Origin of the sequence: Nitrospina sp. 32_T5, assembly GCF_052156635.1 — a bacterium.
GTDB lineage: Bacteria > Nitrospinota > Nitrospinia > Nitrospinales > Nitrospinaceae > Nitrospina.
The window spans coordinates 1-56,436 of record NZ_JBQKUO010000004.1 but is presented as its reverse complement, the minus strand read 5'-3'; the positions used below and the strand labels follow the sequence as shown (position 1 = coordinate 56,436).

Here is a 56,436-nt window from a genome sequence, read left to right as displayed (position 1 = left end):
TCCAATACCTGCGCAACCGTATCCGGATGGAACTTCTCCCTTATCTGGAGCGGGAATACAATCCCCAGGTCCGCCAGGCCCTGCAACAGACTGCACGTATTCTTCAATGGGAAGAGGAGCATCTGAATCGCGAAGCGGAGGACTGGTTCGAGCGTCTGGGCCGGGAGGATCACCAGAACCGTCAGGTGATTCTGGAGTGTGAAGCCCTGAAGGCGCTGTCGCCGGCCCTGCAGGCCCGGTTGGTGAGGCTGGCTTTGGAACGTGGACGCGGCAACCTGCGCCGGGCCACCTTCGACCATATCCTGAAGGTCCTGGCCCTGCTGGAATCAGGCCAGAGTGGAAAGGTGGTCTCCCTGCCCGGTGAATGGGCTGCCGAAAGGGAGGCCGATTCCCTCAAGATATATAAAATCCCGGAGTCACAACCCGGCATCTTAAACAACAGTAACCTGTTGATGGGCGAGGGGTGCCTCCTTCAGATTCCCGGGGTCACGTCCGTTGAATCTTTGGGTATTCAAATATCGGCTGAAGTTGAAAAGGGGGCTCATAAAGAGCCGGCCGACATCCAACAGGCCCTTCTGGATTTTGATAAAACCGGTCCTGTGTTGCGAATTCGTCACTGGCGAGCCGGCGACCGGTTTCAGCCCCTGGGTATGCAGGGGTCCAAAAAGCTCAAGGATTACTTTAAAGATGAAAAAATTCCGCGCGCTGAAAGAAAACGGATGACCGTATTGACAACCGCGGACGATCATATTATTTGGGTGTTAGAGGGGCGCATCTCGGAGCTCTACCGTATTTCCGAGCAGACCCGCAATACGTTGAATATCAGGGTTTTGAAATGAACGAGGGGCGCCAACACATTGGGCAAGATTCCCGCCCACGCGGGATAAAATATGCTACCATGGGGAAACAGGACGGCAATTGCCCAGATTAGATACAAAAGGAGACGGCCTTGAATCAATTTTATAAAAACCTCGCGTTGTGGCTGGTTATCGGCATCATCCTGATAGCTTTGTTCAATATTTTCAACCAACCCATAACCCCTCAGTCGGAGATCGTCTTCAGCGAGTTCATGAACAAGGTGGAGAACGGTGAGGTTGCGGAAGTGGTCATGCAGGGCGATCACATTACCGGCAAGTACACCGATGGCCAGACCTTCCAGACTTACGCTCCGTCCAAGGACCCGGACCTCATCAAATCCCTGCGGGATAAAGACGTTCGCATGGTGGTGAAGCCACCGGAGCAGACCAGCTGGTACATGAACGTCCTGATCTCGTGGTTCCCGATGATCCTGCTCCTGGGTATCTGGATTTTCTTCATGCGCCAGATGCAGTCCGGAGGCGGCAAGGCGCTTTCGTTTGGCAAAAGTAAGGCACGCCTGATGAATGAAGGTAAAACCAAGACCACCTTCAAGGATGTCTCCGGTTGTGATGAAGCCAAGGAAGAACTCCACGAAATCATCGAGTTTTTGAAGGAGCCCCAGAAATTCAGCAAGCTGGGCGGCAAGATTCCCAAGGGCGTCCTGCTGGTGGGCCCTCCGGGCACGGGCAAAACCCTGTTGGCCCGCGCCATTGCCGGCGAGGCGAACGTGCCGTTCTTCAGCATCAGCGGTTCGGACTTTGTTGAGATGTTTGTCGGCGTCGGCGCTTCGCGCGTGCGCGACCTGTTTGAGCAGGGCAAAAAGAACAGCCCGTGCATCATTTTCATCGACGAAATCGACGCCGTGGGACGACATCGCGGCGCGGGTCTCGGCGGCGGTCATGACGAACGCGAACAGACCCTCAACCAGTTGCTGGTGGAAATGGACGGCTTCGAGAACAACGAAGGTGTCATTTTGATCGCCGCGACCAACCGTCCCGACGTTCTCGACCCCGCGCTGTTGCGCCCGGGCCGGTTTGACCGCCAGGTGGTGGTCGGGCGTCCGGATATCAAGGGACGCGAAGGCATTCTGAAAGTGCACACCGCCAAGGTGCCGTTGTCCGACAACGTGGACCTCAAAGTGGTGGCCCGTGGCACGCCGGGTTTCACCGGTGCGGATCTCGCCAACCTGGTCAACGAAGCCGCCCTCCTCGCTGCACGTGATGAGAAGAAGGTAGTGACCATGGAGGACTTCGAGAACGCCAAAGACAAGGTCATGATGGGTGTCGAACGCCGCAGTATGGTCATCACCGAAAAGGAAAAGAAAACCACCGCTTATCACGAAGCCGGACATGCGCTGGTGGCGTTCCTCCTTCCGGGGACCGATCCCCTGCACAAGGTGACCATCATTCCGCGGGGCCGTGCCCTGGGTGTGACCATGCAGTTGCCGGAAGATGAGAAGCACACGTATCCCAAGGAATACCTCATTCACCGCCTGGCCATCATGATGGGCGGGCGCGTGGCCGAAGAGGTTTGTCTGGGTGAAATCACTACCGGTGCGGGCAACGACATCGAAGTCGCGACAGAAACCGCGCGCAAGATGGTTTGTGAATGGGGCATGAGCGAAAAGATGGGTCCGTTGACCTACGGCACCAAGGAGGAACAGGTGTTTCTGGGCAAGGATTTCTCCGCACAGAAGAACTTCAGCGACGAAACCGCCAAGCTGATCGATCTTGAAGTCAAGGCCTTGGTCATGGGCGGCTACAATCGTGCGAAGGAACTGCTGACCGAAAATCGCGATGCACTGGAGCGATTGGCGGTTGCGCTTCTGGAGCAGGAAACCCTGGACCTGGTTGAGATCAAAGCCATCATAGAAAACCGTCCGCTGGACCCGGATTCAGACTCCGGAAAGACGGAGCCTGCCGCCGGATTGAAGGCGGAGGACACCCAAAAGGGCAAGAAAGCCAAAGGCCTCGACGAGGGCCTGGTGGGTGGAGGTGGTGTGCCTGATCCCACTCCTGCCTGAGGGCGGTCCGTGGTCTAAAACCTTCTGAACAATCAAAGCTCCATTCCGGCTGTGGCCAGTTTGGAGCTTTTTTTGTTTGCTTGTTTGATTTTGAATTAAAAGGAGTGGTGGTATGAGCGATGACTTCTTTTCCGGTCCGACTCGGATCATGGGAATCATCAACCTGTCTTCCAATTCTTTTTTTCGATCCAGTTACTCTGCAAATGAAAAGCAGGCGTTGAAAACCGCAGAACGCCTGATTGAGGACGGCGCGGACATGCTGGACATCGGGGCGGAGTCCACCCACCCCGGGTCGGAACCCGTTCCGGACGAACAGGAATGGAAACTGCTGGAGCCGGTGGTGAAAACGCTGGTGCGGGAAATTCCGGTGCCCATCTCCGTGGATACGTACAAGCCTTATGTTGCGCGGCGGGTACTGGATCTCGGCGTTCACTGGATCAACGATATCTACGGCCTGCGGTTTCCGGAAATGGTGGAAACCGTGTCCCGCTATCCGGCGGGGGTGATCATCATGCATATGCAAGGCACGCCGAAGACCATGCAGCTCGATCCGCAGTACGTCGATTGCGTTGAAGAGGTTTATGACTTTCTCGACCGCCGCATTACCGAAGCGGAGTTTGCGGGAATCCCCGCGGATCAGATCATGATTGATCCCGGCATTGGATTCGGCAAGACGGTCAGGCACAATCTGGAACTGGTATCCAACCTGGATCGGTTTGCTTCATTGGAAAAACCCATGCTTTTGGGTGTTTCCCGCAAGGCGTTTATTGGTAAAATCCTGGACCTTCCCACGGATGAGAGAATGGAAGGCTCGTTGGCCGCGGCGGTGGTTGGTGTGTTGAAAGGCGCCCGTGTCCTGCGCGTTCACGACGTACGGGAAACCGCCCGGGCCATCAAGATTGTTGAGGAACTCCGCAAGTACCGGAAGGAATGAAATGATACGTTTGTTTGTCAATGTGGACCACGTCGCGACCCTGCGGGAAGCCCGCAAAACCGTGGAGCCGGACCCGCTGAAAGCCGCACACCTGGCGGAGCAGGCCGGGGCCGACGGCATCACCGTGCATCTGCGTGAAGACCGGCGGCACATTCAGGACAGGGACGTGCACCGTATTCGGGAGGGCATCCGCACGCCGCTCAATCTGGAGATGGCGGCGGTGGAAGAGATGGTGGAACTTGCCATCAACGTCAAGCCTTACCAGGTGTCGCTGGTGCCGGAGAAACGGCAGGAGATCACCACCGAAGGAGGCCTTGACGTGATCTCGAAGAAAGGATGTCTGGCGGACATCCGTCAGCGTCTGGCTCCCCTGGGTATTCGGTTCAGCCTGTTTGTGGATCCGGATTTGGAACAACTGAACGCTGCGATGGAAACGGGGGCGGACAGCATCGAGATCAATACCGGTCTTTACACTGAGCTCACCGACCCGGAGCAGACGGCACGGGAACTCCAAAAAATCCAGGCCGCAGCCCGCCACGCGAAGGGCCTGGGCCTCCGGGTGTTTGCCGGGCACGGGTTGAACAACGAAAATGTGGTTCCTATCGCCGCGGTCCCCGAGGTCGAGGAACTCAACATCGGTCACAACCTGGTGGCACGGTCCGTGTATTGCGGCATGGAGCAGGCCGTCCGCGACATGATCCGGTGCATTGAAAAAGGTGTGGCGCAAAGAGCGGTTTCTGCATGAAACCCGTGTTCATCGTATTGACCCCGCAATCAATTTGCACCATAATCGTAATCCCGCATTGCCCTGTTAGCGTCCCGCCACATTGGCGTTGAACAAGCCACGGAAGCAAGCGAAAATGACCACGACCCCGCCCTCCGGGACCGGGCCAACGTGTTTTCAGTCCAAGAAAAGCGCAAGCAAAGCAATTGGAGGTATCGGTATATGGCCACTAAAGTGGGTATCAACGGTTTCGGCCGCATCGGCCGAAACGTTTTGAAATGCATATTGAGCGACAAGGAATGCGGCGAGCTGGTGGACGTTGTGGCCATCAACGATCTCACCGATGCGGCGACCCTCGCCCACCTGTATAAATACGATTCCGTGCAGGGCGTCACCAAGGGTGAAGTGAAGGCGGACGGGGACAACCTGATTATCGATGGAAAAAAGATCAAGGTCCTGTCTGTGAAGGATCCGGCCGAACTCCCATGGAAAAATCTGGGCGTTGATGTGGTGATCGAGTCCACCGGCATCTTCACCAAGCGGGATGCCGCGGCCAAACACCTGACCGCCGGGGCGAAGAAAGTCATCATTTCCGCACCCGCCACCGATCCGGATGTGACGGTGGTGCTGGGTGTCAACGAAGGCAAATACGACCCCAAACAGCATTCCATCGTTTCCAATGCCTCCTGCACGACCAACTGCCTTGCTCCGATGGTGAAGGTGCTGCATGACCGGCTCAAGATCAAGAAGGGGTTGATGACCACCATTCATTCCTACACCAACGACCAGCGGATTCTTGACCTGCCGCACAAGGACCTGCGCCGGGCGCGGGCGGCCAACCTGTCGATGATCCCGACCACCACCGGAGCGGCGAAGGCGGTGTGCATTGTCCTGCCGGAGCTCGAAGGCCGACTCGATGGCATGGCCATCCGTGTTCCCACCCCCAACGTGTCGCTGGTGGACTTCGTGGCCGAAGTGGAAAGAGATACCTCGACAGAAGAAGTCAACTCCATGTTCCGCGAAGTGGCAGAGGGTGAACTCAAGGGCATCCTGCGTCTGGAGGAACAGCCGCTGGTGTCGATCGATTTCAATGGCGACGAGGACTCTTCGATCATCGATGGCCCGTCCACCAAGGTCATGGGAAAAAACATGGTGAAGGTGCTGTCGTGGTACGACAATGAATGGGGCTATTCCTCACGCACGCGGGATATCTTGAAGTTCATGATCAAAAAAGGAATCTGAGCGCCAACGGACAATGGGCTTTATGCGAAAGATCCTGATTGCCGGCAACTGGAAAATGAACAAGACCCTTTCCGAGACGGAGGGGTTGTTGCAAGGGCTGGTCCGGCGGCTGGATTCCAGTTGTCCGGCGGAAGTGGTGGTGGCACCGCCGTTCACCTCGCTTTCGCTTGCGGCATCCCTGCTTAAGGGAACCGGTATCGGGCTTGCCGCACAGAATGTGTTTGCCGAAGACGCTGGTGCCTTTACGGGTGAGATTTCGGCGCCCATGCTGGTGGAGGCGGGGTGCGGCTGGGTGATTGTCGGCCACTCGGAGCGGCGGCACCAGTTTGGCGAATCGGAGGCCCTCATCAACCGAAAGGTCAGGCACGCTCTCGATCATGGCCTCAACGTCATCCTTTGTGTTGGTGAAACCGAGGTCGAACGCGATGCAGAGCAGACCGAACACGTGGTTCATCTGCAATTGACCGAAGGCTTGAAGGACGTTGAGCCGTCTGCGGTCGGAAGGGTGGTCGTCGCTTACGAACCGGTGTGGGCCATCGGTACAGGTAAGAACGCCTCTCCGCAACAGGCTGAACAGGTGCACTGCCTGATCCGTCAATGGATCGGCGAATTGTATGGGCCCGCCGCCGGGGAGTCCATACGGGTTCTTTACGGCGGCAGTGTGACGCCGGAGAACAGCCGCGGTCTTCTTGGGGAGGACAACATCGATGGCGCTCTGGTGGGCGGCGCGAGTTTGGACGTGGATTTATTTTGTGCTATTATTGGCTCGGTTGAGTGATTCTTAGGAGGTTGGTTTGCATACGTTTGTTACGGTATTACACATTGCCGCCGCAGTTTTCCTGATACTCGTCGTCCTGCTGCAGTCCGGCAAAGGCGCGGCCATGGGAGCGGTGTTCGGTTCCGGGTCCAGCCAGACCATGTTTGGCAGCAGTGGAGCGGGAAATTTTTTGACCAAACTCACCACCGTTGCGGCCATCGTGTTCATGATCACGTCCCTCAGCCTGGCGACGGTGCTGTCCAGCAAAAAGCAGGATTCCGTGATCAACGAAGTGGAAGAAACCACGACCATCCCGACCCAGCCAGCTCAGGACAACTCCAAGAAATAAATTCGCTTAAATGCCGATGTGGTGGAACTGGTAGACACGTGCGCTTGAGGGGCGTATGGGGCAACCCGTGGGAGTTCGAATCTCCCCATCGGCACCATCCACTTGCCTTCGCCGGCAAGGGCCTCCGAATTTGAATCATGCAGATTCAAACGCTGGGCGACCTGTTTGCCCATCCAAGCTTCCAGACCCTGTTCCTCACCATCCTGATCGTCTTCGCCAACATCATCATAGGTGTCAGCATGCTTCCCCAGGACCGGCGAAAGCGCTTGTACCAGTTGCACCGTTACGTTTATGTCGCGTCGATCGCCATGTTGGGTTTGTTTCTCTATGTCAACCACCAGCTTGGGAACAATGACGGGTTCATCTACTTTGTTGCCGCCTACTTTCTGACTGCCATCCCGTTGAGCCGTAAAATGAACGTCACTCTGCATGCGGTGATCGCGTCCGTCGGCCTGGTTCTGTTGATCGGCATGGCTGCCTTGAACGTATTATAAGCCAGAAAGGGCAATTGCGGCGGGTTTCGGGATTGTGCTTTAATGTGGGTAATTCAACCGGTGCATGACGATGGAAGTGTTTGAATGAGCCAGTTTGATCTCGCCATCCTGGGAGGTGGCACTGCCGGTCTCGCCGCCGCCCGGCAAGGCAGTGACATGGGCGCCCGCGTGTGTCTCGTAGAGATGGATGCCCTGGGTGGCCACTACCTGAATCGTGGACTCCACCCTGTGCGCACCCTCCTTGCCGACCCGGAATTCGGGGCCGTTCGGCCTGTCGATTGGGAAGGTGTGCGGACACGTTTTTCCTCCATTGCTCAGGCCGCTTCGAACCAGGCGAGGCATGACCTGGAAGCCTCCGGCGTGACCCTGATCGAAGGCAAAGGAACCCTTGCCGGAACCGGTACCCTGCGCGTTGAAACGGAAAAGGGCAAGCAGGAAGTGCAGGCCGATAATGTGGTTCTGGCAATGGGTTCGGACGCCGAATCCATTGCCACCGTTCCCTTCGATGAAGACACCATCCTTCCTGTCGACCGGTTTCTCGAACTGGAGACATTACCGGAGTCGATCCTGATCCTGGGAGACGGGGTGGCGGTGATTGAAACGGCGCTCTTCTTTAACCGCCTGGGTACCAGGGTGTTCCTGTGCAATGAACAGAAACGCATGATCGCCGACCGCGACCCCGAACTGATCGATGTCCTGGAAGCCGGTTTGAAGCGGGCCAAGGTCAAATCCCTGTTCAATAAAAAGATCCTGTCCATTTTGAAGCAAGACGGTGGTATCGATATCACTCTGGATGGGGGAATCAAGTTTTCCGTCGAAAAAATCCTGGTTGGATACAGGCGCGTGGGGCGCACACCGGGTTCGTTGGACGCCGCGATGGGCATGGAAATGGGAGACCGTCGTGAAATCTGGGCCGACGCCTGCATGCGTACGTCCGTTAAGAATGTGTTTGCTGCGGGAAGTGTGACCGGGCACGAACGTTCGCCGGAACACTCCAGCGAGGAAGGCCGCACCGCCGCACAGAACGCATTGGGAAAAGAAAGAATTCTGGACCCGGGTGGCATTCCTTTTCGCCTGCATTCCAATCCGCCCCTGGCTGCGGTGGGTTGCCGGGCGGAAGACGCACACCACAAGGGATACCTGAAACCGGTGGAAGGCCGTTTCAACGGGTTGCCATTGAATGCGGACGAAATTCCCGGTCAGGGTGGCGGGTTTTGCAAATTGCTGGCCGACCGGGAGAGCCGGAAAGTCATCGGTGCACAGATATCCGGAATCGGCGCTTCCGAAATGCTCACCCTGGCGACGCTGGCCATTCAACGGGGCATGACAGTGAAGGCGCTGACACAACTTTTACCCGGTTTTGGGGACTCCGCAATCGGGGTTTTGGAAGCCGCGCGGGCCTGCCTGCGAGGTTTGACTCCAAGGCGATAATTCAAGGGTTTGTGATGTAACTATCTTACCTTGACTCCATTTTCTAATTATGTTAAAAACCATCCTTTGCTAGAGTGGTATGTCCATTCTTGGCTGACTATCCAGGATTTCAGGATTTATATAAACAATTGAGTTAAAAGAACTTATGGCACAGCCTTCCAAAAATCCAAACATCCCCCCGGCCAAGCCTGCGGCCAAGGACAAGGGCGGTAAAGAGAAACCCAACAATCTTTACTCAAGACGGGATTTTTTCTCGTATGCCGGTTGGGCCGGGTTCATGGCCACTTTGGGTTTGTCATCCGTTTATTTTCTCCGCTTGTTGTTCCCGCGTGTGTTGTTCGAGCCGTCTCCCAAGTTCAAGGCTGGCAAGGTGAGTGATTACACAGTGGGCGAAGTGAGCACCAAGTGGGTCAAGGATCAGCGTGTCTGGATTGTGCGTGAGGAGCAGCGGCTGTATGCGATTCTCGCCCGCTGCACGCATCTGGGTTGCACGCCCTTGTGGCTGCGATCGGAAGGTAAGTACAAGTGCCCCTGTCATGGCAGTGGTTTTACAATGGATGGAATCAATTTCGAAGGTCCGGCTCCACGGCCTCTGGAACGGTTAAAGGTAGGAATTGCCCCGGACGGTGAAATTGTGGTCGATAAAAGCAAGGTGTTTCTGTACGAGAAAGGCGAGTGGGAAGAGCCGGGTTCTTACCTCAGAACCTGATGGGCATGATCCCGTACTCGCCTTTTTTTATTAGATTAATCAGCAGTGTTTAGGAGATTGAGTTTTGGCTAAACCCAAAATTCCGAATTTTGAAGAGATCAAAGAGTCCATCAAAAGCGGAAAGCTTTTTGAGGAAGCGGCGGAGAAGATCACCGAATCCCAGGTTTGGACCTCGTCGTTCCGCCATGGATACGCCGACACTCCGCGGAACCGCGTTTTGCAGATCGCGAGTAACGTCTGGCTCCACCTGCATCCCGTAAAAATCCACCGCCATGCGTTGCGTATCAAATTCACATGGTGCATGGGTGGGATTACCTTCCTGCTTTTTCTTTCCCTCGTTGTGACGGGCATCATCCTGATGTTTTACTACCGTCCGGTGGGAGAGTACGCTTACTATGACATGAAATACCTGCAGTATGACGTCCCGTTCGGCATGTTGATGCGGAACATGCATCGATGGGCGGCGCACGCGATGGTCATTACCGTCTGGCTGCACATGTTCCGGGTGTTTTTGACAGGCTCGTACAAACCACCCCGCGAGTTCAACTGGGTTATCGGCGTGTTCCTCGTGACCTTCACGCTTCTCCTGAGCTTCACCGGTTACCTCCTGCCGTGGGACCAATTGGCGATGTGGGCGGTCACCGTAGGCACCAACATGGCGCGGGCGACACCGTTCCTCGGGTCTGAAGGTCCTTTTGCGGAATATGTGGGTGTGACGGCAAGGTACGACGCCCGTTCCATGCTGTTGGGCGGCAGTCTTGTCGGGCCGCCGGCGTTGCTCCGTTTTTACGTATTGCACTGCATTCTGATACCTCTGGTGGCCGGCGCCCTGATGATCGTCCATTTCTGGCGAATCCGAAAGGACGGAGGCATCTCCGGACCGCTTTGATATGTTGTTGTTCACGTTTCGCTGATTGAAACTTTTTTGAAGGATAGGAAGTCTTTCTATGGGGACCGCAGAGAAACCACCTGCCAAGCCACCCGCCAAACCGGCCGCCAAGGCGCCGGCTAAAGCGGCTCCGAAAAAGAAAGTAGAGGATCTGCCGGAGAAGGTCCACGTCTGGCCGTATCTGGTCCGTCTGGAATTTCTCTGCGCCATCATCGTCAGTGTTCTGTTGACGGTGTGGTCGATCACCATCGATGCGCCGCTTGAAGAAGCGGCCAATCCGACCAAGACACCCAACCCGTCCAAGGCGCCGTGGTATTTTCTCGGCCTGCAGGACATCCTGGTTTATTTCGACCCCTGGTTTGCGGGTGTTGTGGCGCCGGTTCTCATTATCGTTGGGCTCATGCTGATTCCCTATCTCGATGTGAACCCCAAGGGCAACGGGTACTACACCTACACCGAGCGTAAGCTGGCTATCTGGGTTTACAGTTTCGGCTTTCTCGTTCTCTGGATTGCGCTCATCATCATGGGCGTGTTCCTGCGGGGTCCGGGCTGGAACCTGTTCATGCCCTGGCAGTACTGGGATCCGCACAAGGTGGTGGCCCTGACCAACGTCGATCTTCCCTATGCACTCGGCGTGCGTACCTATGACATGGCCATGCTGGTGGGTGGTGTCGTGGTGCTCGGTTATTTCGCCGTCGGGACCGCCGTTTATTTTTTCATGGAGAGAAAAGCCCTCAAAACAGTAGGCTTCCTCCGCATGTTCCTAAAGGTGCAATTGTATTTGATCATGATCGGTATCGTCATCAAGATCGCCCTGAGGCTCGGGTTCAATATCAAATACATTTGGGTCACCCCCTGGTTTAACGTTTAACGGGCTTTTCAGAAACATCCATGGCTGAAGAAACTAAAGATCCCCAAGAGGAAGAAAATAAGGAAGACTCCGCGTTCCAGGATGGGGAGTTTGATGAGCGCACTTCGTACAGCTTTCTGTTTTTCCTGTGTTCCGGCGCCTTGCTGTTCGTGACCCTGTGGGCTTTCTGGGATGACGAATTCATCCGGCGCGGCTACAAGGATTTTCAGGATACCTACAACGAGGCCCAGTACGAGCGCACGCGTGCGGAATACGTGGAAGTCACCGAGAAAATCGAAGGGCGTACCGAGGAACTCCGTCAGGCCATTGCCAAGGAAGAAGAGAAGCTGGAAAATGATGAGGAATACCAGCAGCTCGCGGATGCGGCCTGGAATGCCCAGGTGGCACTGGATGATGCCAAGGAAGCTTTGAAATTCGAAAAAAGCCGGCTGGACGAATATTATTACTACTACAAAAAAGCCCAGCATGAAGGCAAGAATTATGAAGTCGAGCTGAATCGTGTTGAGGAGACCAAGCACCACATCGCCGATTTCGAGCCGATCATTGAAGACCTCACCCGCAAGCGCGATGACGCGGAAGCCAAACTTCTGGAGTTCAAGGTCCACAAGAAAAATCTTGAGAATGAACTGGTAGGCTTGACCAACCAGCAGGTCATCCTCGCCCAGAGAATGGATTACTACAAGCCCTTCAATCTGTTCCTGCGGCCCGCTGAGATCAAGCAAACGGTCATTCCCGGTTCCGCCAAAAACAAGTTTGGCGAGATCATTTACAAAGTGGACCGGTGCCACACCTGTCACGTTTCTTTTAACGATCCCTACTATAAAGATTTCAAGGAACCTCTCAAAACCCACCCGAACCGGGAAATCCTGATTGAACACCACGATCCTCTGGAAACGGGATGCACATGGTGTCACAGGGGGCAGGGGACGGCCACCGCACCTACGGAAGATGCCCATGGCTCCCATCATGAAATGGACCAGACCCTTGGCATCAACGAACCCCTTCTTCACGGCAGTCTCATGCAATCGAACTGCACCAACTGCCATGCCGAAGTGGTCAGTCTGAAAGGGGCTCCCATCCTCACCAAGGGCAAGAAGCTGTTCCTGAAGCTGGGTTGTCATGGTTGCCACCTTGTTGAAGGGTTTGCGGAAGAACGCAAGGTGGGCCCGAGCCTGCGAAAAATTGCCGCCAAGGTCGATCCCAGCTGGTTGTACCGGTGGGTAAAAAAGCCGAAGGATTACCTGCCGGAAACGCGCATGCCGGATTTTGGTTTGAGCGACGAACATGCGCTCGCCATTTCTGCTTACCTATGGGATAAATCCGAAAAGGGGTACCAGCTACCCGAAAAATTCAAAGGGGGCGATCCCAAAAAGGGTCAAGAGCTTTTTGAATCTGTAGGGTGCCAGGCCTGCCACAAGCTGAAAGGGAAGGGTGAACGGTTCGCCCCGAACCTGAGTAACATCGGCGAGAAGGTTTCCGCCGACTGGATAGTGAGCTGGCTAAGCAATCCGCGCGATTACAACCACGAAAGCAAAATGCCCGATATGCGCCTGAGCGTGGAAGAGGCGTCAAACATCGCCGCGTATCTGATCCAGTTTGGGAAACCGGTGGAGATTCCCGGAATCGAAAGGAAATACAAGGATCCGGATACCATCGCGTTTGGTGAAAAACTGGTAAGAAACCGGGGTTGTTTTGCCTGCCACAATGTTCCCGGAATGGAAAAGGAAGGCCGCATCGCGCCGGAATTGTCTTCATTCGGAAGCAAACAGGTTCGCGAGTTGGAATTTGCCGATACGCACATCCCACACACATGGGAGTCCTGGACGTATAACAAACTAAAAAATCCCACGGTGTATCGCACCGAACGCATTCTCGATAAAATGCCGGACTTCGAGTTGGCGGAAGATGAGATCCAGGCCCTGATGGTTTTCCTTCGCGGATTGAATGGTTTGTTCATACCCGAACGTTACAAAAGGAATTACTCCCAGGATGAGTTGACTATTGAGCGCGGCCGGAGATTGATCACGCAATTCAACTGCCGCGGTTGCCATATTGTGGAAGGGTATGGCGGGGACATCCAGGAACACCTGAAGTCCACGGCTCAGTATCCGCCTCCGCTTGAAACCAAAACCTATCACGTGGGTGATCGACTGAAGGGATCCTGGCTGTATTCCTTCATGAAGAAACCCACTCCTGTGCGCAAATGGGTTGAGGTTAAAATGCCAACTTTCAACCTGACCGATTCCCAATTGCGTGACCTGACGGCATATTTCGAGCTGGTGGCTCCGAGTGAAATCAAATACGAAGCAGGAGTTCACCTGAAGAAAGACAAGGCGTCCATTGAAAACGGCGTCAAGATGGTCAACTACATGGAATGCGGCAAATGCCATGATGGTGGCGACAAGGGAATCGAATTCAAGATCGCACAGGAACGCCTGCGCGAGGAATGGATTCCCAAATGGTTGAAGGATACACGTGAAATGATTCCCTGGACGCCGATGCCCAACCATTGGCCGAAGGAGGACGGGGATTACACCATCCAGACCAAATTCCATAAATTGAGTACGATTGAAAACGGCGATATTGACAAGCAGGCCCAGGACATTACCGACCTGCTGGTTTCCTACGACAAGCCCGGAGTCGATATGAGCCTGTCTCTCGAAGAGGAAGATCCCTTCATGGACGGTTTCTTTGATGGGGGTTTTGGTGAACCTCTGGATGAGGAAGAAGACGACTCGGAAGCCGGGGATGAAGAGGATGATGAGGACGACGAGTTCGCCGACGACGATTTCTGATTTTGTTAGACAGACCGGGTTTGTTGTATAATCCGGTAGATTTATTGCTCATCTGTTAGGAAGGTTGAAAACATGCAGCCCTCAGCTTTGGAAAACTTTCTTTTGATCGCGCTGAAACCGGACAACATGCCCATTGGCGGCATGCTGTTCATCGTTGCTTTTGTTTTCTGGATAGCCATTCGCCAGATGATCAAGCATGACCGGTTGATCAAAGAAGGAAAGAAAGAAAAAATATTCGATGAGATGATCAAATAAGTGCAAATATTCATCACGGTCATTGTTGCTTTTATTCTGGGCCTGGTCCTCATTTTTTTTCTCAAAAACACCCAGCCCCAGGCCCCCCGCGAATCCATTCAGTTCGATAACGATAACGAAAAACCTTCCTACCTGCAGGACCCCGACGAATTTCGTTCCAAGTGCCTTGAGTTTCTTGAAAAGTTCAACCTGGAATACCGCCACTCGGTCTGGGCCAACGACTCCGAACTGGAAATAGACATGCAGGACGAAACCCCCGTCGTGGGTGGCAAGTACCTGGCGCTCTGCATTATCAATCCTCCTTACAACCTTGTGGACGCCATGAAGGTAAAGGGGTTTCTGGATTCCGTCCGCGGCGAGGGTGCAGCGCGAGGCATCATCATCACCACCGGGTACTTTTCGGACGACGCCTACCGGCAGATTGAAGAAGAGCCGGTGGAACTGGTCAACGTCCACTCCTTCCTGAAGTACCTCAAAAGCTTCGACATTTACTGATACGGGCTCCCATGTCCCGCGAGATTTGGTCTGTCAGGCACTCTATGTTATACTGTCTGCCTTATGAAAATCTCAAAACTTATTGAAACCATACGCCCTGCGTTTTCTTTCGAGTTTTTTCCGCCGAAAGACGACGACGGGTTCAATCAGCTGTTCACCGCCATCGAAAATCTCAAGCCCTGCCAGCCGGTCTACGTGTCGGTCACCTACGGCGCCATGGGCAACACCCGCACCAAGACTCTCGATTTGGTCAAGCGCATCAAACGCGACCTGGACCTGGAAAGCATGGCGCACCTGACTTGCGTCGGTTCCAATTCCGATGAGATCGCCGAGGTGCTGGACGCCTTGCAGGACGCCGGGATCGAAAACGTGCTTGCCCTGCGCGGCGACCCGCCCAAAGATCAGGAATATTTTGTGCGGCCGAAAGACGGCTTTGGGTTTGCCAACGAACTGGTGGATTTCATCAAAAAAAGGGGTTACGACTTCTGTATCGGCGTCGCCGGGTACCCGGAGAAGCACATCGAGTGTCCGGACATGAACACCGACCTCGACAACCTTAAGAAAAAGGTCGATGCGGGGGCGGATTTCGTGGTCACCCAGTTGTTTTTCGACAACGATCACTATTTCGATTTCGTGGACCGGGCCATCGCCCGCGGCATCAACGTGCCGATCATCCCCGGCATCATGCCGATTCAGAACCTGAAGCAGATCAAGCGTTTCACGAAAATGTGCGGATCGACGATCCCCGATCCCCTGTTGTTGCGGATGGAAGCCCATTCGGAAGACACGGATGCGATCAAGGAAATCGGCGTCGAACACGCGACCGAGCAGTGCGAGGGCCTGCTCAACGGCGGCGCACCGGGCATTCATTTCTACACGCTCAACCGCTCCCGGGCCACCCTCAACATTTTCGAGAACCTGAAAAAACTGGTGGATATCACACCGAACCCCTGACCCTCTGCTGGTGATTGGCCGGTTGCGATGAGGATTTTCAAGGCGCTGACGCTATGGCTCCTGGTCTGTACCACCGCCTGTTCCCCCACGCCCGGCGTTTCTCCGGATCAGACCTTCGACATCACCGAGGATATGGTGATGATCCCGGCGGGCAAATTCCAGAGGGGCTGCGACGCCCTCGGGCCGGAACACGGCGCGCCCGCGCATGATGTGTACCTCAACGCCTTCATGATCGACAAGTACGAGGTCACCAACAAGAAGCTGGAAGAGGTGATGCCGGACCACCTTCTGCGCCGCAGCGCCTCATCCAGTTGCGATAACTGCCCCGTCTCCAAAATCACCTGGTACGAAGCCGCTGACTACTGCCATCTCATCGGCAAGGCCCTGCCCAGCGAGGCGCAATGGGAAAAGGCCGCCGGCGGAGCCAACGGCTGTGAATTCCCCTGGGGACCCGACTGGGACCCGGCCATGGCCTACGGCGGCAAACAGCTGGCGGACAACGCCGCCCCTGTTGGCCAGTACCCTCCCAACCAGTACGGACTCTACGACATGGCGGGGAACATGTGGGAATGGGTGGCAGACTGGTATTCTCCGCGCTTCTATTTTCTGGGAGAATTGATGTACAATCCGCGCGGACCCCGACGCGGCGTCATGAAGGTTCGGCGCGGCGGCGCGTGGTCGGACAGCATCAACGGCATGCTGGTCGGCTACCGCGACTGGAGTTATCCGTTCTCGCGGAGCTTCAGCGACATCGGGTTCCGCTGTGTCATCAACCTGAAACCACCGTCATGAGCGCCACACCCAAACTCGATTACATCAACCGCCTCATCCGCGAAAACCTGAGCGAAGACGGCGACCTGGAACTGAAAGGCCTGTTCATAGGCGATGAGGGCTTGACTGCGCTGTGCGAGGCGGAGCGGGTGGAGGAGGTCGTCAACCTCGACCTCAGCAAAAACCACCTCACGCACAAAGCCATCCCGGCATTCGCACAGTGTCCCCGGTTCGCCAACCTGCGCCGGCTCTACCTGGGCGAGAACCAGATCGGGGACCGTGGCGCGGTGGCGCTGGTGGAGGCGGACTTCTGCGCCAATCTTCTGCAGTTGGACCTGCGCATCAACGACATCGGGGAAGAGGGTGGCATGGCCCTCGCGGAAGGCCCGTTCAAGAAACTGCAGGTGCTCATTTTGCAGGACAACCCCATTGGCGACGACGCGCTCATCACCATGGCGAAACATCCCGGTTTCGCCAACGTGCGCAAACTGAACATATACCGGACGAACATCAGCGATCGCGGCATCAAGACGCTGGCGCGGTCGAAAGTGTTCCAGAAGGTGAAGCACCTGAATGTGGCGCGGAATGTACTGCGGGTGGATGCGGCGGTGGCGCTGGCCAACACTAAGACCTTGCAGAACGTCGAGACCCTGCTGATGTTCGACACCTACATCGGCGACAAAGGGGTCGAAGCCCTCTCCCAGTCCAAGTGCCTGCCGAAGTTGAGGACATTAAGGCTTACTTAGATCACCAATACCGTTCTTCCAGCCAGGGGTTGGCGTTGTTGTTGTAACCGCGCTGTTCCCAGAATCCGAGTTCGTCGTCCTCGCGAAAGACAATCTCGCCGATCCATTTGGCTCCCTTCCAAGCGTACAACTGCGGCGTGATCATGCGCACCGGCCCGCCGTGTTCCTTCGACAGTGGCATCCCTTCCCACGTGTGGACCAGCAGAACATCGTATTTCATGGCTTCTTCGATCGGCAGGTTGGTGGAGTAGCCGTCGTACGCCTTGATGTACACGTAGCGCACTTCCTTCTGCACCCGGCAATGGTCCGCCAGATCCGAGAACCGCACGCCTTTCCAGCGGTTGTCCAGCCGGCTCCACGAGGTGACGCAATGGAAGTCCGACACATCCTCCACCTGCGGGAATTTGTTGAACTCCTCCCAGTTGAACGTCGCCGGGTAGTCCAGAAGACCCGACAGCGTCAGCGACCAGTTCTCCAGCGGGATTTCCGGCTGGAAGCCGAGGTCGAGCACCGGCCAGCGGTCGGTGACGTTCTGCCCCGGCGGGGTTTTGGGCATGCCGTCGCGGTTCAGCGGGCCTTCGCCCATCGGCACCTCGCCGGTCCACTCTTTGCCCTCCTGCCGGGCTTTCTGGTACTGGATCATCGCTTCCCGGGTGCGGATGCGCTTGGAGTTGGGATCGGGGACAGGGTATTCCATAAAAACCTTTGAATTCACTTCAATTACAAAAACTCCGCCGGAAACGCCGGGGAACGGGACATCAGGGCCATCCTTTTTTGGATGGAGCCTGGAGAAAATGGTTTCGAATAATTAAAATCCATTTAAAAACAATAATTTAAATCCACCCCGGAACTTCTCCAAAAGGGCCAATAAAGCCTAAAGCAATTTTTCGATTATTCCGAAAAGAGTTAAAGGCATTAACAGCGGAGACGTCAACGCAAATGAACTTGAAAATCCTTACCTTCAACTGGCACGAACCCTACATCTGCCTGATGGCCCACACGGGGTATGAATTCCACATAATCGAGCCGGAAACCGGGGCCGGTCAGCGGAGGCAATGGGACCGGAACATGCGGCCGCTACCGGAAAACGGTCGCATCGTCAGTGAGAAAGAAGCCCGGCAGGATCTCGATGAAGGCAGCTACGCCCTCTTGGTGGCGCATAACATGAGGGACCTCGCGTGGGCGCGGGACTACGACCTGCCCAAGATCGCCGTTTTTCATAACAAATTCACCACCGAGGCCGGGTTGAGCGGCAACCAAGTGGATAAGGAAGAATACCACCGCATGGTTGAGGACCTGACCCGCGACGTGCACCGCGTTTTCATCTCCCAGAGCAAGCGCGACGACTGGGGGCTGGAAGGGGACATCATCCGGCCCGGCCTGCCGCTGGACGAATACGGCGGCTACGACGGGAGCGGGGGATTCATCCTGCGCGTCGCCAACAACCTGAAAGAACGCGACCTGATGCTGGGTTACACGGCGAGCTCGCAGATCGTCGAAGGATTCGATTGCGTCACCCTCGGACAGAACCCGCAGATTCCCGGAAGCCGCCTGTCCCGCGGATTCGAGGACCTGTGCGACCACTACCGCCGCGGACGCGTGTTTCTCAACACCACGGTGGACGGTTACGAGGACGGCTACAATCTGTCGATGCTGGAAGCCATGGCCACCGGCATGCCGGTGGTTTCCACCCGCAACGCGACGTCCCCCATCGAAAACGGAGTGAACGGTTTTATTTCCGAAGACATCGCCGCCCTGCGTCGGGGGGTTGAGGAATTGTTGAATGATCCGGACAAGGCCCGCGAAATGGGTCAGAGAGCGCGGGAGACGGTGGGGCAGCTGTTCCCGATCGGTCGGTTTGTCAAAAACTGGAAGCAGGCGGTGCAGACGGCGATCGACCAGTTTCTCGTCCGCCATGAAGCGATGGAAGAGGGGGGCTCCGAAGGCTTTGGGGAGCTGCCTGAAAAACTCAATATCCTGATGGACACCAACGGCAATCCCGTCACCACCGCGCATTACCTGGAACGGGCGCTGCGCAGACAGCATGATGTCATTACCTGCGGTTCCGCGTTCACTCCCGAGCATCGCCGTAACTGGAACATGGGAGCCCTCGACTGGCCCGCCAACCAGCCGGAGATCAGGCGCGAACCGAATGAGTCCATCCAGTCCGTCATCGGAAAAATCCCCGCAGGCTGGCGGCCCAACCTGTACCTCTACGTAGAGACGGGATTGAACGTGATTCCGGCAGACCTGCACACGCTTCAAGTGCCGAAAGTGTGCTACCTGATCGACACCCACCTGAATAAGGATCAGCATCTTAAAATCGCGCAACATTTCGACATGGTTTTCCTTGCGCAAAGGGAATATGTCGATGAATTTAAAAAAGCGGGCATCCCTTATGTGGAGTGGCTGCCGCTGGCGTGCGATCCGGAAATTCATGGAAAGCAGGATTTGGAAAAAGAGCATGACGTCGGGTTCGTTGGAAGCATCCTTCCCAGCCTGCCGCGGCGCAAACAGTTGCTGGATAAACTGGGTGAACATTTTGATGTCCACATCGACCGCCAGTTCATGGAAAAAATGGCGGCGGTGTTCAGTCGGTCGCGCATCGTGTTCAACAACGCCGTGCGCAACGACCTCAACATGCGCGTGTTCGAGGTATTGTGTTCCGGCAGCCTGCTGGTCACAGACGAGGCAGAGGGAAGCGGCCTCATTGACCTGTTTGAGAATGGAAAACATCTGGTTGTTTATCAGGACGAGTCGGTCGTCGATACCGTGCGGCACTATCTGGCCAACCCGGAAGAAGCAGAGCGCATCGCGGAAGCGGGAAGGCAGGAAGTATTGGCGCGGCACACCTACGATCACCGCGCGCAGACACTGGTCGCTCATGTGAGAGAATGGATGAAGGCATTATCCACTCAGGAAATGGAAACGGTATCCCATGTTGGAGGAATTTCCGATTATTACCGGAATGTCCGCCGGGACCTGCTTCATCTGGTGCCTTTGGAGGCCCGGTCTGTACTGGAAGTCGGTTGTGGTGCCGGACATACCGGGAACGCCATCAAACAGAGGCAGGGCGCGTATGTTGCGGGTATCGAAATCAACACCCAGGCGGCCGGTGAAGCCCGCCGCAATCTGGATCGGCTGGTGGAAGGAAGCGTCGAGTCCATGGACCTGCCTTTCGAGGAAAAGAAATTTGACTGCATCCTGTTTGCGGATGTCCTGGAACATCTCGTGGATCCGGCAATGGTCTTGCGTAAAACCCTCCCTTATCTCAGTGAACAGGGGGTGGTGGTGGCGAGCATCCCCAATATCCAGTACCACGGCATCCTGAATCAACTGGGGGAAGGCAACTGGACCTATGAAGACGAGGGCATACTAGACCGCACGCATCTGCGGTTTTATACCCTGAAGGAAATTCAAAAACTGTTTGCGGAAACGGGATACGAAGTTCAGGTTGTGGAAGAAAACCTCGATCCTCAGTATGAAAAATTCGCTTCCTCCGGCCGGACCAGCCTGCGCACCGGAAGGGTGACGATTTCAGACTTGACGCCGGAAGAACTGAAACGGTTTTTCGTAATCCAGTACAAAATTGTGGCCCGTCCGGCCAAGAGAACGGTACCCCATTCGCTGAATACGGGAGACCTCCGAAGAAAAACAGGAAAACTGGAAAATTCCCGAAAAAACATCGAAGCGATTCTGGGCATGAACACAAGCCATGTCAACGGCATGGCACATGTGGAAAAACCGGAAAAAAGCGAAATCACAAAAAGTGAGGTTTGTTCATGAGCCGGTTTGAGGCAAATATAAAAATTCTTGAAAGAATGGATCCTCATTTGGCCGCTCGGGTGAAATCGGAACCGGTTTCCGAAAACATTTCAATTGCCCGCTCTGTGGAAGGCATGCCCGTTCCCATTTACGGGAATTATTCCCTGCACAGCACTTATTATCCGGAACGGGATGCGGCGGCAAGCATTCGTGAATTCCATCCAGAGTCGAGTTCCGTAATTGTGGTCCTCGGTCTCGGGTTTGGATACCACGTCCGGGCTTTGCTTGACCGGTTTCCAAATAAGCTGGTTGTTATTGAGCCAAAAATGAGCCTGTTCCGGGTATATCTGGAACATGTGGACCTCAATGTATTTGCCGACCGGGTTCAGTTCCGTGTTGATGAGCCCCCTCCCAAAATCCTGGCCAGAAGCAATACAAGCAACTGGGATGTGTTTGTGCATGCTCCCTCCACTTTTATTTCACCAGATTATTTCCAGAAGATGAGCCAGTGCATTCGGGTAATGGAAGTGCTGGAAAACAATTCCCTCCGGATACTTGTAGTGAATCCCGTTTACGGTGGTTCATTGCCCACCGCCCGGTTTTGCAAGGAAGCGCTGATTTCCATGGGGCATGAGGTCGACAGTTTGGACTGCGATCGTTTTAAGGATTCTTATTTTGAGATGCAGAAAATCACCAAAATTGAGAACAATCAGCGGTCACTGAATAACAAGTTTTTGAGCCTCATGGGAGATGCCGTAGTGGCGCGGGCGGTCGAGTTCAAGCCGGACCTGGTACTGGCTCTGGCGCAGGCCCCGATGAGCCCGGAAGCCGTGACCAAATTGAAGGAAATGAAAATTCCCGTGGCTTTCTGGTTCGTTGAAGACTTCAACACCCTGACTTACTGGAAGGATGTGGCAGGTCAGTACGACTATTTTTTTACAATTCAGCAGGGGGAATTTTTCAATAAATTGAAGGCGCAGGGACTGGATAATTTTTATTATCTTCCCCAGGCGGCACACCCCGAGACTCAGAACCCTGTGGAATTGGATGAAGACGAGTATAAACAATTTGCCGCGGACCTTTCATTCATGGGGGAAGGTTATTACAACCGGCACAGGGCCTTCACCCGCCTGTTGGACCAGAATTTCAAGATTTGGGGAACGGGCTGGAACCAGAATCCCGTTTTCTGGCCTCATTTGCAGAACAAGGGTGAACGGGTGAGCAGCGAGGATTGCGTTAAAATTTATAACGCCGGTAAGGTTAACCTGAATCTTCACTCTTCAACCTATCACGATGGAGTCAACCCGAACGGCGACTTTGTCAATCCCCGTACTTTTGAGATCGCTGCTTGCGGCGGATTCCAACTGGTGGATGAACGGTCGGAACTTGGGGACTGTTTTCGAATTGGCGAAGAGATGGTTACTTTCTCGAACCTGGAAGAAATGCGAGCCAAGGCCCTTTATTATCTCGATCATCCTGAAGTACGCAGGATGGTTGCAGAACGGGGGCGGCTGCGTGTCTTAAGGGAACACACCATAAGACACCGCATGCATGAAATGTTGTTGCACATTTACTCCGAAAGGGAGCAGGAACTGGAAATCCGCACGAGCAGTCGTGAAAGTGAATTGGATCGGGCGCTTGCCCAGGTGGCGGACGATTCGGAACTTCTGGAGTTTCTGGAACCCTTTCGTGGTCAAAGGGACTTCAAATTTCAATCTGTAATCGATCGAATCAATGAAGATGAAGGGTCTTTTAAAGATCCCGAACTCCTTTTCCTGATGGTGGATCAAATCATTCCTAAAAAGAGCTGACTATGGCCAAGAATATTCTCATACTCAATCAGACGCGAATGGGGGACCTGGTCCAATGCACCCCGCTTATCGCCGGCCTTCGCAGGAAACACCCTGATGCCAGAATCACTCTTGCGGTAAACAAGTCGTTTGAAGAGTTCGCCAGAAAAATTCCTCACGTGGATGAGCTGGTGGTGTTCGATATCACGCAATACAATGACCGTGACTGGGGACGGGAAGTCATTTGGGTGACGCTGGCAAAATATCTAAAAGCATGGCTTGATGCGTTGCGGACCAAACAATTCGACATGGTGGTCAATCTCAGCCATTCTATTCTCAGTGCATACATGATCAAGTATCTGCGGATTCCCGAAGCTCGCGGGTTCTGCTGCAATGAAGAAGGAAACCGTAAAACCGAACATCCCTGGTTTCAGTATTTTTTCACAGAACCCATGAACCGTGCATACAACACCTTCAATCTAGTAGATATTTTCGGAAGGGGAGGGGACATTGAACCCGTCACCCACGGTCTTCGGGTGGATCATGGGGCTGAGGATGATGCGGCCGTTGAGGATCTTCTGAAAACCTATGAACTGGATAAGGACGAACTGGTGATCGGCATTCAGGCCGGGTCCAGTATTGCCGACCGCCGCTGGCCCGCGTCTCGTTTCGCAGAACTGGCAGACCGGCTGATCGAAAACCACAATGCCCGAATCATTTTATTCGGGGTCAAATCGGAGATGGAACTGGCGGAACAGATTTCCGGTTCTTCCAGTCATTCCGACCGAATAGTAAACCTTTGTGGACGGACTTCCATTACCCAGCTTATCGGCATGCTCAAACGCTGCCGGTACCTTGTGACCAATGATACCGGTACCATGCATATTGCGGCGGCTTTGAATGTTCGAATCGTGGGCCTGTTTTTTGCGCACGCGCATCCGTATGAAACCGGGCCCTTTTCAGAAGGCGACCTCATATTTCGTGCAAACATTCCCTGCGCACCATGCAGCTACCAGGTTCATTGCAGTAACGTGATCTGCATCGACAAAGTCCAGGCACGGCATGTGGAGGCCATGATCAGTGGCCATCTTCATACCGGTGGCTGGCAGGTTCCGGATTTCATGAAGAACCTTGCTGAGGTCGACCTTCTGGAATCAGGTTTCGACGAAGAAGGTTATCTCGCCTTCAAACCGCTAATTCGTCATCCACTGAATTTAGAAACCCTGTTCGCTCAAGCCTACCGTCGCATGTGGAGGGATCGCCTCCTGGAAGTTCGCGAACATCCCACATTGGGTTCCATGGAAGCCATTACCCGGTTCCTGGAGCAGCATTTTATTATTGAAAAGGACAATATTCTTTTGGGTGCGGTTCAGGAGAAGAGGAAGGAACTGGAAAGACTCATCCGATTCGTATCTGATGGCCAAATAGTCAGCGAAAAGCTGATGTCTGTTTACAGGGAGCGGGGGTTCGACAAGCCCCGGATCCAGGCACTCGGCGAGCGGATAGCAGGCATCGATAACGCCATTCGCAGAGCCGGATTGACCCATCCTGAACTCAACCCCCTTTGCGACATGTTCGATCGCAGAAAGGAAAACTTTGAGGGAGAGGACTTGTTGGACCTGGCCGGGAAAACGCAGGAATGTTACCGCAAATTTGAAATGGAAGCCCGGTCCCTTAACGAAATCATGGGCTTTTTAACCGAATTTCTGGATGGGAGCCGGATGGAAATGGGTCAGGCGGAAGTGAGTTCCAGCAGAATGGCCGTTCCAGGCAGGTAAGAAGGTGAGGGCGAGGTTCCGCGATCTTTGAGGTAACCCTCCAGGAATTCCAGGGCGGCGCCGCCACCCGTAGATACGAAAAAATTGGACGCGAAGTAGTTGCACAGGGTGTATTTGTCCACATTATTGAACCCGATGGACAACAACGATGCATTGATCGTTTTGTGCAACTGCTGAATGATCCTCCCCCGCACCTGGTATTTCATTCCTTCCAGATTGAGCTTGTTGAGAATTGCCGCGGAGTCGCCCCCGCCGATGACAACAGACATGTTTTCGTTGCTTATGGCGGCGGAAAACAGCAGCTCTGCAAGCTTGACCGAACCTTCAGCATATTGCTCCGTCTGCGGGTGATCGTAGGCACCGAGCGGACCGTTCCAGAATACATTCTGAATTTCTCCTGATTGCCCTTCCAGCAGGATTTTGCGGGCGTAGTTTTCAATGGTACGCGGCCCCAGGTCCAGTTGGAAATCTTCCTCAAAGTCCGGCTCGTCCTTCACCACGTACTCGGTTTCAAAATAATCCTTGGTGATCTTGTAGTCGTCCGGAAACACGATACTGACTTCATTGGCTTCGGCAAGCTTCAAGATTTCGTCCGCGTAGCACACTTCCTTGACAACATCCGCCTTTTCTTCTTCCGTCTTGTTGAGAAACAACTTGGCGGGAAGATCTTTCTGCTGGAGTGTGGGAATTTTTTCGGCAAACTTTTGTGCCAGCAGAAAAGCATTCACCATTCTCCCACCAATAAAGATGAGACGGATCCGGCTGTCCACAAACTGTTTCAAAATGCCGATTTTATCCGCAATCTTAGCCCCACCGGCAATCACCGCCGTTTTTTCCGGGTAATCCAAAGCCTTTTGAGCAAATTTGCCGAGGCGGTTCACTTCAACATTTAGAAGGCTTCCCGCTACCACGGTTTTACCCTGCATGCGCATTTGTTGTGGAAGCAACTGGATGCTCTTGCTGACCCGGTGACTGCATCCGAAGGCGCAGTTGATGAAAATGTCCGAACAGGTTGCCACTTCCTCCATAAACTCCTGGCGGTAGGTGTCCGGATTGTTGGGCTCCAACAGGTATCGGAGATTGGGCAGGAATTTGATACCTCCCCGAGGCAGGCGGTGATTGGAAATGATATTCAGCGAATCTTTCAGGTGGGAGTCGGTAATTTCCGGCGGGAAAATCGTGTAGGTGTCCTCGTATAATTCCCGTATCAGTGTGTCAAAGTGGGAGCAGACAAACTGAATGTTGAAGACTCCGTCCCATCCCATAAAATCCTTTTTCTTATGGGGTCGACCCAGGTGGGAGCCGATGATGATCCGGCAATTGCCATCGGTGAGCTCGTGAATTTTCTTGAAAGTGGTGTCTACGAAACGTCGAATGCGGGTGTCGTCGGCGACGCGGTATCCTTTGCTGGTGTTGACCAGGGGAACGTTGAAATCGACTCGGATGAATATAGTTTTTTCGATGAGGTCTGCCGGGGTCAAGTCATCCACACACGGCATTTTGGCGACGTTTTCCATGAGGAAAAATGACCTAATTAACTGATTTTATGTGTTATAATTGAAAAGTTAGGAAGGCCGATTCCAAGTTTTCCGCCGAAGCCCGGAACGATGCTTGCCTCCCAATGCGAAGCTTTTGATTCCATTCATAAAATAACACAAATTACCGTTTTTGAAATAATATTCGTTTTGTTTTATCATGTCCAAGGCAGGTAGTCGGCGAGGACTTCCATGCGCCAAATTGAAAGGCCATCAATGATATGTCCAAAAAGAAAAAACTGTTAATCAATGCGGAACACCCCGAAGAATGCCGCGCCGTAATCATCGAAGATGGAACAATCCAAGAATACATAGTAGAACACTCCTCCCGGGAGCTCCTGAAAGGAAACGTCTATCTGGGCGTCATCACCCGGGTCGAACCCGCCATCGAGGCCTGCTTTGTTGATTTTGGTGGTAAAAAGTACGGCTTCCTCCCATTTAAGGATGTTCTGAGAGAATCGTACCTTCAGACAGGGGAAAGGAAATCAAAAACCAGGATCCAGGATGTGCTCATCCGCGGGCAGAAGCTCCTGGTGCAGGTGGTTAAGGAAAGCCGCGACGCCAAAGGGCCTTCCCTGACCAACGCGGTCACCATTCCGGGCCGGTTTCTGGTGCTCATGTGCTCCAAGGAAACCAGCGGAATCTCCCGGAAAATCGAGGATGAATCCGAGCGTAAGAAAATGAAGGAGGTGCTTTCGGATCTCCAGTTGCCGGAAGATATGGGCGTGATCCTGCGCACTGCCGGCATGGGGCGCACCAAGCTGGAATTACAGAAAGACCTTCAGATGCTCATGAAGATCTGGGAGGGAATTCAGGAAAAACTTCAAGACCCCGAAACCAAGGGTCCGTGCCTTCTCTACAAGGTGCCGGATATGGTGGTGCGCACCGTGCGCGACCATTTCACCAACGACACCTCTGAGATCATTGTGGACAACGCGGAATCCTACAAGGCGGTGAAGGAGTTCATGCGCCTGGTAATGCCGCGGATGCGCAATCGGATCAAGTATTCCCAGGAAACAAAACCCATTTTTTCCCAGTACAAGATCGAAGAGCAGATCGAAAACATTTATAAAAAACGTGTCGATCTGCCTTCGGGGGGATCGCTGGTATTCGATGTCGGAGAAGCCATGGTGGCGATCGACGTCAACTCCGGCAAAACCACAAGCTCCAGTGACCTGGAAGACACCGCCACACGCACGAATATGGAGGCGGCGGAAGAAATCGGGCGTCAGTTGCGCCTGCGCGATCTGGGTGGTTTGATCGTCATCGATTTCATCGACATGTTCTCGAAGAAGAACAAAAGCAACGTCGAAAAAGAAATCAAGAAAAGCTGTAAATCGGATAAGGCCCGTATCAATATTTCACGCATCTCGCGGTTCGGCCTGCTGGAAATGTCTCGTCAGCGCTTGTCCTCGCCGGTCAAGGAAGGGAACTTCGAGCAATGCGGTTTGTGTCAGGGCACCGGTTTCACACGTACTGAAAGTTCGTTGTCGTTGAGCGTCCTGCGCAAAGTTCGGGAAATTCTGGCCGATGGCAACGTAAAGGTTCTGGCCGTGGAGGTTTCCTCCGCAGTAGCCAGTTACCTTTTGAATCATAAAACAAAGTACCTGCAGGAGTTGCAGGACAAAACGCAATGCCTCATTCAGTTCACGGCGAAGGACCGCCTGGCGTATGAGAGCTTCTCTTATACCGTTCTGGAGCGCAAGCGCGAAGAAGAACGGCAAATGGAAAGTCGAGCTCGCGGTGTTGAGTTCCGGACCGCGGCACCGGAGACGGTCACCGGACGGACTGAAGTCAGAAAAGAACCCCGCCCGGACTCCCGCCCGGACTCCCGTTCTGAGGACCGCGGAGACCGGGACCGACGTGGCCGGGGACGTCGTTCCTCCAGCCGGGGGCGTTCCTCCCGTTCTGGAGATTCGCGCAGCGGTTCCCGTAATCGTTCCAACTGGACACCACGCGAAGAAGGGCAGGAGGCTGCCCCCGATACCATGGTGGACACACCTTTTCCGGGAAACGGTAAGGATGAGTCTCAAGAATCCGGTTTTGAAGCTCCACCGATTGTGACAGGCGATCCGGTTTTGCCGGTGGAGGAGGCATCTCCCGCCGTTGAAAATGAGGGCGTGGATACTTCTTCGAAGGCCGAAAGCCCGGGAGAGGACAAGCCCGCTTCCCGGGGAAGCCGGTCGGGCCGTTCCCGTGATGGGCGACGCAACCCGAATCGCAGGCGTGGAGGCAGCCGAACGCGCACACCCCGTAAAACGGTGGAAAAAACGGAAAGTGCGGAAAGTGAGGATGGTGGAGAGTCTTCTCCGCAACCGGTGGAAAATGTTTCCCGGTTGCATGAAGTGGTCCTCGACCCTCCATACAAGGCCGATGACCGGGGAGGGGACGAGCCAAAACCCATACGAGACGATCTGGCTTCCGGGCTTTAGCCCGGATTGCCGGATTCCGTCTTTCCAGCCGATTGCGCACAACGGAACCCCGTGTTCCAGGTGCGCATGGTTGGGGGCGCCACATTTCTGTAAGGAACCATGGCGAACTGCTCCATGAATCCGTGCTCGCGCTTGTTGTAGGCACCGCCGCGAATCACCTTGAAGTTCTCCCCGAAGTTGGCATCTTTGTGCTGGGAATTGGGATAGGGCTGGTACCAGCTGGTGGTCCATTCGGAAACATTTCCGTTCATATCCTGCACGCCGTAGATACTTGTATCGCTCTTCACACTGCCGACCGGCCGGGGTGTTTTTCCGAAATTGGCTTTGTTTTTGTCCAACTCATTTCCCCAGACGAATAACCGGCCATCCTCGCCACGTGCGGCCTTCTCCCATTCAAACTCCGTCGGCAGACGCTTGCCCAGCCACAGGCAATAGGCGTCTGCCTCGTACCAGCTGATACCGCGTACAGGATGATTGGCCCGTCCTTCCGCGTAGCGGGCGGAAGGTTTGAATGCCAGGAAATCAGCGTAGGTGACTTCAAACCGGTCGATGTAAAACGCATCCAAATGCATTTTCTGCATGGGCTGCGCGTTGGCGCTGGATGTCCGGTCGGACATGAACGCGGGTATGTTGTCAGATACGGGCATTCCGAGTTGGAACTCGCCTGCCGGAATCAAGACCATCGATTCCTTTTCGGATGCGGAGGAGAGTTGGCACGCCGGAAGCAACGAGAACACTACCAGAACCAGCAGTAGGGTTGCCTGCTTCAATGGCTGACCTGGGCTGTTTGCGGTTGGTCGATGGGGTTGGTGGGGAAGATGTTTTCCCCTTCCGGAACGTAACGGTATTCCAGCGTCAGGCAGGCGGCCTCGTCGCGCGTGCACATCATGGATTTACAATCGGATTCCGGACGTTCGCAATAGTAATTGATGATCTTCATTTTCACGAACCCGTCCCCGGTATCGATCAGGAAGACATCCTTTTTGGATTCCACATTGTGTGTGCGGGTGCGGTAAATGTACCAGTCAACCAGTGCCTGGTTGACGATACTGCCTCCCCAGCCCCGGTCATCCTGCTTGAAATCGGTCCGGGCTGCCGGGACATCTTGCACCTGGTCAAATTCCACCTGACCCAGGTTTTTTACCTGAACCGGTCCTTGTGGATTGGTGACGCCCCCGTTGGTGACAATCTTGGTCCGCTGGAACGCCAGGTCCCAGTCCAGCTTCTGCAGGCGGTGGGTGTCTTTTTCCATGTCCTCCACGCGGTGGATTTTACCGGTTGAAAAGTCGAGCAGGGCCCACGTATCCCGCGATTGCGCGTCCACCTTGATCAGGGGGTTGTTGGTTTCGTACCGATCCACCTTTTTGGGAGGGAGTGGTAAGTTTTCAAAATCCTCGATATTGGAGGACAGGTAATAAAACATCAGATTGAAAAAAACCGTGGCGCCCAGAAGGAGGAGGAAGGTTTTGGCTGTACTGTTCATAATGTCATTGTATCAAAGGGAGTGGGCTCTGTAAGTGGAAAACAGACTGGGAGTTTCGCCGATTTCTCCTTCAATTTCAATGGAGAAGGTCAAAATCGCCTTTTTTCCTTTTAACAGGATGGGTATAATGAGTTCTGTGGTTGCACTTGTCCGATTTTACAGGTTTGAGAATGGTTGAAGACAAACATTTTGCTTTTAAAAAGCATCAAATCGAAGCTTATCTGAAAAAGGAATATCAGAAGCATTTCGGACGGTCGGGGCGGATTTCCATCCGCAAGCGCCAGCGCTTCATGAACCGCATCACCCAGAAAGTCGCCCGGAAGTTCGGCAAGGACGTTCTTTGCCTGGTGGATTTCACCCGGCACGGATTCGTCACCCTGGTTTCGCCGTCCCACAGCGAATCCACGGACAAGGGCCGGCTCTACAAATCATTCACACACCCGCAGGTGGCGTACACCACTCACTGCATCGACCGGTTCAGCGAACGCACGGAGACCACGGATAATTGTATCATCACCCTGGACAATTATCTGGAGGAAGGCCTTCTGACATTCGGTCACCACGAGGGGTACCTTGTGTGTTCCACCGGGGTTTTTGCTTATGAGATTGAGGACGGACGCCTCATCATCAAGACATTCATACATCTGGATATGCTTTCCGACACGCAGATCCGCGAATTTTACGGTCACGATGTGCTGGCCATGATGTCCACCGGCGAATACATTGCCGATGACAGCATGGAAAGCGACATCATTCTGGCGGACGAATTGCCGCCGTCCACTCCCAAGAATTAAAACCCGTCCCGTTCCCTCCCGGGGCAGGGTGCATTTGTATGGTTCGGACCGGTCAAGCATGATTCAACTGTACAACGTTTACAAAACCTACGAAGGCAACACACCCGCCCTGTTCGACATTTCCATGATTATCAAGAAGGGCGCCTTTGTGTTTTTGAGCGGACCCAGTGGGGCCGGGAAGTCCACCCTTCTTAAAATACTTTTTCGGTGGGAGAAGCATGACCATGGGCAGGTACTGGTCAACGGCATGAACATCGGTAAATTCAAGGAAAGCATGCTTTACCTTCTGCGCCGGAATATCGGCGTGGTGTTTCAGGATTACAAACTGCTCCCTGGGAAAACCATTTTTGAGAACGTCGCGTTCGCGTTGGAAATCACCAGCAACCAGCCCCGGCGGTTGATTCGTTCCAGGGCATGGGAAGCACTCAAGAATGTCGGTCTGTCGCACCGTAAAGATGCCTACCCCCTGCAATTATCCGGTGGCGAGCAGCAACGTGTGGCCATCGCACGGGCCCTGGTTACTGAACCAAAGATTCTTCTCGCTGATGAGCCAACCGGGAATCTCGACCCGGTTATCTCGCAGGAAATTCTCAATCTGTTTGAGGAGGCAAACCGGGCGGGAACGACCGTGGTGTTCGCCACCCACAACCAGGACATGCTGGCCAGCGGCAACCATTCGGTTATTACATTGAACCGGGGGCGCATTGTGGACACACGGGTACTCACGTGAGTTTTCTGATACGCAGTTTTCGAGCGGCACTTTCCAATATCAAATCCAACAAACAGACCTGCCTTGCATCGGTGGGATCCATCACCGTCGCCTTATCCATTTTCAGCCTGTTCATCTTCGTTTATGTGAATCTCAACTCCCTTCTCACCTCGTGGAGCAACCAGGTGCAATTGATCGTGTACCTGAAGGACAACATTGGGTCGGAGTCCAGAACGAAGCTGGAAAAATTCATTCGGGCAAGCTCGGACGTAAAATATTTTAAATACGTGTCCCGGGATGAGGCGTGGACGCATTTCAAGGAGATGTTTTCAGATCATTCCGAATTTTTAGGGCAGATGGACCTGAATCCATTGCCTGCGTCCTTTAACATTCAGTTCCATGCCCTGGATCGGCAGTTCTCGGCGATCAAATCATTTGCCGAACGGGTTCGTGTTCAAGAGGGTGTGGAGTCCGTTGAATACGGAGAAAAATGGATCGGCCGGTTCGAGACGTTTATGATTTTCATGAAGGTGTTTTTATTTGCACTTGGAGCCCTGTTGAGCATCGGCGCCCTCCTGATCATATCCAACACCATCAAGCTTTCCATTTTTGCCCGCCGGGAAGAAATCGAGCTCATGCTTTTGATCGGAGCGACACCGCGTTTCATAAAGTTTCCTTATTTGCTGGAAGGGGCCTTGCACGGGCTGTTGGGAGCCGCCCTGTCTTTGGCCCTGGTTAAGGGTCTGCAGATCTTTCTGACAATCAATTTTCAGGGCTCGTTGGAAGTCATAACCCGTGGAATGGAATTTCATTTCTTGTCACCGCAATTTGTGGGCAGCATTTTTGTGTGCAGTTTATTCCTGGGTTGGGTAGGCAGCTACCTTTCAGTAAACCAGTTCCTCAAAATGTTTCGAAGTCGATGAAGATAAAAATTTCATATAGGCTGGCAGGGATCTTTGCCTTGACCGTGTTTTTCGGCGGAATGGCCGTTCCTTCATACTCGAAAGAAAAAGCCTCCAGCCAGGTGGAGAATCTTCTGGAGCAGGAAAAGGGGGAACTGGAAGCCCTTCGGAAAAAAATTGAGAAACAGGATCGGGAGTTATCGAGAATAGGTAAAGAGGAAACCCGCATCCTGAAAACCCTTCGCCACCTTGAGGATCGTAAGAAGCTGCGCGAAAGGGAGTTGCAAATATACCAGTACAACATCCAGGTCAATGAGAAACGGGTTGGCGAGGCGAAGGAGGCCATTGCCAGGCACAAGAAACGCCTTGAACAATACAAGTTGGTTCTCAAGGACCGCCTTCGACAAATCTACAAAAACGGGGATATGTATCTGGTCAAGATTTTGTTTTCGTCGGAAACGTTCAACCAGCTCCTCACCCGGCTCAAATACATGGAGAATGTCATGGCTTACGACGCCGTGATCTTTCAGGATTACATGGAGCAAATGGAAAAACTCCAGGCCGAAACCGAAAAGCTCGAAAAAAGCCAGATCTCGTTGGTTCGATATGAAGAGGAGGCCCTGGAGAAAAAGCGGCAATTGGAAGATGAGGCGGCTTACAAATCTCAATTCCTTAAAAACGTTAAAACCAAAAAAATCTACGCCCTGCAAACGCGCAAGGAGTTGATCAAAGCCTCGGAAGGATTGAACGAGCTGATCGGTCGGCTTGAGGAAAAACTGATTCTCAAACAGGGTCTGAGCCTGGAAGACATGAAGGGACGTCTTCAATACCCGGTACAGGGCAAAAAGCTGAACCGATTCGGAAAAAAGTGGGATGACCGGTTCGATACCTACATTGTTTACAACGGGGTCAACCTGGGTGTGAAAGCGGGGACCCGGGTAAAAGCTATTTTTTACGGGAAAGTTCTGTACACCGGCTTTTTGGAAGGTTACGGCAACCTTGTCATTCTGGGCCACGGCAACAACTACCATTCGCTGTACGGACACCTGGACTCCATCCAGGTCAAGAAAGGGCAAGTCGTAGAAGAGGGGAAAGTGATTGGCCTGTCCGGAAATACCGGCTCGCTGGTGGGGGACGCCCTGTACTTTGAATTGCGCCACAAAGGCAAGCCCATCAAGCCTTCTCCCTGGTTTCAAGTTGCCGGAAAGTAGAAATTTGGGGATGTTTATTGCAGGGGGAATTGGGTATAATCGAAACAAAACAACTCTTTTATAGTGGAGAGGGACATTGAGTTTTTCATCTGGAAAATGGGCATCAAAATTAATGAAAGCGGGTGCTGTCCTCATGCTGGCCGGGACCCTGACCCTAAGCGGCGGGCTTGTTCCCGTAAATCCGGCGTGGGCCGCGGAAACGGAAGTCAGTGAAGAACACTTTTCCAATCCGGGAAGTTACGACAAGCTGAAAGTGTTCTCCGAAATTTTGGCCCTTCTCGAATCCAACTACGTTGAGGCGGTGAATCCCCAACAATTGATTGAGGGTGCCATCCAGGGAATGCTGAAAACACTGGACCCGCACACATCCTATCTTCCACCGGATTCTTTCAAGCAAATGAAGGTTGAAACTTCGGGTAAATTCGGTGGCCTTGGTATCGAAATAACCGTGCGAAACGGCATTCTCACCGTTGTGTCCCCCATCGAAGGCACTCCTGCGGACAAGGCAGGCATCAAAGCCGGTGACAAGATCATCAGGATTGAAGACGAGCCGACCCTCGATCTCAGCCTGACCGACGCCGTCAACCTGCTTCGCGGCGAGCGCGGTTCCGATGTCAACATAACCATTTTCCGCAAGGGTATGGAAAAGCCGAAGGTGGTGACCATCACCCGGGACATCATCAAGGTCCAAAGTGTCAAAAAGCGGGTGTATTACGAAAACATCGGCTACATAAAAATCCGCAATTTCACCAAAACGACCAGTCAGGACCTGGACCGTTTCCTCAATGAGTTCGAGGAACGCCGGGTCCAGAAACTGATTCTCGACCTGCGGGGGAATCCGGGAGGACTGCTCAACCAGGCGGTGGAGGTTGCGGACCGGTTCCTCGACAAAGAAAATCTCATTGTGTACACACAGGGACGGAGCGACGACCAGAACATGCGCTTCACCACGCATGAGAACCGCAAACATTTCCAATACCCGATGATCATCCTCGTCAATGGGGGAAGTGCGAGTGCGTCTGAAATCGTTGCCGGTGCGTTGCAGGACATGGGGCGTGCCGTCATCCTGGGCACGCAGACGTTCGGCAAGGGTTCGGTCCAGACCATCATTCCCTTGAGCGACGGTTCCGCTCTTCGCCTCACCACGGCTCGCTACTATACCCCGAGCGGTAAGGTGATCCAGGAAAACGGGATCACCCCCGACATCATCATTGAGGAAGAGCCTCTGGAAAATGAGGAGTCAGGGGAAAAAACCGAAGCCGAAAAGGAAAAAGATGAAATTCGCAGGTTCCTTCGGGAAAAAGACCTCAAGCAGCACCTGAAGGGCAAGAAAAGCATTGAAGGCACCGAAAATGAACCGACCAAAGCCGAAAAAGAGGCTAAAGAAGAGCGGCTTGCGGCGTTGGAAGAATTGGAAGACGACATTCAGCTGCGGGAAGCGGTTTCCCTGCTTCAAGGGTGGTCGGTGATGAACAAAATCTTCAAGAGTGAAAACACCAACTGAGTTTTCTCTCTCGATCTTATTCACAAAAGCCGGATTCGGGTGCCCGTTTCCGGCTTTTGGTTTTTTTAATCCAAGTATGAAATCTTTTCCCGGTTTTCCATGTTGACCCTGGGTATTGAAACTTCCTGTGACGAAACAGCGGCGGCCGTACTGGAAGACGGCATTCACTTGCGGTCAAACGTCATAGCCAGTCAGCACGACATCCATTCGAAATACGGCGGGATCGTGCCGGAACTGGCCGGACGCAGCCACGTCGATAAAATTCATTTCATTATCCGGGAAGCACTGGAGCAGGCGGGCAAAAAACTGGATGACATCGACCTGTTTGCCGTCACTCAGGGGCCCGGGCTGGTCGGGTCGCTGTTGGTGGGTCTGAATGCCGCCAAGGGGCTGGCTTTCGCCACGGGCAAGCCGCTCATTGGCGTCAACCATCTGGAAGGGCATCTTCTGGCCATTTTTCTTCAGGAGCCGGTCGAGTTTCCTTTTATCGGGTTGATCGTTTCCGGCGGCCACACGGACCTGTACCGGGTGAACGGGTTTGGTGATTACCGTGTGCTGGGAAGGAGCCGCGACGACGCCGCCGGGGAATCGTTCGACAAGGTGGCGAAGATGCTGGGCTGGGGATACCCGGGAGGTCCCATCGTCGAAAAACGGGCGCGGGAGGGCAATCCCAATGCTCACCAGTTCCCCCGCGCGTGGCTGGAGAAGGGATCGCTCGATTTCAGTTTCAGCGGACTCAAAACCGCAGTCAGGACGGCCATCGCCCGGCGCGATGACAACGGCAAAGGGTTGAGCGATGCCGACATCGCCGCCGGGTTTCAATCAGCGGTGGTGGAGGTTCTGGTGGCAAAAGCCCTTTCCGCCTGCGAACAGGAACAGTTGGACCGCGTTGTTCTCACCGGGGGGGTCGCTGCCAACGGAGTGCTTCGACAGGCACTTCAGGAAGCCGCAAACCAGCGGGGGGTCCAGTGTTTCGTGCCGAAACCGATTCTCTGCACCGATAATGCGGCCATGATCGCCTGTGCCGGAACCTTCCGTTACCGCAACGCGCCTCCGCCTGCGAGTGAGTTGCTGGCCCTGGACGCCCACGCCAACTTTTCTGTCTGATTCTCCATCCTCATGAACATACTCGTGACAGGTGGGAGCGGTTTTCTGGGAGGACACATTGCCCGTCGACTGCACGCCCTCGGTCACGCTGTTACCGCACTGGGACGCCGGGATAATCCGGATCTGCCAGAGGGTATCGATTTTCTCCAGGTTGACCTTGCTGACCGGAAAGCGATGTCCGACGCCTGCCGGGGACGGGATGCTGTGTTCCACAGCGGAGCGCTGACCGGAATCTGGGGCGATCGCGACACCTTTTACCGGACCAATGTCGAAGGGACGGAGAACGTGATTGCCGGATGCCTGCAACACGGTGTGAGCAAGTTGATCCACACCAGCTCCCCCAGTGTTGTGTACGATGGGATCGGCATCGAAAACGGCACCGAGGACCTGCCCTACGCCCGGCGCTACCTCTGCGACTACCCCAAGACCAAGGCCCTGGCAGAACAGCGGGTGTTGGAAGCCAATGGGCAACATGGATTGGCCACGGTCATCCTGCGACCGCACCTCATCTGGGGTCCCGGCGATCCCCACCTTGTGCCCCGCATTATCGAACGTGCCCGTCAAGGAAAGCTGGTGCAGGTGGGTGAGGGAAAAAATCAAGTGGATATCATCTATATCGACAACGCGGTCGAAGGGCATATCAAGGCGCTTCAGGCGTTGTCGGTTGCGAAACCTGTGGGCGGGAGAGTTTATTTTTTAAGCGACGGTGAACCCGTGGTGTTGTGGGCCTGGATCAACGAACTGTTGCAGGCGGTGGGCGTGAAGCCCGTGGCGCGGTCGATCTCCTATCGAAACGGCAAACGGCTGGGGGCGCTGCTGGAGTCGGTGCACCGCCTGTTCGGCTTGAAGTCGGAGCCGCGCATGACGCGTTTTCTGGCAAGCCAGCTTGCGACCTCGCATTGTTTCGATATAAGCCGCGCACGGCGGGAGTTGAATTACGAGCCGGTGGTGAGTCCGGAAGAGGGGATGGAGCGGCTGGTTACTTGGTGGAAGGCGCGCCCATCACGTTGATGCGGTGGGCCAGGCATCCGGCGCCGAATCCATTGTCGATGTTCACGGCCCCGACACCGGTGGAGCAACTGTTGAGCATGGTGAGGAGCGCCGCCACCCCGCCGAATGAGGCCCCGTAACCGACGCTGGTCGGCACACCGATCACCGGGCAGCTGACCAACCCGCCGACGACGCTGGGCAGGGCCCCGTCCATACCCGCGACCACAACAATAACCCGTGCTTCCCGCAGCCGGTCCACCTTGTCCAGCAGGCGGTGAATCCCCGCCACGCCCACGTCCACCAGCTTGTCCACCTTGCTTCCAAGGAGTTCTGCTGTGGCGATGGCCTCTTCGGCAACCGGGATATCGGAGGTGCCGGCGGTGACCACGAGAACCTGGCCGACGGGCTTCGGTCTGGTGGATTTGTAAATCGTCAACACCCGTCCCTCGGGGTTGTACCTGGCTTTGGAAGGCAGGTCCTTTTTCAGTTTCAGGTAGGATTCCCGCGTCAGGCGCGTGGCCAGAATGTCGCACCCGGCTTTCAGTTGCTTTTGAATGATTTTGGATATCTGCGGCGCGGTTTTGCCTTCGCAATAGATGACCTCCGCCATGCCGTTGCGTAATGGACGGTGATGGTCCACATGCGCGAACCCCAGGTCCTCGAAGGGCAGGGTGCGCAGTTGTTCCAGGGCGGCTTCGGGTTGTACTTTTTGAGCGAAGAGGTCCTTCAGCAGTTTTTCAATCTGGTGCGGGTTCATTACAATCCTTTAATTCCGGAAAATTCCGAGCCGATTTCAACGTTCATCAGGTCCAGAAGGGCGGACTGGGGTGATTTGCCACGGTGGAGAACCTGATAGGTTTCCTCGATGATCGCCGCCTGGATGTTCAGGTTTTCTTTCAGCCTGTAAGCAGAAGTCACCGTATGCACTCCCTCGGCCACCATTTTCATGCTCCCTGTGATCTGTTCCAGTGATTCTCCCTTTGCCAGCTTCATCCCGACAGTCCGATTGCGGCTTAGATCCCCGGTGCAGGTGAGGACCAGATCGCCCATTCCGGAGAGTCCGGAAAAGGTCTCCAGGCGTGCCCCCAGGGCTGTGCCAATCCGGGTCATTTCAACCAGGCCCCGGTTGATGAGTGCGGCCCGGGTGTTGAGGCCCAGGCCCAGGCCATCGGAGATGCCGGTCGCGATGGCGATCACGTTTTTGAGCGCACCGCCCAGTTCCACTCCCAGCACGTCCGTGCTGGTGAATACTTTGAGAAAGGACGATTCGAACAACGCTTTGACCCGGGTTGCAATTTCTTCGTTTTCCGCTGCTGCGACAATGGCCGAGGGTGTTTTGCCTGCGATTTCCGCGGCGAAAGTGGGTCCGGACAGAGCCGCAAACGGCTGCGGCCTTCCCAGCGTTTCATTCACGATCTGATGAACGAATTGCAGGCTGTCGTTTTCGATACCCTTGCTGGCGCTGATAACCAGGCAATCCGGTTTGAGCAACGGAGCGAAACGACCCACAGTAGACCGGAGCACATGGGTCGGCACCACCAGAACGATTTCGTCCTTGTCCTTCACCACGTCCTCAAACCGGGTCGAGGGGTGGATGGAATCGGGAAGGGCGATTCCCGGCAGGAAGATTGTGTTTTCGCCTTTCTCTTTGATGGCAGCACAAACTTCCGGCTCGAAGGCCCACAGGTCCACCCTTCGGCCCTGTTCAGCCAGGAGAAGGGACAATGCAGTGCCCCAGCTTCCGGCCCCGATCACTCCAATGCGTGAGGAATCTGTCATAACTGGTTTCGTACCTCGTATCAGGCTTCAGAAAATGTAAGTTTTCCCGGATGACAAGTTTCCGAATATAGCATTTTACCGCAAAATGATTGTGGAAATTGGGCTTGTGCGTAATTTTTCTTTGTGCTTAAATTGGGCCTCTGCAGTTTTCATTCACCCCGCCACCCTGTGGTTTGAACAAAATTTCCTATGGCCCAGCAACAAAAACTTACCAAAAAAGACCTGAAAGAACCTGATTCCCTGCAACGCTTCGGCGGCCGCATGATCACGTTTCTGGACGCGAACCGGGCCCTGGTGTTCGGATTAGCGGGCCTGGTGCTTGCTGTGCTTGTGGGTTCCTGGTTGTGGACCGAAAGTGAGCATAAAAAATGGCAGGAAATGGAGAAACTGTATTTTGAAATGGAAAAACTGCAGAAGCGTCAACAGGCCGAGCCGGATGAAAATGTTACAAGTCAAATGCAGGCTTTGCTGAAGGAGTTTTCCGATGGGCCTCAAAAAATACGTGCTCAATTGTTGATGGCGGAAACATTTTTCGAAAAGAGCGACTACGATTCGGCCATTCAGGAATATACCCTGGTGACGCAGGAGGCCAGGCGGGATTCCCTGAATTACGTGCTGGCCCAGAAAGGGCTTGCCTATGCCCATGAAGCTAAGAAAGATTTTCAGAAGGCCGTTGAAATTTACAAATCTATTATAGACAGCTCTTCAGACTTCCCGCTATTCTATATCTACATGGGTCTGGTCCGCTGTTACGAATCGTTGAATGACCCTCAGAATGCAATCTTGATGTTAAGAGAAATGAAGAACAAGTTTCCCAGCCATCCGGATCTGGAAAAGGTGGACCGGAAGTTGAGGCAACTCGAGTAACAGGTACTTTTCCACGGTTCAGGGTATGTTCCCACCGTTCCTATACAGATATTTGTTCCGCTTCCTTTCTTCCCTCCTTTTTTTGTTTTCATTGACCTGCCTCACGGGTCCCGATTCTGTCCTCGCAGTTCCCTTTATTGATAAAGAAACTGAAATCAGCATGGGGCAGAAAGCCGATCCCCAGGTGATTGCCCAGTACGGATTGTACCAGGACAAAGAACTGCAGCTGTACGTGAATCAGCTTGGCCAGAATCTGGTCAGCAATATGTCCAACCCGGAGTTCAGCCGCTACTTTTTCAAGGTCGTGGACAGTTCGCAAGTCAACGCCTTTGCCCTTCCCGGAGGGTATATTTATGTCACCCGCGGCCTACTTGCAATGGTCAACAGTGAAGCGGAACTTGTGGGCGTGTTGGGCCATGAAATCGCCCACGTTACCCAGCATCATGGGGCGAAACAGATAATCCGCCAGATCGGGGCTCAGATCCTGAGCATCGGAGGTGCCATTGCCAGTCCAAAGAATGCCGGGGAATGGTTGATGATCAGCACCCAGTTGTTCAACACGATCAACCTGGGCTATGGCCGCGATGCGGAATTGGAATCCGATGCCCACGGTTTGATGATTGCGCAGAAGTCGGGATACGATCCCAATGCCATGGTTGAATTTTTAAGTAACCTGCGCCAACAGGAAATTCTGTCAGGCCAAGTGTACCACAGTTTTCAGGCGACACATCCGGACACCAAGGAACGGATCATTCGTGCTGACACCCTATCCGATTCGATCAACAAACGCCATGGTGGAACACTTAAAAGAAACCGTGAGGGGTACCTTCAAAAAATCAAAGGAATGGAATACGGCGGCCGGGTTCACAAAAGCGATCGGCGCGATTATGACCAGGAATATATCGACATTTATAAAGTGAAGCCCGGCGATACCTTTCGCAGTATTGCTATTGACCAATTGGGAGACGAAAAAAAAGATTGGGATATTGCCATTTTGAACGGGCTCCGGTTTGAGTCCAAGCCCGTTCCCGGAGAGTATTTGAAAATTGTCAGAAAGGGGAAGCCGAGGAAAGATAAAATTCTGCAACTCGATCCGGAAAAGTTTTGACCTTTTTATGGAAAGTAGTATTGTACTGGAAAAAAACTGCACCGTTCACCTGAAGGAAAAGGGTGAAGTCTGCAATCGCTTGAATAAAGGGACCCGTGTACGGGTTTTGCAAACCCGGGGAAACTGGCTGAAAATCACCTGGCGAAACGGAAAGAAAAAGGGATGGATCGAGGTTCCTCTCAATCTTTCCGATGACCGGGCCGCCCATGCTTAACTTTTCTTTCTGGAGTAATGTGGGGCTTTTATGGGTAGTCCAAATGTAGAAGACTTGGATGATGAAGAACTGCTGGTGTTGTATGAGAACACTAAGAAATTGCTGGATGCCCGTTCTCAGGAAGACAACTCTGGCAACAATAACAAAAAGCAGTTCCTGCAGAACAAGCTTCAAAACATTGAAGACGAACTGAGAGTGCGAAGCCTTCTGGACGGCGATTGAGCTTTCTTCCGAACTTCACGAAAAAAAACAGAAAACCCGGACCCCCTTGGGGGCCCGGGTTTCTTTATTGCCCGAAAAACAGAAGGCGGGGCTGATTAGCTTGCCGCCGTTTTCTGGCTGCCGACATAGTTCAGGGCCGAACCGGCATAGAACCATTGAATCTCCCCTTCGTTCAGGGAATGGTTCACCTTGATTTTGTCGGTTGAACCGTCTTCATGGGTCAACACCAGGGTGACCGGCTGATATGGTTGCAGTTTGTCCAGACCTTCAATGGAAATGCTGTCCTTCTGCTGGATTTTGTTGTAATCATCCTTGTTGTCGAAGGTGAAGGGCAGGACACCCTGTTTTTTCAGATTGGCCTCAAAGATGCGGGCATAGGATTTGGCCACGATGGCGCGGCAACCCATGTGCCGCGGTTCCATGGCCGCATGCTCGCGGCTGGAGCCTTCGCCGATGTTTTCATCCGCGACCGCAATCCAGCCGATGCCTTTATCCTTGTACTGGCGGGCGATCTTGTTGAGCTCGTCCACTTCCCCCGTCAACACATTGTGGCCTTTACCGGTTTCCTCGTAGTAAGCGTTTTCCGCACCCAGGAACAGGTTGTTGCTGATGTTGTCCAGATGACCGCGGAACTTCAGCCACGGCCCGGCCTGCGAGATGTGGTCGGTCGTGCATTTGCCCGCCGCCTTGAACAGCACTTTGAGATCATTGTAATCCGTAACCGGGTCGTGTTTCGGGAACGGTTCCAGAAATGCCAGACGCTCGCTCTTCGGATCGATGATGACTTCGCCTGAATTGGTCGGCGCCTGGTAACCGCTGTCCTTGGAGGCATAACCCTGTTCCGGATACACCTCACCCTGCGGCGGCTCGAATTTGAAATCCTTTCCGTCCGGGGTTTTCAGCGTATCGGTCATCGGGTTGAAGTCCAGCCGGCCGCCGAACGCCATGGCGACCACGATCTCCGGAGAGCCGATGAAGCTCAGCGTCTCGGCGTTGCCGTCATTCCGTTTCGCGAAGTTGCGGTTGTAAGAACTGATGATGCTGTTCTTGTCACCTTTCTGGATGTCATCCCGTTTCCACTGCCCGATGCACGGACCGCACGCGTTGGCCAGAACCGTGGCGCCGACATCTTCGAAATCCTTCATGATGCCGTCGCGGGTGATGGTCTGAAAAATGCGTTCGGAACCCGGGGTGACGAGGAAATTCGACTTCACCTTGAGGCCTGCCTTTTTTGCCTGACGCGCCAGGCTGACGGAACGGGTGAGGTCTTCGTAGCTGGAGTTGGTGCAGGAGCCGATCAGCGCCGCAGACAATTCCTTGGGATACCCGTTCTTTTCCGCATCCGCCCCCATCTGGGAAACCGTGCGGCCGAGATCCGGAGTGTGCGGGCCGACGATGTGCGGCTCCAGCTCCGACAGGTTGATTTCGTAAACCTCGTCGTAGTACTTTTCCGGATTCTTTTCGACGTCCGGATCGGAAACGAGCAACTCCCGGTACTTCTTGCACAGGTCCGCAATCCCATCGCGCTCGGTTTTGCGCATGTACACGTCCATGTTGTCGTCGTAGGCGAAGATGGAGGTGGTGGCGCCGAGTTCCGCGCCCATGTTGGTGACGGTACCTTTGCTGGTGGCGCTGAGGGAGCGGGCGCCTTCGCCAAAGTACTCGATGATTTTGTTGGTTCCGCCTTTTGCGGTCAGCATGGTGGCGACCTTCAGGATGATATCCTTGGAGGCGGTCCAGCCACTCAGCTTGCCGGTCAGCTTGATGCCCACGAATTTCGGCATGCGGGTCATGAAGCGCTGGCCGGTCATGACGTCCACCGCGTCCGCGCCGCCGACGCCGATGGCGATCATGCCCATGCCGCCTGCGTTCGGGGTGTGGGAGTCGGTGCCGATCATCAACGTCCCGGGACAGGTGTAGTTTTCATACACGACCTGGTGGATGATGCCGGAGCCGGGCTTCCAGAAGCCCATGCCGTATTTCATGGCGGCGGAGCGGAGAAAATCGTACACCTCCCTGTTGGTGTCCTCAGCGGCCTTCAGGTCCTCAGCCGATCCGGTGTGCGCCTGAATCAGGTGATCACAGTGTACGGTCGTGGGAACCGCCACTTCCGGAATCTTGGCGGACATGAACTGAAGTATGGCCATCTGAGCCGTGGCGTCCTGCATGGCAACACGGTCAGCATCCAGGAAAATATCCGATTTGCCCCGCTCCAGCTTTGAAAAATCCGTTGCCGGGTCCATATGGGAATAGAGGATTTTCTCGACGATCGTGAGGTCACGCCCCAGATTTTTCCGTGCGGCGTCGAGAACCTTGCCCATGGATTCAAAGCGTTTTTCAATAGGTGCCGGATCCATTAACATTGAATAGCTCCTTAGTTTAAAAATACAGTTTATCGGTGTTATAGTAGGCCCCTCGCTATGGGTTGCCAGGTTTTGGCTCAGGGAGGGATTGCTGGAAACTCGTAGAGTCTCAAATTGGAACGGTAGATTTTGCCACGATTACAACAAAATTTCAACTCTCTTAAAGTCTGATTTTTCCCTGTTAACGCTGGAGTTGCGGGTTTCACCGGGGAAAACAGTCGGGAGTTTTCCAGAGGCACCATGACTTCCATTTTTGACACCCCACAATTCAACCAGAATCTGTTTTTTCCCCGGCCCGATCATGGGCCCGGTCCCGCCGAAGCGGAGGACCTGTTCATTCCGGTGGAGGGAGAAATCAAGGTCCATGTCCGCCGCCATCCCAACCCGGATGCCCGCTTCAGCCTGTTGTTTTTCCACGGTAATGGGGAGATCGCCGCCGACTACGATGCCCTGGCGCAGCCTTATCACCAGTTGGGTGCGGATTTCGTCGTTTGCGACTACAGGGGCTACGGCAAAAGCGACGGTTACCCCACCCTGCGGGGAGCGCTGGCGGACGCGCATGCTGTTTACAAGGCGTTGAAAGAGGGCGGGCATCTTTTGCCCGGGGTCTGCGTGATGGGCCGTTCACTGGGAAGTGCTTCGGCGATCGAACTGTGTGCCTCCTACCCGGAGATCCAGGCTTGTGTTATTGAGAGCGGCTATGCCGATCCCATTCCCCTGGTGGAGCGCCGGGGGCTCAAAATCGACGCCACCACACCGGAAGAGGATGCGGTGTTCAACAACAGTAAAAAGATCGAGCGTGTCAAATGTCCGCTTCTCATCATGCATGGTGAGGACGATGTGCTGATCTACCCTCACGAGGCGAAATTGAACTACCAGCAGGCGGGGTCTGAGGACAAGGCTCTCCAGATATTGCCCGGAGTGGGGCACAACGACATCCTGATGGCGCCGGATTACGGCTACTTCCGGTGCCTTCTGCGATTTTTCGAACAGGTGGTTTGAGCCCGTCTTTGCCGGGTTTGTTGTACAATGTGAAGCATCACTGATGTTTGAAGGGGAACCATGACCGTCGCCAAAAAGTTTTACAACATCGAGGGAATCATCCGGAACGGCTTCAAGCTGAGCCGGGACATGTCCACTCTGGACTTTCACTTCACCAAACTGGGCGATGCCGGGGTGGCGGAATTGGCAAAGTCACGGTCGGTGCGCAATCTCAGGCGCCTCATTATTCCCAACCAGAAGCTTTCCTCGGAAAGCGCGCGGTATATTGCGGAGTCGGAAAACCTGAGCAATCTCCAGTATCTCAAGCTCTACAAGAACAAGCTGGGTGATGAAGGATGCCGCCACATTTCGCAGTCGCGCAATATGGAGCAGTTGAAGTCCCTGCGGCTGGCCTGGAACGACATCGGACCCGAAGGGGTCCAGCATTTGTGCCGGTCCGGCAATCTGCAAAATCTCACCAGCCTGGTGCTCTCGGAAAACCCCATCGGCGACGAGGGCGCGCGGCACCTTGCCGCCTGCCAGAACCTTCCCAGCCTGGAAATGCTGGACCTGAAAAAGTCGGAGATCACCGACGACGGGGCGCTGGCTCTCGCCGAAAGCAAAAACTACATCAACCTCCAGCGGCTGGACCTGAGCGCCAACAAGCTCACCCAGAAAGGCAAGGACGCCATCAAGGTGTTCCTGACCTTGAACATGATCCGCAAACGGTTGAGCGACGATGGCGAGACCCTGGACCTCAGCAAGCTCAACCTGGGCGACGTGGAAGCCAAGGTGGTCTCCGAGTTCGAAGGCCTCAAGGACCTGAAGAAGCTGTACCTGGAAATCAACCACATCACCCCTGTGGGCGCGGAGTACCTTGCGGGCTCCGAATATCTCAAAAACCTCACTTTCCTGTCACTCGACCACAACCACATCGACGATGCGGGGCTCGCGGCGATTGCGGCGTCGGAATACATGGCCAATCTGGAAGTCCTGATGATTGAGCACAACGGGATCACCAACGAGGGACTGAAAGCGATTGCTGACTCGGAACACATGGCGAACCTGGTGCGGCTCTACCTGGACGACAATCCGTTCAACGAGGAAGGTCTCGATTTTCTGCGCGAGTCGGAATACATGGACAACCTGGAATACCCGGTACTGGAAGCAGAGGAAGAAGAAGAGGAAGAGGAGGAGGAAGAGGAGGAAGAATTCGAGGATGTCGTCGCCGAGGAGGAGGACGACGAGGAAGAGGACCTCGACGAGGACGAAGAGTACACCACCTAGTTCCCTGGTATGGAGAGGCAGATGGACCTTGCCCGGCGGGCAACGATGGACTGAAGCCCCGGTTCAATGTCGGTTTGTTTTCAGGTATGCTCCCGCAGGCCCTTGCAGGGATGGAAACGCCATGGCCTGCCCCCCGTGGACCTTGTCCACTACCAGGAGGTCATCCACAGTTCTTTGGATGGCCGCATCTTGAAAATATTCCCGACCTTTTCCGCGAATTCCTGAGCCGTGAATGATTTGTTGTAATCGTTCGCCTCGTAACGGAAGGGGTTCCACGACAGCACCAGCCGTTCGATGAACATCTCGTCCAGAGGCACCTGCGTGATCTTGCGGATGAGCCCTGTTTCGGAATCGACCAGGATGGCGGCCATGGCAACATCGTCCTTTGCGTAAAGGGCCTCGCAGAATCCGGGAGCTTCCTTTTCGTTGTCACAGGGATTGCATGGCGCTTCCAGAATCCAGTCCTCACTGCCGATGGCAAAAATGGGGATGGCAGGGAACTCGCTTTCGGTGATGAGTTTGGCGCGCCACTTGCCGCTCCAGGCGGCGATCTGGTCCTCGGTCGGGTTGGGAATGGAGCCGATCAACAGCATGTCGCCGTTGGCGGAAATCGACAACCCCCCGCCGGTGCCCGCCACCTGCACAGGGCAGGGTTTGCCTTCTTCGAATCGAATGGTATCTTGCGTCATGGTTTTCCGTGGCTAAAAATAAAGGTTTCCGTTTCGGTTCCCAATTCTCCGCAATCCTTTCGCGGTCGTCAAGTTGAATCCACCCAGCAGGGAAAGACCTTGAGATAAGCCCGGCCTTCCGGTATGCTGACCCACTTCCGAAGATAATCACTGTAACCCCGCACGTTTTAGAACCATGAAAACGACTCTCATTGGTCATGCCTGTTTGTGGATTGAGTCCAAAGACACCACCATGCTGTGCGATCCGTGCCTGTTCAGCATCCACTTTGAGGAGCTCAACCATTATTACCCGAAGGTGGAGATCGACCGCGAAAAGCTGAAGCGGCCGGACGTATTGTACCTGTCGCATCGTCATCAGGATCATTTCGACATCCGCACGCTGGCCTACCTGCCGAAGGATCTCAAGGTGTTTTGTCCGCAGGACCCCCTCATGCTTGAATGCCTGAAGGAACTGGGTTACAGCGATGTCACCGCAGTCGAGAGCTTTGAGTCGTATAATGTGAACGGATTGACCCTCATTCCGACTCCTTCGCTCCTTGAGGACTACTATCCCGAGCACGGTGTGATTGTGCGGGATGGGGAGGTGAGCATCTGGAACCAGGTGGACACCATCGTCTCACCCAAAATCATCGAATACATTCACCGCATTTGCGGCCGGGTGGATTTGGCCCACCTTCGGTTTCAGCCGTTGCTCGAGCAGAATTTTGCTTTCCACAAGCCCTGTGTCCTGCCGTTCGAGGAGTACAGTTCGTTTTTGAAAGTAGCGAAGGCGCTGTCGCCGAAATTTGCCGTGCCCGGTTCTGCAGGGGAGCGGTTCTTTGATCGCTTCGAGTTTCTGAATCACTTTGTGTTTCCAACTACACAGGAACAGTTTCTGGAGGACCTGCGTGAGTTCGCTCCGGAAATCCAGTCGAGTGTGTTCAATCCGGGTGACATTGCAGAGATCACGAAAGAGGGGGTGATCCTCCACGAAAAGAAGTCCGAGACAGCAAAGTTTCAGGAGAACAACGACAGCGTCACCGCCTTCAATCCATTGATGGAAGTGCCGCGCATCCGCACCATGACAACCGACCCGGCCCGTCAGGCGGAAGAGAAGCAGTGCGTCGAAAATTTTTTGCAGAAGGAATTTCTGGAGCGGCTTCAGCAATTGGAAGTCGCCTCCGCGTGGGGGCACTGGAAAGTCGGCTACCGGCTGGAACTGTTCGGCGAGAACGACTCCGATGTGTGGAGCATCGATTTCAGCAAGCCGCCTGCCATCACCAGGGGATACCTGGGCAGGGTCAATGTATACGAGGGCATTTCCTATTCGGAACTGTACAGGCTGATAAAAGGCGAGACCAACTGGGATTTCGTCGGTGCATCGGGCCAGTACCGCACCTTTCACAATGTGTATCGTGTGGTGGGCGGCAATTTTGAATGCTTTCCGCAGGAAAAGAAATTTCCCCAACCGCTCATGGAGGTGTTTCCCCCGGATAAGGCCATGGACCGTGAAAAATACCTGAAAGATGTGCGCCGCTGGAAGGGGCAGTTTGAGGGGAATTAGCAGGTATGCAATAATATTGACAGGGTGGGGTAAAAAAACTAAACTGCTTTCCTTCAAGGATTTATCGCGATTTCAAGGCGGTGTAGCTCAGCTGGTTAGAGCATACGGCTCATATCCGTAGCGTCCGGGGTTCAAGTCCCTGCACCGCCACCAGATACAAAAAAAGGCCCGGAGAAATATCTCCGGGCCTTTTTCATTTTTCCGACCAATACCTATCCTCTTCCCGCTGGAATTAAAATTCCATCCGGTTGTAGTACTGGTTGTCGCATGCCAGCGTGCAGGCCGTCCGTTCTTCCCCGCAGCGAAACCGTTTGCTTGGGTCGTCGCCCGCCGAGCTCATACAGGACTCAAATTGACTCTGGCATTTTTCCAGACAGGACGCAAGGCCTTGAAGGACCAGGTACTGCTCCCAGCTTCCATGGCGGGATCCCACGGTTTCGACTTTCAGGGTGTCATCGATGATTTGATTCAAAGTGGCCTGCGTCACCGGAGAGTGTTGATCCTGGTCGGCCGTTATGTCCGGTCCCGCGAAAGCCAGGTTGAATGTTGCCAGAATGAATCCAAGAACGATGGCAATTGCGAAACGGTATTTCATTACGATCCTCCTTTTGGGCATGAGGTGTGAGGTTTCTAAAGTCTCATTGCTTCCAATGAAACGGCTGTATTGATAGTCAAGATGCTTCCTGGAATGCATTCCGGCCATTTTATTTCCCCTGTTTGGGTGGGAATCTCAGGGAAACTTACGATTGACAGGAGGGGCGGGGAAAACTTAAAATGATAATAATTCTCATTATAAGCTATTGGAATTGAGGAACTTTTATGGACTCCACCGGAACCGGGGAAGAGATCATCTGTCAATGTTTTCAAGTCTCTGACCGGGTCATCAAGACGCACATCCGGGAGGACAACCTGCACTCCATTGAGGAAATCACGGCCGCCTGCGGTGCCGGGGGTGGATGCCAGTCCTGCCACATGCTCCTCCAGCTGTTTCTCGACCAGCACCAGAATAAGCTCCAGCCTGCCGAAAAATCCGACCCTCCGGCCAACGGACAGGTTCGAAAACGGGGAATTTTCAGTAAACTGTTTGCCAGATACTGATTTCAATTTGATTCCCTGACCGGTCTCTCTGTTTATGAAAACCCTTTACTTCGACTGTTATACCGGGATCAGCGGTGACATGATCCTGGGCGCACTGGTGGATCTGGGCGTGGACCTGAAGGTTTTGCGCGAAGGTCTGCAGACGCTGGGCCTCAAGGATTACGAAATCAAATCGCGAAGGGTGAAGCGGGGCCATCTGGCAGGCAGCAAGGTCGATGTGAAGGTGGGACACTCGCACCATCACCACCGCGGATTTGGGGAAATCCGCACCATCATAGAAAAATCCAAGCTTCCCGTTACGGTGAAAGAGAAAGCTGTGGCTGTGTTCGAGCGACTGGGCCGGGCCGAGGCGCGGGTGCACCGCATCGCCCTCGACAAGGTGCATTTTCACGAAGTGGGGGCGGTGGATTCGATCATCGATATCGTCGGCGGTGTGTTTGCCCTGCACCTGTTGGAAGTGGAGCAGGTCATGGCGTCCCCCATCAACACGGGCGAGGGTACGGTCGCCTGCGAACACGGCATTCTTCCCGTTCCAGCCCCCGCCACGCTGGAGTTGCTGAAAGGCATTCCCTGTTTTTCCAGCGGCGTGCCGATGGAGCTGACCACGCCCACCGGTGCGGCGATGATCGGTTTCTTCTCCGAAAAATTCCAGGGTATGCCGCTCATGACCATCTCGAAAGTAGGATATGGTGCCGGAACGCACCAGATCGACGGTCAGCCCAATTTGCTGCGCGCTGTCCTGGGAGAGACGGTGACGAAGTCCACCGACCGCGTGGTCTTGCTGGAAACCAACATCGACGACATGAATCCGGAGTTTTACGATCACGTCATGGACCGCCTGTTCGAGGCCGGGGCCCTGGATGTCTACTTCACGCCCATCTCGATGAAAAAAAACCGGCCTGCTGTGAAGTTGTCCGTTTTGTCACCGCCGCGCAAGCGCGATGCGCTTTCCAGAATCCTTCTGGCGGAAACTTCGACTTACGGGGTGCGGTCGTGCGAGATGGAACGGACGGTGCTCGAGCGAAAAGTGGAACCGGTCAAAACCCGGTTTGGATCGGTGAAGGTGAAGGTGGGCTGGCTGGACGGACTGCCGGTACATATCTCGCCGGAGTATGAAGACTGCCGGCGAATCGCCAACAAAAAGAAAGTACCGCTCAGGGAAGTGTACGAGGAAGCGCTCCGTAATGCCGAAGAGCGATTGAAAGGGTAGGCGGACCGTCTATTACAGTCCGTGTTTCTTGAAGTACTCGTCGTAGTGTTTCTGGTACATGATTTCCCACTCCTCCGTTCCCTCGCGGAGTTTGCGGGTGGTGTAGGACTCGATGATGCGCCGGGCTTCGGCATCCGCCTTGTCGTCGATCTTCAACTCCTCGTTGATGACCCGGGCGATCTCCAGGCGCACGTCGTTGAGATCCTCCTTGTAGTCGATCTCCTCGCGGTTTTCGAAATCCTTCACGATGAGCTTGCTGATGTGATTGACTTTTTCCCTGCTCAATTTCATTTTTGCGTCTTTGTTTAAAGAATGAGGCCGCGTTCCCGGACCAGTTTGGACTTCACCATCTGGAACACGCGTCCGTAATCCATCATGTCGCGCTCGTAGTCCTTGGTGCGGGATTCCAACAGCATTTTGACTTCTTCGTTCAGCCGGTCTTCCACCATCAGGTCTTCGGTGATGATCTCGTGAATGATGGCTTCCAGTTTTTCTGGCCGGTCGTCCCAGATGATGAAATTGTTTTCGATCAGGGAGCGGACGGTTTTTTTAGCGATGCGGTCGATTAATTCTTTCTGAATTCTCATGAACCTGCGTGATTGGTTTTAAAATTAGAAAGCGGGCGACGGGGTTCGAACCCGCGACATTCAGCTTGGGAAGCTGACACTCTACCAACTGAGCTACACCCGCCTGTTTTCAGTCTTCAACCAAGATCAAGAACAAGTTGTCGCCAGTGGTCTGGATATCCACGATTTCCAGACCTTTGCCGCGAACTTCCTTGATGGCTTTGTCCACCATTTTCTCGATGGCTTCGGCACTTTCTTCACTGATATTGATCACCTTGACACCGGTGATTTTTTTGATAGTCCGATCCATCCGGTCACAACGCCAATCTAATTCACTGATTATAAAGCTTTTTGGAAAGAGGTGACAACTTTTACCGGGTTGCTCGTCAGGCTGGAGCCTGTATTTTGATGCATTATCCAATATTTCCCCGAGTGAAGCAAATAATATCCATCCCAAATTCTTAAAACACAACGGGTTTTGGAACCGGGACCGGAGTTTGAAATCATCATTGTATTTGTTTTTTTCTTTAAGTAATATGAGGTCACAAGTAATGGGTTGCGGCGAAAAACGCTAATACATTCAACCGTGTCTCCGCCCATCCCGACATCCAGAAAGAAAGCGCCCCGGCCCTTGAGTGGGCTTTGTTTGTATGGCCGGTCGGCGGAAGTTTTCAGAACGCGACCTGCAAAAGGATGAAACGTGGTAAACACCCTGGGTTTTACCGAAAAAATTCCCGTCTCCAAGCACCTCAAGGAACTCAAGGACCGTGTGGTTCAGACGGCCATTGTGGTGGGTTTCTTTTTCGGGGTCTGCTTCTACTTCATCGAGATCCTGCTGGGCTGGCTGGAGGATCCGCTTCCCAGGCAATGGGCCAGCCTGACTTTCATCACCCCCACGGAGCCCTTTTTCACCAACATGAAGGTTGCGTTCATGGGATCGTTGTTCATTTCCATGCCGCTCATTCTTTACCATTTCTGGATGTTCATTTCTCCCGGCCTCAAGGTCAAGGAGAAGAAAATCACATTCATGTTCGTGTTTTTCGGCACGCTGTTTTTCGTGTTTGGCGGCACGTTCTGCTATTTCCTCGTGGTGCCCCTGGCGCTGAAGTTCCTGTTCAACTACGGCGTGCAGTACTGGCAGATGCAGGTGACGATCGGTTTTTACTTTTCCTTCATCGTGAAGCTGATTCTCGCTTTTGCCTTTGCCTTCCAGACGCCGTTGATCATGGTCCTTCTAACCAAGTTCGGTGTCATCAACACCATCAAGATGCGAATGTACCGCAAGTGGGCCTTCCTGGGCTCGTTTGCACTGGCGGCCATCCTCACTCCGCCCGATATCGTCACTCAGCTCCTGCTGGGCGTGCCATTGTACTGTCTGTATGAATTCGGCGTTCTGGTGTCCACGTTTTTTGAGGACCCCAAGCAGCGCGAGCAGGTGTTGAAGCAGGTCCAGCTGGAACGCGAAATGCGTAAAGCGAAGAAGGAAGCGCAACAGGCACAGAAAGAAGCCAAGAAAAGAAAGGTCAAGGTCAAGCCGCAAAAGAAGGCGGTGTGATTCTGCGGCCGGTTTTTCTCTCCCGGTATGAATTCCGCCGTCCCAACGCCAACCCTCCGGTCATGACAGGGTTTTCCCTCACAACAGAAACGCGAGAAACGTGACCACGCGCGGATAAAAGTAGGTCACCAACCATCCCCCCAGCGCACACCCCATATGGAAAAAAAGCGAAGCCCAGAGTGTGCCGGTCCAGTAAAACAATCCGGAGCAGACCAGTCCAATCAGGAACAGGCTCAACCTGATATCGAAGTGGACAAGGGCAAACAACGCGGCAGTGAAATAGATTGCCGTCATCGGTTTTCCCACGCGGAACAGGGCGGGAAGCAGGAACCCGGTGAAAAATACCTGTTCAATAACGGGAGTGAATAGGACCTGTCCCACTGCAATCAAAGTAAGCGTGGCAACCGAGGGCAGGGCGATGGCCCTGTTTTCCGCTCCGGCAAACAGTTCCGTCTGGTCCAATCCCGAATTTTCGATGAAGGCATCGAGCAAGGGCACGGCTCCAGCCAATAGCAAGCCGGGGAGGCCTCCCACCAAACCATGACGAACCCACGCTTCCCTGGCGAACCCGAGTTGGGCCAGGGTCGCCTTCTTTCTGGCCCATACCACCGTCAAAACCAGTCCGAAATACACCGGCCCCATCCATGCGGAAAACCGGTGAGGGTCACGGACAAGCAGGTGCACCAGAGGATAGACAAGGCAGATGTATCCCGCAAGACTCCAGGCCGGTCCCTTCAAACTCCACGCAGCTGTCGATGATTTCGGTTGCATGTCGGAAAAGTGGTTTAATTTCCTTTCTGGAAGATTGGGGTGTCCATGATAGTATATCCGCGGTTTGTTCGTATGAGTGAATAGGAGACTCTATGTCAGAAGAAAGCATGGATGCCGGTTGGCGTTCGGCAGATTTGTCCGAGGACGACCTGCGAAAAAAGCTGGAGCTGTCCAAGCACGATCTGGTGGCCGCAGACCTTTCCGGCATCCGGTTGACCAAAGCCGATTTGACCGATGCGAACCTGATGCGCATCGACATGAGCCAGGCTCAATTGAACGGAATCGATTTCCGCCGCTCGGACATGTTGGGGGTCAAGTTTATGGAAGCGGTTCTGACGGACTGCAAGTTCACCGGCAGCCACCTGACGCAGGCCCGGTTTGACGATGCGAAACTGGTCAATATTGTGCTGAACGGACTTCAACTGTCCAATACCAGCTTTCGGGGCGCACGGTTTGAAAATTGCCAGATCAACAAATCCATTTTGACCAAATCCGATCTGGCCAACGTGGAGATGGTCCAATGCCAGTTCATTCAGGCCGACGGCACGCATTCCACATTCCGGGGCATCCAGATCACCGATTCCGACCTCAGTTTCATCCGGCTCGTACGGGTGGATTTCCGCGAATCCGAACTCAATAATGTCAATTTTGACAGCGCCAACCTGAACCAGACCGATTTCAGCGTGGCGGCACTCGAGAACGTCAACTTTAAGAAGGCGCAATTAGGCCAATCCAATTTTATCAGCACGGAATTGTCGAATTGTGACTTTTCCCAGGCCAACCTGGAGCGTTCGAATTTCAGCGAAACTGACATGAGCGGGGCCAAACTGGACGGGGCCATCCTGCACGGGGCCAACTTGCAAAAAGTAGAAAACCTGACTGCGGAGCAGGTCAATGGGGCAAAAATCGACAAGCGCACCATTTTGCCTCATGATCTCGAAGTGGAATGGACCTCAAAAACGGAATTTGTGTGCAAACCCCGCGACTAGCTGTGGGTATAAAAAATAGTTTAAAATTAGTATTTTATATAGTTTTTTTTAATGTTTAAATTTAATAATTGAATATTGGGGCGTGTTCCGGCAATGCGGTAATTTCGGTGGTGCACTCCCGGAATAGTCCGCAATCTGTTAAGATGGCACGTTCGGGTTCGACGTCGGTGGGTCCACTGGGCTGTTGCACAACCCGGTACCCCGGCCTTTCCTTCCGGAGCCTCCTTCTACATGCAACGCGGGCGAATCAACCTTCCCGCCTTGTGCTCAGAACCAACCCTGAAATCACAAGGAATTGAATAAAGGCTGTATGAATAGAGAAAATAAAATTGGAAAAATTGTGATCGCCTCCGACCATGCCGGATTCGAATTGAAGCAATCCCTCATTGAGGCCATGCGTGCGGACGGTGTGGAGGTGTCGGACCTCGGCCCGGACTCTTCCGAACAGGTGGATTACCCGGATTACGGCATCAAGGTGGCCACCATGGTGTCGGAGGACGAAAACCTGAACGGCATTGTCATGTGTGGCACCGGAATCGGAATGTCCATCGTCGTCAACCGGTTCCCCAAAGTGAGGGGCACGCTTTGCAACGATGTGTACACGGCCAAGCTTTGCCGGCAGCATAATGATTCGAACATCCTGATTATGGGAGGCCGGGTAATAGGCAAGGGGCTTGCCTATGAAATTGTCCGCACCTGGATGAGCACTCCGTTTGAAGGAGGACGCCACGGCCGCCGTCTGGAAAAGATCAATTCCATCGAAAAAATGATTAACAAAGGAGAACTTTAAATTGTCACTTTTATCTGAATTCGACCCGGATATCGCGCATGCCATCAAAGGCGAAATCGACCGCGAAAATTTCACGCTGGAGATGATCGCATCCGAGAACTTTGTCAGCCCCCAGGTACTCGAAGCACTGGGCTCGGTGATGACCAACAAATACGCCGAGGGCTACCCCAACAAACGTTATTACGGTGGTTGCAAATACGTGGATATCGCCGAGCAGCTGGCGATCGACCGGGCGAAGGAGATTTTCGGTGCGGAGCATGCCAATGTCCAACCCCACTCGGGATCACAGGCCAACATGGCCGTGTATCACGCCGTGTGTGAACCCGGTGACACCATTCTGGGCATGAACCTGTCTCATGGCGGCCACCTGACGCACGGGGCGCCGGTGAACTTTTCGGGCTATACCTACAAGGTCGTGCAGTATGGTCTCAACAAGGAGACCGAGCTTCTCGATTATGACGAAGTTGAAAAGCTGGCCAGGGAACACCGGCCGAAGATGATCGTCGTCGGCGCCAGCGCCTATCCCCGGGTGATCGACGCCAAGCGGTTCAGGGAAATCGCGGATGAAGTGGGCGCGAAGATCATGACGGACATCGCTCATCCGGCAGGGCTGATCGCGGCCAAGCTCTATCCCAGCCCGGTACCGTATTCGGATTTCGTCACCACCACCACACACAAAACCCTGCGCGGGCCCCGTGGCGGCATGATCCTCTGCAAGGAGGAATTCGCCAAGGACGTGAATAAGAAAATTTTTCCCGGCATCCAGGGCGGTCCCTTGATGCATGTCATCGCCGCCAAGGCGGTCGCCTTCAAGGAGGCCCTGCAGGCGGATTTCGTCGAATACCAGAAACAGGTCATCAAGAACGCGCAGTGCCTGGGCGAATTTCTCAAGGAGCGCGACTTCAAGATCGTCAGCGGCGGTACCGACACGCATCTGATTCTGGTCGATCTCAACAACAAGGGCATTACCGGCAAGCAGGCGGAAGAGGCGCTCGACCAGGCGGGCATCACCGTCAACAAGAACACCGTGCCGTTCGAGACGCGCAGTCCTTTCGTCACCTCCGGCATCCGAATCGGCACCCCCGCCCTCACCACCCGCGGCATGAA

General features: G+C 54.1%; 56 protein-coding genes and 3 tRNA genes (1 of these 59 only partly in view). 44 read left to right on the top strand and 15 right to left on the bottom strand.

What is annotated here, in order from left to right:
• The 19 genes from tilS to ACTRW9_RS11500 form a co-directional block, all read left to right on the top strand.
• Positions 1-839, top strand: the 3' portion of a protein-coding gene (tilS, locus tag ACTRW9_RS11590; protein WP_442429470.1) for a tRNA lysidine(34) synthetase TilS. The gene continues 580 nt to the left of window position 1, outside the view; 839 of the gene's 1,419 nt are visible here — the last part of the coding sequence; its start codon lies off the left edge, out of view; its stop codon occupies positions 837-839.
• A gap of 110 nt (positions 840-949) precedes the next feature.
• A complete protein-coding gene (ftsH, locus tag ACTRW9_RS11585) occupies positions 950-2,881 on the top strand; it encodes an ATP-dependent zinc metalloprotease FtsH (protein ID WP_442425431.1) in 1,932 nt (643 codons plus the stop codon).
• A 112-nt stretch (positions 2,882-2,993) separates the two neighbouring features.
• A complete protein-coding gene (gene folP, locus ACTRW9_RS11580) occupies positions 2,994-3,815 on the top strand; it encodes a dihydropteroate synthase (protein ID WP_442429469.1) in 822 nt (273 codons plus the stop codon).
• Position 3,816: 1 nt separating this feature from the next.
• Positions 3,817-4,560: a pyridoxine 5'-phosphate synthase gene (locus ACTRW9_RS11575; protein ID WP_442429468.1), complete on the top strand. Its 744-nt coding sequence runs from the start codon at positions 3,817-3,819 to the stop codon at positions 4,558-4,560.
• Positions 4,561-4,761: 201 nt separating this feature from the next.
• Complete coding sequence (gap, locus tag ACTRW9_RS11570) at positions 4,762-5,781, top strand: type I glyceraldehyde-3-phosphate dehydrogenase (RefSeq protein WP_442429467.1); 1,020 nt, start codon at positions 4,762-4,764, stop codon at positions 5,779-5,781.
• 22 nt (positions 5,782-5,803) lie between these two features.
• Positions 5,804-6,559, top strand: a complete 756-nt coding sequence (gene tpiA / locus ACTRW9_RS11565) for a triose-phosphate isomerase (protein WP_442429466.1) — start codon at positions 5,804-5,806, stop codon at positions 6,557-6,559.
• Between the two features lie 16 nt (positions 6,560-6,575).
• Entirely contained in the window at positions 6,576-6,887 is a 312-nt protein-coding gene (gene secG, locus ACTRW9_RS11560) for a preprotein translocase subunit SecG (RefSeq protein ID WP_442429465.1), read from the top strand.
• A gap of 12 nt (positions 6,888-6,899) precedes the next feature.
• Positions 6,900-6,984 (top strand) — tRNA-Leu (locus ACTRW9_RS11555).
• A 40-nt stretch (positions 6,985-7,024) separates the two neighbouring features.
• Complete coding sequence (locus ACTRW9_RS11550) at positions 7,025-7,381, top strand: hypothetical protein (protein WP_442425437.1); 357 nt, start codon at positions 7,025-7,027, stop codon at positions 7,379-7,381.
• A gap of 84 nt (positions 7,382-7,465) precedes the next feature.
• Complete coding sequence (locus tag ACTRW9_RS11545; protein ID WP_442429464.1) at positions 7,466-8,812, top strand: FAD-dependent oxidoreductase; 1,347 nt, start codon at positions 7,466-7,468, stop codon at positions 8,810-8,812.
• A gap of 145 nt (positions 8,813-8,957) precedes the next feature.
• Entirely contained in the window at positions 8,958-9,521 is a 564-nt protein-coding gene (locus ACTRW9_RS11540; RefSeq protein ID WP_005010201.1) for a ubiquinol-cytochrome c reductase iron-sulfur subunit, read from the top strand.
• A gap of 64 nt (positions 9,522-9,585) precedes the next feature.
• A complete protein-coding gene (locus tag ACTRW9_RS11535; protein ID WP_005010202.1) occupies positions 9,586-10,410 on the top strand; it encodes a cytochrome b N-terminal domain-containing protein in 825 nt (274 codons plus the stop codon).
• A gap of 58 nt (positions 10,411-10,468) precedes the next feature.
• Complete coding sequence (locus tag ACTRW9_RS11530; RefSeq protein WP_005010206.1) at positions 10,469-11,281, top strand: Ubiquinol-cytochrome c reductase cytochrome b subunit PetD; 813 nt, start codon at positions 10,469-10,471, stop codon at positions 11,279-11,281.
• 20 nt (positions 11,282-11,301) lie between these two features.
• Positions 11,302-14,076: a c-type cytochrome gene (locus tag ACTRW9_RS11525; RefSeq protein WP_442429463.1), complete on the top strand. Its 2,775-nt coding sequence runs from the start codon at positions 11,302-11,304 to the stop codon at positions 14,074-14,076.
• A gap of 72 nt (positions 14,077-14,148) precedes the next feature.
• Positions 14,149-14,331, top strand: coding sequence for a hypothetical protein (locus ACTRW9_RS11520; protein ID WP_005010216.1), 183 nt, complete (start codon positions 14,149-14,151; stop codon positions 14,329-14,331).
• The gene (locus tag ACTRW9_RS11515; RefSeq protein WP_442425441.1) at positions 14,332-14,826 is read left to right on the top strand and encodes a restriction endonuclease; all 495 of its coding nucleotides are present in this window, start codon (positions 14,332-14,334) and stop codon (positions 14,824-14,826) included. It begins immediately after the preceding gene.
• A gap of 63 nt (positions 14,827-14,889) precedes the next feature.
• A complete protein-coding gene (gene metF / locus ACTRW9_RS11510; RefSeq protein ID WP_442429462.1) occupies positions 14,890-15,780 on the top strand; it encodes a methylenetetrahydrofolate reductase [NAD(P)H] in 891 nt (296 codons plus the stop codon).
• Between the two features lie 27 nt (positions 15,781-15,807).
• Entirely contained in the window at positions 15,808-16,572 is a 765-nt protein-coding gene (locus ACTRW9_RS11505; protein ID WP_442429461.1) for a formylglycine-generating enzyme family protein, read from the top strand.
• Complete coding sequence (locus ACTRW9_RS11500) at positions 16,569-17,297, top strand: hypothetical protein (RefSeq protein ID WP_442429460.1); 729 nt, start codon at positions 16,569-16,571, stop codon at positions 17,295-17,297. The genes ACTRW9_RS11505 and ACTRW9_RS11500 overlap by 4 nt, the downstream gene beginning before the upstream one ends.
• Before the next feature lies 1 nt (position 17,298).
• Here ACTRW9_RS11500 and ACTRW9_RS11495 read toward each other — a convergent pair whose 3' ends face one another.
• Positions 17,299-17,994 (bottom strand): sulfite oxidase-like oxidoreductase, encoded by a 696-nt coding sequence (locus ACTRW9_RS11495; protein ID WP_442429459.1) that lies wholly within the window; start codon positions 17,992-17,994, stop codon positions 17,299-17,301.
• Positions 17,995-18,236: 242 nt separating this feature from the next.
• Between ACTRW9_RS11495 and ACTRW9_RS11490 the strand changes: the two genes are divergently transcribed.
• Genes ACTRW9_RS11490 through ACTRW9_RS11480 form a run of 3 tightly spaced genes read left to right on the top strand, consistent with a single transcriptional unit; the run spans position 18,237 to position 24,630 of the window.
• Positions 18,237-21,083 (top strand): glycosyltransferase family protein, encoded by a 2,847-nt coding sequence (locus tag ACTRW9_RS11490; protein ID WP_442429458.1) that lies wholly within the window; start codon positions 18,237-18,239, stop codon positions 21,081-21,083.
• Complete coding sequence (locus ACTRW9_RS11485; RefSeq protein WP_442429457.1) at positions 21,080-22,873, top strand: glycosyltransferase family protein; 1,794 nt, start codon at positions 21,080-21,082, stop codon at positions 22,871-22,873. Before ACTRW9_RS11490 ends, ACTRW9_RS11485 begins: the two co-directional genes overlap by 4 nt.
• Positions 22,874-22,875: 2 nt before the next feature.
• On the top strand, positions 22,876-24,630 hold the full coding sequence (locus tag ACTRW9_RS11480; protein WP_442429456.1) for a glycosyltransferase family 9 protein: 1,755 nt from the start codon (positions 22,876-22,878) through the stop codon (positions 24,628-24,630).
• On the opposite strand, the gene ACTRW9_RS11475 is transcribed toward ACTRW9_RS11480, so the two are convergent.
• Positions 24,585-26,147 (bottom strand): phosphoglycerate kinase, encoded by a 1,563-nt coding sequence (locus tag ACTRW9_RS11475; RefSeq protein ID WP_442425451.1) that lies wholly within the window; start codon positions 26,145-26,147, stop codon positions 24,585-24,587. The genes ACTRW9_RS11480 and ACTRW9_RS11475 overlap by 46 nt on opposite strands.
• A gap of 239 nt (positions 26,148-26,386) precedes the next feature.
• Between ACTRW9_RS11475 and ACTRW9_RS11470 the strand changes: the two genes are divergently transcribed.
• Positions 26,387-28,597, top strand: a complete 2,211-nt coding sequence (locus ACTRW9_RS11470) for an Rne/Rng family ribonuclease (protein ID WP_442429455.1) — start codon at positions 26,387-26,389, stop codon at positions 28,595-28,597.
• Here the strand turns inward: ACTRW9_RS11470 and ACTRW9_RS11465 are convergent.
• Positions 28,594-29,280 carry a formylglycine-generating enzyme family protein gene (locus ACTRW9_RS11465; protein ID WP_442429454.1) on the bottom strand — a complete coding sequence of 229 codons (687 nt, stop codon included), beginning with the start codon at positions 29,278-29,280 and terminating at the stop codon, positions 28,594-28,596. The two genes, ACTRW9_RS11470 and ACTRW9_RS11465, sit on opposite strands and share 4 nt — an antisense overlap.
• An 83-nt stretch (positions 29,281-29,363) precedes the next feature.
• Positions 29,364-30,080: an HmuY family protein gene (locus ACTRW9_RS11460; protein WP_442429453.1), complete on the bottom strand. Its 717-nt coding sequence runs from the start codon at positions 30,078-30,080 to the stop codon at positions 29,364-29,366.
• A 170-nt stretch (positions 30,081-30,250) separates the two neighbouring features.
• On the opposite strand from ACTRW9_RS11460, the gene ACTRW9_RS11455 reads away from it, so the two are divergent.
• The 7 genes from ACTRW9_RS11455 to ACTRW9_RS11425 all read left to right on the top strand — a co-directional run bounded on the left by ACTRW9_RS11455 (position 30,251) and on the right by ACTRW9_RS11425 (position 37,318).
• Positions 30,251-30,874 carry a hypothetical protein gene (locus ACTRW9_RS11455; protein WP_442429452.1) on the top strand — a complete coding sequence of 208 codons (624 nt, stop codon included), beginning with the start codon at positions 30,251-30,253 and terminating at the stop codon, positions 30,872-30,874.
• A gap of 58 nt (positions 30,875-30,932) precedes the next feature.
• Positions 30,933-31,604 carry a cell division ATP-binding protein FtsE gene (gene ftsE, locus ACTRW9_RS11450; protein ID WP_442429451.1) on the top strand — a complete coding sequence of 224 codons (672 nt, stop codon included), beginning with the start codon at positions 30,933-30,935 and terminating at the stop codon, positions 31,602-31,604.
• The gene (gene ftsX, locus ACTRW9_RS11445; RefSeq protein ID WP_442429450.1) at positions 31,601-32,506 is read left to right on the top strand and encodes a permease-like cell division protein FtsX; all 906 of its coding nucleotides are present in this window, start codon (positions 31,601-31,603) and stop codon (positions 32,504-32,506) included. The genes ftsE and ftsX overlap by 4 nt, the downstream gene beginning before the upstream one ends.
• Before the next feature lie 59 nt (positions 32,507-32,565).
• Positions 32,566-33,696 (top strand): murein hydrolase activator EnvC family protein, encoded by a 1,131-nt coding sequence (locus ACTRW9_RS11440; protein ID WP_442429449.1) that lies wholly within the window; start codon positions 32,566-32,568, stop codon positions 33,694-33,696.
• Between the two features lie 112 nt (positions 33,697-33,808).
• The gene (locus tag ACTRW9_RS11435) at positions 33,809-35,200 is read left to right on the top strand and encodes a S41 family peptidase (RefSeq protein WP_442429448.1); all 1,392 of its coding nucleotides are present in this window, start codon (positions 33,809-33,811) and stop codon (positions 35,198-35,200) included.
• Between the two features lie 99 nt (positions 35,201-35,299).
• Positions 35,300-36,307 (top strand): tRNA (adenosine(37)-N6)-threonylcarbamoyltransferase complex transferase subunit TsaD, encoded by a 1,008-nt coding sequence (gene tsaD / locus ACTRW9_RS11430; protein WP_442429447.1) that lies wholly within the window; start codon positions 35,300-35,302, stop codon positions 36,305-36,307.
• Between the two features lie 12 nt (positions 36,308-36,319).
• On the top strand, positions 36,320-37,318 hold the full coding sequence (locus ACTRW9_RS11425) for an NAD-dependent epimerase/dehydratase family protein (protein WP_442429446.1): 999 nt from the start codon (positions 36,320-36,322) through the stop codon (positions 37,316-37,318).
• Here ACTRW9_RS11425 and larB read toward each other — a convergent pair.
• Entirely contained in the window at positions 37,287-38,054 is a 768-nt protein-coding gene (gene larB / locus ACTRW9_RS11420) for a nickel pincer cofactor biosynthesis protein LarB (protein ID WP_442429445.1), read from the bottom strand. The two genes, ACTRW9_RS11425 and larB, sit on opposite strands and share 32 nt — an antisense overlap.
• On the bottom strand, positions 38,054-39,076 hold the full coding sequence (locus ACTRW9_RS11415; protein ID WP_442429444.1) for an NAD(P)H-dependent glycerol-3-phosphate dehydrogenase: 1,023 nt from the start codon (positions 39,074-39,076) through the stop codon (positions 38,054-38,056). Before ACTRW9_RS11415 ends, larB begins: the two co-directional genes overlap by 1 nt.
• A 261-nt stretch (positions 39,077-39,337) precedes the next feature.
• Between ACTRW9_RS11415 and ACTRW9_RS11410 the strand changes: the two genes are divergently transcribed.
• The 4 genes from ACTRW9_RS11410 to ACTRW9_RS11395 all read left to right on the top strand — a co-directional run bounded on the left by ACTRW9_RS11410 (position 39,338) and on the right by ACTRW9_RS11395 (position 41,487).
• A complete protein-coding gene (locus ACTRW9_RS11410; protein WP_442429443.1) occupies positions 39,338-39,943 on the top strand; it encodes a tetratricopeptide repeat protein in 606 nt (201 codons plus the stop codon).
• A gap of 160 nt (positions 39,944-40,103) precedes the next feature.
• Positions 40,104-41,051 (top strand): M48 family metalloprotease, encoded by a 948-nt coding sequence (locus tag ACTRW9_RS11405; RefSeq protein ID WP_442429442.1) that lies wholly within the window; start codon positions 40,104-40,106, stop codon positions 41,049-41,051.
• A 7-nt stretch (positions 41,052-41,058) separates the two neighbouring features.
• Positions 41,059-41,265, top strand: coding sequence for an SH3 domain-containing protein (locus ACTRW9_RS11400; protein WP_442425465.1), 207 nt, complete (start codon positions 41,059-41,061; stop codon positions 41,263-41,265).
• Between the two features lie 54 nt (positions 41,266-41,319).
• Positions 41,320-41,487 carry a hypothetical protein gene (locus tag ACTRW9_RS11395; protein WP_442429441.1) on the top strand — a complete coding sequence of 56 codons (168 nt, stop codon included), beginning with the start codon at positions 41,320-41,322 and terminating at the stop codon, positions 41,485-41,487.
• 95 nt (positions 41,488-41,582) lie between these two features.
• Here the strand turns inward: ACTRW9_RS11395 and ACTRW9_RS11390 are convergent, their stop codons facing one another.
• Positions 41,583-43,850 carry an aconitate hydratase gene (locus ACTRW9_RS11390; RefSeq protein ID WP_442425467.1) on the bottom strand — a complete coding sequence of 756 codons (2,268 nt, stop codon included), beginning with the start codon at positions 43,848-43,850 and terminating at the stop codon, positions 41,583-41,585.
• 240 nt (positions 43,851-44,090) lie between these two features.
• Between ACTRW9_RS11390 and ACTRW9_RS11385 the strand changes: the two genes are divergently transcribed.
• The gene (locus ACTRW9_RS11385; RefSeq protein WP_442429440.1) at positions 44,091-44,852 is read left to right on the top strand and encodes an alpha/beta hydrolase; all 762 of its coding nucleotides are present in this window, start codon (positions 44,091-44,093) and stop codon (positions 44,850-44,852) included.
• A gap of 60 nt (positions 44,853-44,912) precedes the next feature.
• On the top strand, positions 44,913-46,118 hold the full coding sequence (locus tag ACTRW9_RS11380; protein ID WP_442429439.1) for a hypothetical protein: 1,206 nt from the start codon (positions 44,913-44,915) through the stop codon (positions 46,116-46,118).
• A gap of 149 nt (positions 46,119-46,267) precedes the next feature.
• On the opposite strand, the gene ACTRW9_RS11375 is transcribed toward ACTRW9_RS11380, so the two are convergent.
• Positions 46,268-46,807: a hypothetical protein gene (locus ACTRW9_RS11375; RefSeq protein WP_442425470.1), complete on the bottom strand. Its 540-nt coding sequence runs from the start codon at positions 46,805-46,807 to the stop codon at positions 46,268-46,270.
• 175 nt (positions 46,808-46,982) lie between these two features.
• Here ACTRW9_RS11375 and ACTRW9_RS11370 point away from each other — a divergent pair, with 175 nt between their 5' ends.
• Both ACTRW9_RS11370 and ACTRW9_RS11365 read left to right on the top strand, forming a co-directional pair.
• Positions 46,983-48,350 (top strand): MBL fold metallo-hydrolase, encoded by a 1,368-nt coding sequence (locus ACTRW9_RS11370; protein WP_442429438.1) that lies wholly within the window; start codon positions 46,983-46,985, stop codon positions 48,348-48,350.
• A 76-nt stretch (positions 48,351-48,426) separates the two neighbouring features.
• Positions 48,427-48,503, top strand: a tRNA-Met gene (locus ACTRW9_RS11365).
• A 79-nt stretch (positions 48,504-48,582) separates the two neighbouring features.
• Here ACTRW9_RS11365 and ACTRW9_RS11360 read toward each other — a convergent pair.
• The gene (locus ACTRW9_RS11360; RefSeq protein ID WP_442429437.1) at positions 48,583-48,945 is read right to left on the bottom strand and encodes a hypothetical protein; all 363 of its coding nucleotides are present in this window, start codon (positions 48,943-48,945) and stop codon (positions 48,583-48,585) included.
• Between the two features lie 224 nt (positions 48,946-49,169).
• On the opposite strand from ACTRW9_RS11360, the gene ACTRW9_RS11355 reads away from it, so the two are divergent.
• Both ACTRW9_RS11355 and larC read left to right on the top strand, forming a co-directional pair.
• Positions 49,170-49,448 carry a (2Fe-2S)-binding protein gene (locus ACTRW9_RS11355; protein WP_442429436.1) on the top strand — a complete coding sequence of 93 codons (279 nt, stop codon included), beginning with the start codon at positions 49,170-49,172 and terminating at the stop codon, positions 49,446-49,448.
• Positions 49,449-49,482: 34 nt separating this feature from the next.
• A complete protein-coding gene (gene larC / locus ACTRW9_RS11350) occupies positions 49,483-50,658 on the top strand; it encodes a nickel pincer cofactor biosynthesis protein LarC (RefSeq protein WP_442429435.1) in 1,176 nt (391 codons plus the stop codon).
• Positions 50,659-50,670: 12 nt separating this feature from the next.
• Here larC and ACTRW9_RS11345 read toward each other — a convergent pair whose 3' ends face one another.
• The 5 genes from ACTRW9_RS11345 to ACTRW9_RS11325 form a co-directional block, all read right to left on the bottom strand.
• Positions 50,671-50,949: a DUF507 family protein gene (locus ACTRW9_RS11345; RefSeq protein ID WP_442425475.1), complete on the bottom strand. Its 279-nt coding sequence runs from the start codon at positions 50,947-50,949 to the stop codon at positions 50,671-50,673.
• Between the two features lie 14 nt (positions 50,950-50,963).
• On the bottom strand, positions 50,964-51,245 hold the full coding sequence (locus ACTRW9_RS11340) for a DUF507 family protein (protein ID WP_005010312.1): 282 nt from the start codon (positions 51,243-51,245) through the stop codon (positions 50,964-50,966).
• A 30-nt stretch (positions 51,246-51,275) separates the two neighbouring features.
• A tRNA-Gly gene (locus ACTRW9_RS11335) sits at positions 51,276-51,348 on the bottom strand.
• A gap of 6 nt (positions 51,349-51,354) precedes the next feature.
• Positions 51,355-51,534, bottom strand: coding sequence for a hypothetical protein (locus tag ACTRW9_RS11330; protein ID WP_005010316.1), 180 nt, complete (start codon positions 51,532-51,534; stop codon positions 51,355-51,357).
• 29 nt (positions 51,535-51,563) lie between these two features.
• Complete coding sequence (locus tag ACTRW9_RS11325) at positions 51,564-51,935, bottom strand: hypothetical protein (protein ID WP_442429434.1); 372 nt, start codon at positions 51,933-51,935, stop codon at positions 51,564-51,566.
• Between ACTRW9_RS11325 and tatC the strand changes: the two genes are divergently transcribed.
• The gene (gene tatC, locus ACTRW9_RS11320; protein ID WP_442429433.1) at positions 51,925-52,779 is read left to right on the top strand and encodes a twin-arginine translocase subunit TatC; all 855 of its coding nucleotides are present in this window, start codon (positions 51,925-51,927) and stop codon (positions 52,777-52,779) included. The genes ACTRW9_RS11325 and tatC overlap by 11 nt on opposite strands.
• Positions 52,780-52,857: 78 nt before the next feature.
• Here tatC and ACTRW9_RS11315 read toward each other — a convergent pair whose 3' ends face one another.
• Entirely contained in the window at positions 52,858-53,517 is a 660-nt protein-coding gene (locus ACTRW9_RS11315) for a CPBP family intramembrane glutamic endopeptidase (protein ID WP_442429432.1), read from the bottom strand.
• Between the two features lie 125 nt (positions 53,518-53,642).
• Between ACTRW9_RS11315 and ACTRW9_RS11310 the strand changes: the two genes are divergently transcribed.
• From ACTRW9_RS11310 to glyA, 3 genes are all read left to right on the top strand, one after another.
• Positions 53,643-54,539, top strand: a complete 897-nt coding sequence (locus ACTRW9_RS11310; protein ID WP_442429431.1) for a pentapeptide repeat-containing protein — start codon at positions 53,643-53,645, stop codon at positions 54,537-54,539.
• 310 nt (positions 54,540-54,849) lie between these two features.
• Entirely contained in the window at positions 54,850-55,329 is a 480-nt protein-coding gene (rpiB, locus tag ACTRW9_RS11305; RefSeq protein ID WP_442425479.1) for a ribose 5-phosphate isomerase B, read from the top strand.
• 1 nt (position 55,330) lies between these two features.
• Positions 55,331-56,436 (top strand): serine hydroxymethyltransferase (gene glyA, locus ACTRW9_RS11300; RefSeq protein WP_442429430.1); only part of this gene is annotated, 1,106 nt, incomplete at its 3' end.

Excerpts from the sequence above, each read along its gene's own strand:
- folP (WP_442429469.1), top strand. The coding sequence starts at position 2,994 with ATGAGCGATGACTTCTTTTCCGGTCCGACTCGGATCATGGGAATCATC.
- ACTRW9_RS11575 (WP_442429468.1), top strand. The coding sequence starts at position 3,817 with ATGATACGTTTGTTTGTCAATGTGGACCACGTCGCGACCCTGCGGGAA.
- gap (WP_442429467.1), top strand. The coding sequence starts at position 4,762 with ATGGCCACTAAAGTGGGTATCAACGGTTTCGGCCGCATCGGCCGAAAC.
- tpiA (WP_442429466.1), top strand. The coding sequence starts at position 5,804 with ATGCGAAAGATCCTGATTGCCGGCAACTGGAAAATGAACAAGACCCTT.
- ACTRW9_RS11550 (WP_442425437.1), top strand. The coding sequence starts at position 7,025 with ATGCAGATTCAAACGCTGGGCGACCTGTTTGCCCATCCAAGCTTCCAG.
- ACTRW9_RS11545 (WP_442429464.1), top strand. The coding sequence starts at position 7,466 with ATGAGCCAGTTTGATCTCGCCATCCTGGGAGGTGGCACTGCCGGTCTC.
- ACTRW9_RS11540 (WP_005010201.1), top strand. The coding sequence starts at position 8,958 with ATGGCACAGCCTTCCAAAAATCCAAACATCCCCCCGGCCAAGCCTGCG.
- ACTRW9_RS11530 (WP_005010206.1), top strand. The coding sequence starts at position 10,469 with ATGGGGACCGCAGAGAAACCACCTGCCAAGCCACCCGCCAAACCGGCC.
- ACTRW9_RS11525 (WP_442429463.1), top strand. The coding sequence starts at position 11,302 with ATGGCTGAAGAAACTAAAGATCCCCAAGAGGAAGAAAATAAGGAAGAC.
- ACTRW9_RS11520 (WP_005010216.1), top strand. The coding sequence starts at position 14,149 with ATGCAGCCCTCAGCTTTGGAAAACTTTCTTTTGATCGCGCTGAAACCG.
- metF (WP_442429462.1), top strand. The coding sequence starts at position 14,890 with ATGAAAATCTCAAAACTTATTGAAACCATACGCCCTGCGTTTTCTTTC.
- ACTRW9_RS11505 (WP_442429461.1), top strand. The coding sequence starts at position 15,808 with ATGAGGATTTTCAAGGCGCTGACGCTATGGCTCCTGGTCTGTACCACC.
- ACTRW9_RS11500 (WP_442429460.1), top strand. The coding sequence starts at position 16,569 with ATGAGCGCCACACCCAAACTCGATTACATCAACCGCCTCATCCGCGAA.
- ACTRW9_RS11495 (WP_442429459.1), bottom strand. The coding sequence starts at position 17,994 with ATGGAATACCCTGTCCCCGATCCCAACTCCAAGCGCATCCGCACCCGG.
- ACTRW9_RS11490 (WP_442429458.1), top strand. The coding sequence starts at position 18,237 with ATGAACTTGAAAATCCTTACCTTCAACTGGCACGAACCCTACATCTGC.
- ACTRW9_RS11485 (WP_442429457.1), top strand. The coding sequence starts at position 21,080 with ATGAGCCGGTTTGAGGCAAATATAAAAATTCTTGAAAGAATGGATCCT.
- ACTRW9_RS11480 (WP_442429456.1), top strand. The coding sequence starts at position 22,876 with ATGGCCAAGAATATTCTCATACTCAATCAGACGCGAATGGGGGACCTG.
- ACTRW9_RS11475 (WP_442425451.1), bottom strand. The coding sequence starts at position 26,147 with ATGGAAAACGTCGCCAAAATGCCGTGTGTGGATGACTTGACCCCGGCA.
- ACTRW9_RS11470 (WP_442429455.1), top strand. The coding sequence starts at position 26,387 with ATGTCCAAAAAGAAAAAACTGTTAATCAATGCGGAACACCCCGAAGAA.
- ACTRW9_RS11465 (WP_442429454.1), bottom strand. The coding sequence starts at position 29,280 with ATGGTCTTGATTCCGGCAGGCGAGTTCCAACTCGGAATGCCCGTATCT.
- ACTRW9_RS11460 (WP_442429453.1), bottom strand. The coding sequence starts at position 30,080 with ATGAACAGTACAGCCAAAACCTTCCTCCTCCTTCTGGGCGCCACGGTT.
- ACTRW9_RS11455 (WP_442429452.1), top strand. The coding sequence starts at position 30,251 with ATGGTTGAAGACAAACATTTTGCTTTTAAAAAGCATCAAATCGAAGCT.
- ftsE (WP_442429451.1), top strand. The coding sequence starts at position 30,933 with ATGATTCAACTGTACAACGTTTACAAAACCTACGAAGGCAACACACCC.
- ACTRW9_RS11440 (WP_442429449.1), top strand. The coding sequence starts at position 32,566 with ATGGCCGTTCCTTCATACTCGAAAGAAAAAGCCTCCAGCCAGGTGGAG.
- ACTRW9_RS11435 (WP_442429448.1), top strand. The coding sequence starts at position 33,809 with ATGAAAGCGGGTGCTGTCCTCATGCTGGCCGGGACCCTGACCCTAAGC.
- tsaD (WP_442429447.1), top strand. The coding sequence starts at position 35,300 with ATGTTGACCCTGGGTATTGAAACTTCCTGTGACGAAACAGCGGCGGCC.
- ACTRW9_RS11425 (WP_442429446.1), top strand. The coding sequence starts at position 36,320 with ATGAACATACTCGTGACAGGTGGGAGCGGTTTTCTGGGAGGACACATT.
- larB (WP_442429445.1), bottom strand. The coding sequence starts at position 38,054 with ATGAACCCGCACCAGATTGAAAAACTGCTGAAGGACCTCTTCGCTCAA.
- ACTRW9_RS11415 (WP_442429444.1), bottom strand. The coding sequence starts at position 39,076 with ATGACAGATTCCTCACGCATTGGAGTGATCGGGGCCGGAAGCTGGGGC.
- ACTRW9_RS11410 (WP_442429443.1), top strand. The coding sequence starts at position 39,338 with ATGATCACGTTTCTGGACGCGAACCGGGCCCTGGTGTTCGGATTAGCG.
- ACTRW9_RS11405 (WP_442429442.1), top strand. The coding sequence starts at position 40,104 with ATGGGGCAGAAAGCCGATCCCCAGGTGATTGCCCAGTACGGATTGTAC.
- ACTRW9_RS11400 (WP_442425465.1), top strand. The coding sequence starts at position 41,059 with ATGGAAAGTAGTATTGTACTGGAAAAAAACTGCACCGTTCACCTGAAG.
- ACTRW9_RS11390 (WP_442425467.1), bottom strand. The coding sequence starts at position 43,850 with ATGTTAATGGATCCGGCACCTATTGAAAAACGCTTTGAATCCATGGGC.
- ACTRW9_RS11385 (WP_442429440.1), top strand. The coding sequence starts at position 44,091 with ATGACTTCCATTTTTGACACCCCACAATTCAACCAGAATCTGTTTTTT.
- ACTRW9_RS11380 (WP_442429439.1), top strand. The coding sequence starts at position 44,913 with ATGACCGTCGCCAAAAAGTTTTACAACATCGAGGGAATCATCCGGAAC.
- ACTRW9_RS11375 (WP_442425470.1), bottom strand. The coding sequence starts at position 46,807 with ATGACGCAAGATACCATTCGATTCGAAGAAGGCAAACCCTGCCCTGTG.
- ACTRW9_RS11370 (WP_442429438.1), top strand. The coding sequence starts at position 46,983 with ATGAAAACGACTCTCATTGGTCATGCCTGTTTGTGGATTGAGTCCAAA.
- ACTRW9_RS11360 (WP_442429437.1), bottom strand. The coding sequence starts at position 48,945 with ATGAAATACCGTTTCGCAATTGCCATCGTTCTTGGATTCATTCTGGCA.
- ACTRW9_RS11355 (WP_442429436.1), top strand. The coding sequence starts at position 49,170 with ATGGACTCCACCGGAACCGGGGAAGAGATCATCTGTCAATGTTTTCAA.
- larC (WP_442429435.1), top strand. The coding sequence starts at position 49,483 with ATGAAAACCCTTTACTTCGACTGTTATACCGGGATCAGCGGTGACATG.
- ACTRW9_RS11345 (WP_442425475.1), bottom strand. The coding sequence starts at position 50,949 with ATGAAATTGAGCAGGGAAAAAGTCAATCACATCAGCAAGCTCATCGTG.
- ACTRW9_RS11340 (WP_005010312.1), bottom strand. The coding sequence starts at position 51,245 with ATGAGAATTCAGAAAGAATTAATCGACCGCATCGCTAAAAAAACCGTC.
- ACTRW9_RS11330 (WP_005010316.1), bottom strand. The coding sequence starts at position 51,534 with ATGGATCGGACTATCAAAAAAATCACCGGTGTCAAGGTGATCAATATC.
- ACTRW9_RS11310 (WP_442429431.1), top strand. The coding sequence starts at position 53,643 with ATGTCAGAAGAAAGCATGGATGCCGGTTGGCGTTCGGCAGATTTGTCC.
- rpiB (WP_442425479.1), top strand. The coding sequence starts at position 54,850 with ATGAATAGAGAAAATAAAATTGGAAAAATTGTGATCGCCTCCGACCAT.